Genomic DNA, 57671 nt, shown 5'->3' on the forward strand with positions numbered 1-57671 from the left:
GAGCAAAAGGAACGCGGTTGTTCCGAAGGAACAGAGCAAAAGGAACGCGGTTGTTCCGAAGGGACAGAGCAAAAGAAATACCGGTCAGGCCGCGTTGTTGGCTCCGGTCCTGCGGAACGACCGCTGGACGTTGTTTCTCATTCGCTCCGGTCCTGCGGAACGACCGCTGCACTCATCTGGCTCCGGTCCTCGGACCGACCGCTGGACGTTGTTTCTCATTCGCTCCGTTCCTCCGGAACGACCGCTGGACGTTGTTTCTCATTCGCTCCGTTCCTACGGAACGACCGCTGGATTTTGACATGACACGCTATTCTTACGCGTCATTCGCTCTGTCCTTTCAGGACAACAACGCATGACCAGGCCCCGCGAAAATCCGCCGATCCCCTTTCGCAGGCCCGCCGGCAAAAGCTCGGCCGGGCTTGTGGCGCGGCCAGTCGATCCAAAAAAGACCGGCTATGCCGAACTGCAGGCCACCAGCAATTTTTCCTTTTTGCGCGGCGCATCGCACCCCGGCGAGCTGGTCATCGCGGCCAAGGCACTCGGACACAGGGCGATCGCCCTGACCGATCGCAACACGCTGGCAGGCGTGGTGCGCGCGCATGAAGAGGCGAAGAAGGAGGGCATCCGGTTCGTTGTGGGGGCGAGGCTTGATCCGCAAGACGGGCCATCGGTGTTGGTTTATCCCAGCAACCGGAGGGGCTACGCCAATCTCTGCCGGCTGCTATCGCGCGGCAAGATGAACGCGCCGAAGGGCGCGTGCCATTTCTCCTTCGAAGACATGCTGGCGCATCTTGAAGATCAGGCGGTGATCGTGGTCCCGCCGGCGCACTTTTTTGGCTCTGTTCCAGCCCAGAACGGGCTGGAACAACCGCGGGATGACACCTTCACCGATCAGCTCGTGCGAATCCGCGATGCCGCGCCGGGGCGGACCTGGCTGGCCGCGCATTACCATTTCACCGGCGACGATCGCGCCCGGCTGAACAAGCTGGCTCAGCTTTCCAGGACCACCGGGGTACCGCTGGTGGCAACCGGCGACGTGCATTACCACGCGCCCGAACGCCGCCCTTTGCAGGACGTTGTGACCTGTATCCGCGAAAAGCTGCCGCTGGCCAAGGCAGGCTTCAAGCTCCTTGCCAATGCCGAGCGCCACCTTAAACCCGGCTTTGAAATGGCACGGCTTTTTGCCGATCATCCGGCCGCTTTAGCCGCGATCGGTGATGTGCTCGCTCTGGCCAATTTTTCGCTTGATGAGCTTGCTTACAACTACCCAAACGAGCCGGTACCCAAGGGCAAGACACCGCAGGGTCACCTCGAGGCGCTGACCCTGGAGGGTGCCAAATGGCGTTATCCTGGTGGGGTACCTGAACGTGTGCGTGCAGCGATAGACAAAGAGTTGTCCTTGATCGACGATCTTGGATACGCGCAGTATTTTCTGACCGTCCACGACATCGTCGCCCACGCCCGCAAAAAGGGTATTCTGTGCCAGGGGCGCGGTTCGGCGGCCAACTCGACGGTGTGTTACTGCCTCGGCGTCACGGCGGTCGATCCTTCCCAGACCAGCCTTCTGTTTGAACGCTTCCTGTCGCGGGCGCGCAAGGAGCCGCCCGATATCGATATCGATTTCGAGCATGAGCGGCGCGAAGAGGTCATCCAGTACATCTACGAGCGCTACGGTCGCCATCGCGCAGCGCTCGCCGCCACCGTCATCACCTATCGCCCACGCTCAGCGGTGCGCGAAGTGGGCAAGGTGATGGGTCTGTCGGAAGACGTCACCAACGCTCTGGCCTCGACGGTCTGGGGTTCGTGGGGCCGAGAATTGCCCGCCGATCAGATACGGCAGGCCGGGCTCGACCTTGATGACCCGACCCTCAAACGGACCATTGAGCTGGCGCACGAACTGTTGGGCTTCCCGCGTCATCTATCACAGCATGTCGGCGGGTTTGTGCTGACCGAAGACCCGCTTGAAGAGCTGGTGCCGATCGGCAATGCGGCCATGGACGACCGCACCTTCATCGAATGGGACAAGGACGATATCGACACCTTGAAGATCCTCAAGGTCGATGTGCTGGCGCTCGGAATGCTGACCTGCATCGCCAAGGCGTTCGGGCTGATCAAGCGCCATTACGGTCTTGATTACGATCTGGCGACGCTGCCGCAGGAAGACCCCGATGTTTACGCGATGCTCCAGCGGGCCGATGCTATCGGCGTGTTTCAGGTCGAAAGCCGGGCCCAGCTCAACATGCTGCCGCGCATGAAGCCCAAGCGCTTTTACGATCTGGTTATCGAGGTTGCTATCGTGCGGCCGGGGCCGATCCAGGGCGATATGGTGCACCCCTATTTGCGGCGACGGGACGGCATTGAGACGGTCAACTACCCCTCGCCCGCGCCCGAACATGGGCCCAAGGATGAATTGGAGCGAGTGCTTGGGCGCACCTTGGGTGTACCGCTGTTTCAGGAGCAGGCGATGCAGATCGCCATCGATGCGGCGAAGTTCACCCCCGATGAAGCCAATCAGCTGCGCAAGGCGATGGCGACCTTCCGGCGCGTCGGCACGATCCACACGCTGCAGGAAAAGATGGTCGGGCGCATGGTCGCGCGCGGCTATGATCCCGAATTTGCGGCGCGCTGCTTCAACCAAATCAAGGGCTTCGGCGAATATGGCTTTCCCGAAAGCCACGCTGCGAGCTTTGCGCTTCTAGTCTACGCCTCAAGCTGGATCAAATGCCATTTCCCCGATGTGTTTTGCGCAGCCATTCTCAACAGCCAACCCATGGGGTTCTACGCGCCCGCACAGCTGGTGCGCGATGCGCGTGCGCACGACGTGGAGGTGCGCGAAGTGGATGTGAACCAGTCGCATTGGCACAACACGCTCGAAGAGCATGAAAGCGGCGGCTTTGCCGTGCGGCTGGGGTTCCGCCAGCTCGATGGGCTGCGCGAGGATGTGATGGAGGCCTTCATGCAACGCCGAGGCAACAGGCGCCTGACCTCTATGGATGATTGCCGCCGGTGCGGCCTGTCGGTCGCGGTGCTCGAACGCCTCGCTGCCGGTGATGCGTTCCGCTCGCTCGGCCTTGACCGGCGGCAGGCCTTGTGGGCCGTGCGCGGGCTGATGTCGGACAGCCCTGCCGACCTTTTCGATGCGGCAGAAGCCGATCCCACCGGTGCGGATGTGCCCGTCACCTTACCATCGATGCCGCTGGGCGAGCACGTGGTCGCCGATTACCAGACCCAGAAATTGTCTCTCAAAGCGCACCCGATGTCGTTCCTGCGCGAGCGCTACACGGCCCAGGGCATGATCACCGCTGAGGGGCTGTTCCTGTCCCGGCACGGCCAGCGGGTTCGCTATGCGGGCGTTGTGCTAGTCCGCCAGAAACCGGGTACCGCCAAGGGTGTGGTCTTTATGACATTGGAGGATGAGACCGGAACGGCGAACATCGTTGTGTGGGGCAAGATGGTCGAGAAATTCCGCCGGGTGGTGATGCAGGCGCGACTGGTCGAGGTGGTCGGCGAGGTGCAGCGCAAAGAGGATGTCATTCACATCGTCGCGCACAAGCTGATCGACCGGACCGATGATCTGTCGGTGCTGTCCGATGAGCCGCTGCCAGAAACGGTGGCCCACGCAGACCATGTCCGCAGCCCCCTGACGGGGCCCGTCAAAGCCAATGGCGACTATCGCAAGCAGCTTCGCGGCCGGGCGCGGCGCAAGAAGGATTTGCGCGAAGAAGGCGTTCTGGAGCTTCCGCTGGCCCACGCCGACGAGGTCAAAAGACCGGTCGAACAAGACACGCGCATCTCAGGTGGCGGAAAGGCTGGCTATTTGCGGGTGCGCCGCCGACCGCTTTCGCAGGCCGGTGAACAAGCCGCGTCCGCAAAACAATCGTCAAAAGGGACGACGCCAGGGCGCGGTACCCATCCAAGGAATGTTCGGGTCATTCCCAAAAGCCGTGATTTCCATTGAGCACCGAGCATCCGATGGGATCGACCCGCCTTTATACACCTCAGCTCTTGGACCTGAGCACCTCGCTCCCCCCAGATGGAGAGCGCTCCGGTTCGCGCGCGTCGCGCGCAACGCAACAATCTGGGCGCAGCAACCGCATCAAGCCTGACCGGTTCCACCAATCCCGCTTAAGGACTTTCCCCTGTTCGCAGTCGTTGGAGCCGGCCTGCCGGTTTCGGCAAACGATCGGTCAGCCTCACAGAAAGGCTGCATCACCACCTGCTTGGTCGCACAACGAGCTTCTTCGCCATCGTTTCCTGCGACCATCAAGCAAAGTTCAACCAAAAGCGGCAACTGCGCAGCCGCCTATGCCGCCGGCTTTCTCGACTGTTCTCCGTGCCAAATCCGCAAGGCGTCAAGCGCGGTGGTGCCGATACCCAAGCCGTCCAGATTGGCCATGCGAGCGCCAGCGGCATCGCAATGCTGGTCCGTTGTCAGCGCCCCGGGCGTATGAATAACGGGGATGCCCGCTCGAACGGCGGCCATGGCACTGGCCGGTGTGTCCTCAATGGCGACGCAGCCGGTGGGGTCTGCGTCGAGCCGGGATACTGCCAGCCGGTAGAGTTCAGGGTCCGGTTTGGCATTACGCGCATCCGCACCGCTGACGATGAGCGCAAACATATCGGCTTTGAGGCCGACTGCGCCTTCAATGGCGGCATCGATGACCCGTCGGTCGGTGCCTGAGACCAATCCAACAGGGATGCCGACCCGGTTCGCCTGCTCAATGAGGTTCAGAACCCCCGGGCGAAGCTCGACACCGGCAAGCAATCGATTGATGAAGTTGGACGTCTTGGCTTCATAGATCGCTTCGACCCGCTGCTCGGAGGCGTCGTCGCCGCTCGCTTCGAGCTCTGCTGCGATCCGGTTGCGACCACCTGGCGCCTGCAGCCGTTGCCGATAGGCGTCCTCGTTCCAGAAGACGTCAACTTTGAAAGAGCGAAAGGCCATGTTGAAAGCCTCCCGCTGAAAGTGCGACGACTCAATGAGCGTGCCGATTGAGCCGAACATGAGAGCCTGAAGGGACGAGGACGGAAACGCGGTGCTGGCGGTCATGGTGTTACTCCTGGTGCTGGATCACATACGCGCCTGCGCCAAACTGGTTTGGCAAAACCGCACAATGACGACTGATCGCCGCACCAACGGCTGGTGAAGGAAGCAGATGTCTTTCGATCAGCAGCCGGCCGAAACCCAGCTCTGGAGGGCTGCGATCGGCCATATTGACCGATCTGACGAAGCGGCGTTCAGTATGGCCGCTGCGTTTGCTCGTTTGAACATCGCGCCGCTGCCGTCCGATTTTTCACGAGACAAGCCAGACGCTTAATCCATGTCCCCGTTTCTTGCACCGCCTCAACCTGTTTTACGTGAGCGGGCCTGTCAGCCCTGGCGTCCTGGTAAAGCGGTTTGGCGCTTTGTGACGCCATGGTAGGGTGGCATGCCCGGCTGTTGCTAGCAGTCTTGTTGCTGGCGGCCCCGGTAATCGCCGCGACCTGTATGCCCAGCTTTGCGCAGGACGGTTCGACGGATACGACAACCCCGATCGCCGTCGAAAACAGCAGCACATCAGACACTGATCTGCGCGACCGCCTGAGGGCGATTTTCTCGGAGATCGACGAACTTGGAAGCGTCCGGCCTTCGGTCAGCGAAGGTGTGGTCGTGCTTCGAGGCGATGCACCCAACGATAATGCCGCGCAGCGGGCCATATCGCTGGCCGAGCGGTTGGAGGGCGTTGTCGCTGTCGAAGATGACATTGATCGCACCCTCAGCATCGAAGACAATCTCAACCCTCTTCTTGAACGATACCAAGGAGTTCTTGATGCCTTTGTGCGCGGCTGGCCACTGTATGCGGTTGCGCTTGCTGCCTTTTTGATCGTTGCAACACTAGGCTACGCCTTGTCCTCCTGGACAAGGCTTTGGGACGCCATCGCGCCAAACCTGTTCATCGCACGACTGCTCTCGCAGACAGTTCTGATTTTGGGTTTTCTGCTGGGCCTGTTGCTCGCGCTCAGTATTCTGGACGCAATGGCGCTGTTTGGCGCGGCGGCTGGTGGCGCGGGCTTGATTGGCCTTGCGGTCGGGTTCGCCGTTCGCGACACCATCGAAAACTATATCGCCAGCGTCATGTTGAGCCTGCGGCAACCCTTTCGCGCCAACGATTTTGTCGCAATCAACGATCTCGAGGGGATCGTGGTCCGGCTGACCTCGCGCGCGACCATTCTCAGGACCCTCGACGGCAACCATTTGCGCATTCCCAACGCCCAGGTCTTCAAGGGCATCATCCTCAACTACACACGCAATCCGCAGCGTCGCTTTGACTTTGAGCTGGGGATCGATACGAACAATGATCCGCTGGAAGCCATCGGAAAGGCCGAGGCGACACTCCTGGAGCTGTCGTTCGTTCTCGCCCATCCCGCGCCGCTGGCTGGCATCCAGAAGGTTGGCGATTCAAGCATTGTCATCTGGTTTGCCGCCTGGATTGACCAGCGTGAAACGGATTTTCTCAAGGCGCGCAGCGGCGCAATCAACGCTGTCAAACGGACACTCGAAACTGCGGGCTTCAGCTTCCCTGAACCGATCTACCGCCTTCGCATCGATGGCGCTGGTGATGGCGCCATCATCATGCAGCAGGCTGCAGCCCCTGACCCGGAACCGATTGGACGGTCGACGCTGAAAGAGGAGCGCCCGGCAGCCATTATGAACCTCGAGGATCTGGACGTCTCGCCGGAAACCGATGTTCAAAAACAGGTCGAACAAGAGCGCGCCGAAGGCAATCAGGAAGATCTCCTGAACGATGAGAGGCCGATCGAGTGACCTCCAGCCGCACCCTTTGGAAAGGCGGTTTCTTTGCCCGCCGCTGCACTTTGACAGTTGCTTTACAGCCAAAGCGTTAGCCCTACGGCGCTGGAAGCGAGCGGTGGCCATGCCAGGCAGCTAAGCTGACCTCTGACATCCGCACTTATTGATGGTGGAGCCAGAAAGCGTCCGCGATGGTGTGCGACTTGTCCTCGGTATAGTTCTCCCACTCAAGAGCCATCAGAACCAGCGGGCGGGCAAGGTTCAGAAAGACGCTCTGGGCGACGAGGTTGACCGCCCGAAGGCGGACCATTTCGCTTTCAGGGTCTTCGCCGGTCATACGCGCAACCAGTGTTCGCATAAGGGTGAACTGCAAGCTGAAAACATTCTCGTAGAACAGCTCTGTCGGCTTTCCACCTTGGATGAGCTCACGTTGGATGTAGCGCGACTTGATGTCGGCGTCCGGCCCTCTGGTTGATCGGATGAAAGACGCACGCATGATTTCCCGCACCGTTGCGCGCGCCTCTTCGGCCGTCATGGTTGCGATCTTTTCCGGTGTCAGATGCTGCAAGACCTCGCCGGGACCCTCGTTCCGGAAGGTACAGGCGAGATGGCCGATCGCAGCATAGCGCAAGCCTTCCTTGCCACCGAAATGATAGTTGATGGCGGCAAGATTGACACCAGCCTCGTTGATCAGGTCGCGAACTGTTGTGTTGTCATAACCCTTCTCGCCAAACAGCTTCATGGCTGCCTCCAAAAGGGCCAGCTTGGTCGCCTCGGTACGGCTGTCCTGATTTCGCTCGGTGCCGGTCGTCATAGGCCCGTCCATAGGGCTTTGCGGCGCAAATGAGAAGGGTGAGCCGCAGGAATCCCGATCGGATCTTCAATCGATTTGTCAGTCTTGCCAAAATTTAATACATACGTTTGAAACAATTGTGCTATAGCATTTATCCATCGGCCTAGGACTTCCTTCCAGTGCAGGACAGCCGGCTCGTTCGACAAGGCTGAACAGTCTGTTCACCCCCGTTTCGGGCTGCGCAGTGCTGAGATTGTAGGCACTGCCACAATCTGGCTAATCCAGTGGCGGACTGCGGCGTAAGTGAACAGTTGTTTGAATAAGGGAGACCGGCTTTGGCTTTCATGTGGCGCGCAATCAAGGAAGTGTTCTGGCTAGCTGTGGCTGTTGCTATTGTTGCTGGGGGCTGGTTCGGCTTTCAGTTTCTGGCAGAAAACCGCACCGTGGTTGAAGCAGCGCCCATCGAGCGCAGCGTCCCAACCGTTGAGGCAGCACCCCTGCAAGCGGCGAACGGTATCCCGATCGCAGCCGACGGCTTCATCAGCGCCAGCCGCCTGCTCGACATCGCCGGGGAAACTGGCGGGCGCATCGTCGAGTTGCACCCCGCTATCGATGCGCGGGGCGCTTTCGAGAAGGGCGACATCCTTTTCCGCCTTGATGACCGCAACGCACGCGCCAACCTGGCGCAAGTCGTGGCAACGATCGAAAGCTCGACCGCCCAACTGAACCTGGTGATTACCCAGCTCGAGCGTGCCTATGAACTGCGTGACGGCGGTATCATCGCGCAAGATCAACTTGATCAGCTGCTTAGCCGCGAACAGGAATTGGAAGCGTCGCTTCGTAGCCTCTATGCCAATCGGGAAGCTGCCGAAATCGCGTTGGCAAACACCGTTGTCGAAGCCCCTTTCGATGGCCGTGTACTGTCAAAGCAGGCCGAGTTGGGTGCGGTGATTGCGCAAGGTGCGCCGGTCGCACAGATTTATTCAGCGGACGCACTTGAAGTCACGGTCGACATCCGTGAGCGCGAAGCTGCACTGATCGCAAACCTGTTCTCGAACCCAACAGCAAGGGCGTCAGTCGAAACCGAGTTTGCCGGGCAGGACTACCAGTGGAGCGCGCAGATCGCGCGGGTTGATCGGCAGATCGATGCCCAGACCCGGACGCTTTCGGTCACGCTTGCGCTCGATGACCCCGCCGCAGGCAAGCCTGCAAGTGGCGGTGCAGGGCCCGCCTTACCGGCTTTGATCAACGCATTTGTCAGCGTTGAAATTCAGGCCGACGTCCCCGATGACACCTTTGTCGTCGATGTAACGGCAGTCCGCAACGATGAGGCAGTTTGGATACTAGATGGCGGATCGCTTCGGGTTGAGCCGATCACGGTGCTGCATCGTGCTGGCGACAAGGCCTTCATCACCGGCCCCAACCTGGCTGCTACCGCTATGCTCGTCACCAGCCCGCTGTCGAGCGTCAGTGATGGCATGACGGTCAGTGCAGCTTCGCCGCCGCCTGCCACCGTACAGGTTGGGGGCTGACATGAACGGCGCACTCAAATGGATGGCCGAGCATCCCGTTGCGGGCAACATGATCATGATCATCGTCCTGCTGGCTGGGATCGCCTCAGCGCTTTCGATCCGCCAGACCACCTTCCCGGAATTCGATCTCGATACTGTTTCGATCAGCATGCCCTATCAGGGTGCTGCGCCTGAAGAGGTAACCCAATCCATCATCCGACCCATCGAAGAACAGCTGGCCAGCATCGACGGTATTGATGAGATCAACGCGACCGCCAGCGAGGGCCGCGGCTCGCTTTCGGTCAGCTTTCTTGCCGGCGAAGACGTCATGGAGAAGCTCGACGAGATCAAGACCGAGATCGACCGCATTACCGTCTTCCCAGAAGACGCCGACGAGCCCACGATTGTGCGCTCAACCAATACAACGCGCGTCATGGAGATCGCTGTCCACGGTCAGGCAACTTTGCGGACACTCGTTGAGCAGGCCGAGCGGCTCAAGGATGAGCTAACCTTGCTCGATGCGATTTCCTTCGTGGAGACGCAAAATATTCCCGATCGCGAAATCGCGATAACCATCGAACGGAACACGCTGGCCGCCTACGGTCTGACGTTGCAAGATGTTGCGCAGACGATCGGGGCGAACTCGCTTGAACTACCCGGTGGCGACGTCGACTCAGCGAGCTTGTCGGTGCCCATCCGGACGCTGGGACGAAACTTCACCGCGCAGGAATTTGCCGACATCGTTCTCCGAACCAGCGAGACCGGTGCGCAAGTTCGCGTTGGCGATATTGCCACCGTTACCGATGGCTTTGAAGACGATGATCTGGTCCAGCGCTACGCGGGTGATACAGCGGTAACCGTCAACGTTTTCAGGGTCGGCGACGAGCAGGTGCTTGATGTCGCCGAAGCGGTGCGGACCTATGTTGACGGCACCTTTCGCGCGTCGCTGCCTGCTGGCGTGAGCATTACGCTCTGGCAGGACGAGAGCGTCGTTTTGCAATCGCGGCTCGATCTTCTGATCAAGAATGCCTTCACCGGTCTGGTTCTGGTCATCATCTGCCTCGCGCTGTTCCTCGACATTCGCCTGGCGTTCTGGTGCGCGGTCAACATCAGCATCGCCTTTGCCGGCACCTTTGTGGTGATGAGCGCCTTGGATGTGTCGGTGAACATGATCTCGCTGTTTGGCTTTATCCTTGCCATCGGGATCGTCGTCGACAACGCGATCGTCATCTCCGAGAACATCTTCAAGAACGGCGAGAAGGGCGAAACACCTCAGGCAGCAGCTGTGGTCGGGGTCCAGCGGGTTGCGGTCCCGGTTGTTTTTTCTGCGCTGACCACAATCGTGGCCTTCACGCCCTTGTTGCAGATGCCCGCACCGCTTGGCAGCTTTCTCGTCGACATCCCGATCATCGTCATGATCGTGCTGACCCTTTCCCTTCTTCAATCGCTGTTCGTGTTGCCCAACAATCTGTCGAAGATGCGGGTCGATTCGGACTATCGCGCTCCTCTGGCGTTCAGGCCGATCGGCTGGGTTAGAGGCGTCATTGATGGGGCGCTGCAATGGTTTATCCGCTATCCGCTGACGGCGATGCTGCGCTTCGTTACCAAGCGTTTCCTGGTCCCTATTGCCGGTGTGATCGCAGCGATGATCATGACTGTCGGCCTGGTGGCTCATGGCTATGTGAAGTTTGAGTTCTTTCCCGCGATCGACGGTGAGTACGTCATCGCAAACGTCGACCTCGTCGATGGGACAAGCCTCGAGCGCACAGGTTCGGTCGCCGAGACAATCCGTCTCGCTGCTGAGCGCGCCGCCGCGCGCATGGAAGATGAACGCGGCATGGAGCAGCAGATCATTGTTGATGTGAACACGGTTCTGGGGCGCAGTGCTGGGGGTGGCGGGCCCTTCGCATCAGCGGCATCGGTGAACTCGTCGCTGGCGAACATCACGGTCCAGATTCTGCCACCCGAAGAGCGTGCGTGGCCAACGGCAGCGTTCGAAGCGCAGTGGCTGCAAGAGATCGGCACCATCGCTGGGCTGACCTCCCTCACCGTTACATCGTCACTGGTGGATGCGGGCAGCGCCATCGCGCTGGAACTGTCGGTGCCCGACGGCGGCGATATCACACCTGTGGTGGCGGACGTCCGTGCACAACTCGAAGCGATACCCGGCGTCTTCGGCATTCAGGATGACGCAACGGCGGGCCGGCTCGAATACACGTTGGCACTTCGCGACGAAGCCCGACTTTACGGGATCACGCGCAATGACTTGGCAACGCAGATTCGCGGCGGCTTCTTCGGCATCGAAGCAACGCGGGTGCAGCGCGGTAGCGACGATGTGCAGGTATCCGTACGCTATGCGGCTCAAGACCGCCAAAGCGTCGTTGATCTGCTCGACACGGACATTCGGACCCCAGCGGGCGACCTTATTCCCCTTTCGGTGGTTGCAGAACTTCGCGAGGGCGTCGCCGCAACCCAGATAAGCCGCCGAAACGGACGTACCATCACGACCATCACCGCGGACGTCGATACCACGGTCATCACGGCGCAAGAGGCGAACGAGATCATCCGCACCGATCTGCTGCCCGTGCTAACCGAGACCTATGGCGGGCTGATCGTCGACTTCGGGGGCGAACAGCGGACGCAAGGCGAAGCGCAAGCCGCTCTCAGCCAGGCATCGATCTTGGCCTTATTGATCATCTTTGCGCTGCTGGCCTTGATCTTCCGATCCTACATCCAGCCGCTTGTGGTGATGATCGCAATCCCGCTTGGGCTGATTGGAGCAATCGTCGGGCACTATGTCGTTGGTGTGTCGCTCGGCCTGCTGTCAATCTTCGGTATCATCGGTCTTGCGGGGGTCGTGATCAATAATTCGCTGGTTATGATCGATTTGTACAATGAGTACCTTGATAAAGGGATGGATACGCGAACCGCCGTCATTGAAGGCACGAAGGATCGCTTCAGGCCCATTTTGCTGACCTCCATCACCACCTTCCTGGGCATCTATCCACTGATTATGGAAACGAGCCTGCAGGCACAGTTCCTTATTCCGCTGGCCGTTTCGGTAGGATTTGGCGTCCTGTTCGGCACGGTGATCATCGTGCTGGCGGTTCCCGCTGTCTTCATCGCTCAATCGCGGTTGTTCTTCACCTACAAGAGCAAGGCGCAGGTTGCCGGGGACGACACAACAAGCAAACCGACGACAGACCTGCCCAAACTGCCATTGGCATCGCGGCATTCCGACAATGACGATCGGATCGCAGCGGAGCTGCCGACAGCAGCTGAGTGATTGCACGCCCTTGTGCGCAGGACGATCAGCCGCTCCCCAAAAGGCACAGTTGGGCAGCGCCGACCGCGGCCTCGCTGTGGCGCGGTTCAACCATCTGCGCATCGACATGCCGAGCGCGGATTGCAGACCAAATCGCATTTTTGGCGCCGCCACCGGCGGTGAACAACCGTTTGGGGGATGGCGCACCTAAGCGGTGGAGCGCGTCATAGCCCTGCTTTTCGATGCGGGCCATCGCCTCAAGCATTCCTTTGAGAAACTCGGCATCATCTAGCGGTCTGGGTTCGAGCTTCGGCTCCAGTTGCGGCTCGTTGACGGGGAAGCGTTCACCCGCCTTGAGCAAGGGATAATAGTGCAGTTGTGACGCCACATCCGGATCGATGCGGGCGCTAAGGTCAGCAAGCTGCTGCCCGGAAAAATGGTGCGCGAGGACGCCTCCGCCCGTGTTGGATGCGCCGCCAGCGAGCCACTTGCCGTTGACCAGATGACTGTAGACGCCGCTTGCGGGGTCATCGACGCGTGCGTCGCTGAGCAACTTGATGGCGAGGGTCGTGCCGAGCGAGGTCACGGCGTCACCGATTTCGGTCGCGCCGCTTGCGAGAAACGCCGCAATGCTATCGGTTGTGCCAGCATGCAGCTTCGTGCCTGCCGCCAGGCCCAAGGCATCTGCGACCGCGTGGCTGAGCTCGCCAATTTCTGCGCCGGGGCGGTGAACGTTTGGGAGCGTTTCGACCGGTACGCCCGCCGTCTCGAACCATGATGGCCAGTCACCAACTGCCGGGTCCCAGCCAAGCTTCAGGGCGTTGTTGTCGTCGGAGCCGAGCGACATGCCAGCCAGCTTCGCGAGCACATAGTCAGCCTGATGCAGCAAATGAACCGCAGATCCGCTTTCATCCATCGCCTGCAGGCGCAGCATGCGCGCAAGGGCCGATGACGGCCCAAGCGTTATCGATCCGGGTTCGGCGTGGCTCGCAATACGCTCAGCTTCGCGATCAAAGCCGCCCGAGTTGTACATCATGGCGGCAGTGACAGGGTTCAAAGTGGCATCAACCAGCACCATCGATCCCGACGTCCCATCGATAGCGATGCGCTCGATCTCGTGCGGGTTGTGTTGGGTCTCGTGAAGCGCGCTTACTTGTGCCTGCACGGCTCGTGCGGCAGCGTCCCACCAGGCATTGGCATCCTCGTTGGAGGTTGGAAGGTGCGCGGCGCGTGCTGTGCTGACAAGCGTTCCGTCTTGATCGAGGACCGCAGTTCGTACGCCAGAGGTTCCGATATCGATGCCCAGAACAAGCATCTCAGCTTGCTTCATTATCGCGCGCCGCAAGCGCCTGGCGGTATTTCTCTGCATCCCAGTTCAGAAGCTCGGCTTCCGCCTCGGCGCCAATCGCTGCGGGGGACCATTCCTCTGGCAACCGCGTCAAAACATCAGAGACGCATTGCGCCATGGCCGCTTGAGCGTCGGTGGCATCGGTGCGGACGGCCAAGCCCTGGTTCTCGATGAGACAGACAGGTGCGCCCTCGGTCGGCGCTTTTGGCAAGCCCGGACCTAGAAAGACCACATGATCAGGATAATACGACCCGCCCGTTGCCAGGGCGAACAGTCGTGCATTTTTTGCCAAAGCGGCATCATCAAGCCAACGAAATCCTGCCGGTGGTTCCGTCGACGCGGGGGCATGCCTGCCTATGACTGGCATTTCAAGTCGCCGCTCGACCTCGTCCATCAGCTCTGCGACGTCCTCAACGGAATCTCCGGCGACGATAAGCCCGTGGTTGCCGAGAAGAACAATCTGGGTGCGTGCATCAATCGCTTCGGCGATCACGTTGGTCAGCGGTCGTCCCGGTTTGCGATAGGGCACCGCGACAAACGGTAACCCTCGGAGCTTCTCATGCGCCGCCTTTTCGCCCTCCGGCCCGATCGTGTGAACGATCGTCGCGACGGAATGGGTGTGAACCACAACGCGCCAAGGGATCAACGCGTGGAAGGTCGTCTCGATGGAAGGTCGCAGACCAGCTGTGGGATCGACAATCGCAGCACGGCACGTGCCGTCGCCCGAGCCCTTCGCCTCGGCGTGAGCGATGGCGTGGTCGACTTCTACGAAAATCGGCTTGTCCAAGGCATCCGCCAACTCGGTGCCCGAAGCCTTGATCCAGAGCGACCGATCCACCTTGATGCTTGTGTTCCCGCCAGGCCCCTGCACACGCAGCGGGTCTTTTCCGCATGCGGCAGAGAGCGCCAGAAACGCATCGGGCAAAGCGGAGATTGGCGACATGGTTCAGGCTCCAGGACTGGCCAGATGGCTGATCATATAGTCGGGCAAGGGAGACGCATGCGCAGCGGCGAGCCGCTCAAGCGCTGCCTGCGCATCGGCGTCAACAAAGGCATCTGCGTGCAGGCCGCCCATCACGAACGCAGTCTGCCAACCAGCACTCGCTCCACCTGCGATGTCGTGTTCGAGCGAGTCTCCCACCATCAATATCTTGGCCGGATCGGTCCCAAGGGCGTCCGTCAGAGCGTCAAAGACCGGGAGGTGAGGCTTTCCATAGAAGGTCACCTCGCCGCCTGCATCCTGGTACGCATGGGCCAAAGCCCCGGGCGACAGCTGGATTGCGCCACCAGCCCTTGGCGACCCCCGGTCCGGGTTGGTGCAATACAGCGGCAGACCGCAAGAGCGCGCCGTTTTAAGGACGCTCGCTTCGGTTGAGCCGTCGCTCCCCTCGGGCAGGCCCATGAGAAGTACGCTGTTGGCTTCCAGAACGTCACCAGCTTCACGGATCGGCAATGGGCCGCGCCATGTTTCGAAGTCACCGGGCTTGGCCGTGATCGGAAAAACCCGGCCCATCACCACCCTTCCCGACTGGCAATCCTGCCAGAACGCTTCGCCAGAGGTCATCACCAAATCGAAAAGCTCAGCCGGCAATCCCATGGCCGCGATACGATCCCGGTTTGCATCAGCGCGCTTGCCCGAGTTCGACAAGACGGCCAGCTTTTTGCCTTGCCGGTGCAGCGTGTGGAGGGCGTCGGCAGCACCCGCATAGGCCGTGCTGCCATTGTGTAGAACACCCCACTGGTCGAAGACCACCGCATCAAGGCGGCCGACAATATCAGCGATCCGATCGGTCAGCTCCGGCATGCCGCGCCCCACAGCTCGTGCTGTTGGATCAATCAGTACTCCGCCATGTCCTTGGGGTCTTTGAGGCTCGCGATATAGCCATCCACCTCCTGCGCGGACATGGCCGGTGCTGCCTTGCCGACGCTGCCCGCAGGCATGTCACCGAAATAGAATTTGTACCCTGGGATGACCTGACGCCGCTTGCGCAGCGGCATGCCCGGATACGGGTATACATCGGAGCGCGCATTCGCCGCCTCATCGTGGCAGGGCAGGACGTAATCCGCCCGCTTGTCGATCTCTTCGACCGACTTCCAACCCTCATAGGAGTTCACGAACCGGGCAGGTACCCAGTAGCGCCATTTTTCCGCTGGGTTTGGTTCGAGATTGCGCTCCACAAAGATGGCATCGCCGACCACGCAGATATCGCCAACGCTTGTCGCGACAGACACCGCCATATGTCCGACCGAGTGCCCCGGCGTGTGGAACATGGTGATGCCCGGCAGCACTTCGCACTCATCTTCGACAGCTTCGAACACGCAGCCTGCATACGCCTGCTCCACGCCGATGTTGGCCTCATAGGTCCGGTAGTACAGTGGAAGCGGATTGTAAGCCATTTCGATCTCGGCCTTGGGCGCAATGTAGCGCGCGTTCTTGAACCGCTTCATGTTCTGCACATGGTCCCAGTGCAGGTGCGTGAAGACGATGGCGTCGATCTCGTCGGGGTGAACCCCAAGCTTCTGTTCCAGATGCTCATGCACCTGCAGGCAGCCGCGCTTCTCGCACTTGTGGTGGTACTTGGTGGCCCGTTCCTCATCGGGCAAACCGGTATCGATCAGGATCTTGTACTCACCGGTATCGACGTAATGGCAGTAGACCGGGTTCCAGTATTTCTTTCCCGCTGGCCCCTTCCAGAAGATGTAGGTGCCGAGATCAGCTTCGAGCCAGCCGGTGTTGATGGGATAGATTTTGGTTTCTACGACGCCCATTGTGTTCCCCTAGGTCTTTTTGTTGGGCATTTTTGTATACACAAATGCTGCTCTGTCCACAGCTGTGTGCCATCTTTCTGCAAAAAAGCTGCGATGCCCAACGTAGGAGACTAGTTGGCAGCGAGCACCTGCATGAAGCTCTCCTCCATATGCTTGCGCATGTAGTCGAAAGCATCGTTGGAGTTCGCTGAGAAGATCTTTTGGAGCAAGACCTCGTGGCTGACAGCTGAAGCGATGAGGTCTTCCTTGGTTGCGAACTTCTTCGCCCGGAAGGGGCCCGAGCGACTGCGAAATTCGCTGGCTATCTGGCGTATATACGGGTTGCCAGTTGCCTCATAGATCTCGAAATGCAGCTCTTCGTTCGCCCGCAGATACCCTACTCTGTCACCTGCTTCGGCAGCGTCGCGGCAACGCGCTTGAGCGGCCTCCAGACGAGATTTTGCCAATAAAGTCAGACGTTGAGCGACAAGCCTCGCACACAAGGCTTCGATCTCGTGCATCGCCTCGAACATTTGCGCAAGCTCTTCGCGGCTGTACTGTGCAACGCGCAGACCGCGCCCTTCGCCCTCCTCAACCACGCCTTGTGCACGCAACCGGCCGAGCGCCTCCCGAACCGGCGTGCGCGATGCGCCAAAACGGGACGCCAACCTTGTCTCGTCAAGCCTTTCGCCGGGTTCGATCTGCCCGGCCGTGATCTCACTTAACAGTGCCTTCTCAATGCGGTCCGCTGTGTTCCGGCGGCCTTTAATTGCCACTCCATTGAGTTTGGAGGCCGGGCTGACCATGCAAATTCTCCTGCGGTTCTGGCTGAGGACCGTACCTCAGACGGTGCAAAGAGGCAATCAGCTCACCAATAGGTACTTTTTTTCTTGCCAATGTATACAAACTATGTGTGAATTGACGAGTTGCAAAAATAAGAAGAGCGGCATGCCTGAAATCCGCCTTGAAAATCTCCGCAAGGACTATGGGTCCGTGACGGTGATCGAAGAACTCAACCTATCCATGGAGGATGGCGAGTTCACGGTCCTGGTCGGCCCGTCCGGCTGCGGGAAGTCAACTACTCTGCGCATGATTGCGGGACTAGAGGCCGTTTCGGATGGCGCGATCCGCATGGGCGAGACAAACGTCACACGGCTTGATCCGAAAGACCGCGACCTTGCGATGGTCTTTCAGGATTACGCGCTTTACCCGCACATGAATGTTCACAAGAACATGTCGTTTGCACTGCGGTTGGCGCGCTATCCGAAGGCGGACATCGATAAACGCGTGAAGGAGGTGGCCGCGACCTTGGGGCTGACCGACTACCTCGACCGCAAGCCCGGTGCGCTGTCGGGTGGCCAGCGGCAGCGGGTTGCTATGGGACGGGCCTTGGTGCGCGATGCATCGACCTTCCTGTTCGATGAGCCCCTGTCCAATCTCGACGCGAAATTGCGCGGGCAGATGCGCGCGGAACTTGGGCTGATGTCCAAGCGTGTTCAGAAGAACATGATCTACGTGACGCATGATCAGATCGAGGCGATGACGCTCGGCGACAAGATCGTTGTGATGCGCGCAGGCGAGATCATGCAGGCCGGTACACCGGAGGAACTGTACCGCCGTCCGGCAAACCGTTTTGTGGCGGGCTTCATCGGCTCGCCCACCATGAATTTCATAGACGTCGAGCTGGTGGATGAGGGTGGCAGTCTGTTCGCCATCGCCCAAGACCTCAAACTGCCGATCGATGAAGCGCGCAGAGGCGCACTCAACGCTCAACCGAGCCGCAAGGTGCACCTGGGCGTCAGGCCCTCGTCATTTGTCCAGAGCGACGAAGACGATGCGATTACGCTGCCCATTATTCTGTCGGAATATGTCGGTGCGCAGTCGGTGCTTATCACCGAGATCGCCGGCCAGACCATCCAACTCGAGATTACGACGCCTGCGCCCGTTCCAGCGGGCGAGACGCGATCGTTCCGGATCAAGGCGGATGAAATTCATCTGTTTGATCCGCAAACCGAAGCGGCGCTCTAAGCCGCCGCGCACGTCGGGCCTTGCCGCCCACAAATCATCCTGGGAGGGATTTATGAAGGCACTGAAAGTAACGATGACGGCGGCATTTATGTCGACCGCACTTGCTGGCGCGGTAGCGCTCGCCAACCCGTATGAGCCGTATGAGGGCGATACGCTGGTGGTCAACTTCCCCGCGCACCCGCACTATGACGCTGTGCTCAACGTCTTGCCACTGTTCACCGAAGAGACCGGCATCGAAGTTGAGGTCGATCAGCTGCAATATCTGCGCATGCGCGAGCGGCAAACGCTGGAGCTGACGCAGGACGAGGGCGATTACGATCTCATCGCTTATGTCGTGTTCTCCAAAGCCGATTATGTGTTCGCCGATCAGCTGCACAATCTGGCGCGTTTCTTCATGGACCCGGCTCTCGCCGACCCAAGCTACAATGCCGACGATTTGATCGATGGCTACGTCCAGAACATCGGCGTTGCTGGCGGAACAAAGGGCTATTTGCCGGGGCCGACTGGTTCACTGTTCGGTATTCCTTTCGGCTCGGAAACCTCCGTCCTCGGCTACCGGACTGATATCTTTGAAAAGCACGGTCTCGAGGTTCCCGAGACCTACGATGAGCTTCTTGAGCTGGCTTGCCTGATTCCAGAGCTTGAGCCCGGTATGGGCGGACTTGCCTCTCGCGCAGCATCTGGGCACCAGGCCAGCCACGCATACCTGCTTCACCTCAACCCGCTCGGCGGCGGCGTTTTCGACGATAACTGGCAGCCGATCGTGAACAACGAGCAAGGCATCGAAGCTGCTGAAGCTCTCAAGACAATCGTCGACTGCGGCATCGAAGGATCGACCACATTTGGTCCGTCCGAGGCGGCTGCGGCGTTCGCCCAGGGGCAGTACGCCATGTTCCTCGACTCGATCGCCTTCGCGTCAACGTTCGAGGATCCGTCCCGTTCGACGGTTGCCGGCAATGTCGGTTGGGCGATGCACCCGATGGGCGTCGAGCGCGCTTCGCAGACCGGCGGGTTCGGCCTCGCCATTCCGCGCAACGCCAACAACCCCGAAGCAGCATTCCTGCTGATGCAGTGGCTCACCAGCCCGCGCATCGACCGCTTGATCGCTTTGGAAGGCGGAAACCCGTCAAGGTTCTCGACCTACCAGGACCCTGAGCTTAACGAGCGGTTCCCCTACTCGGCAACGTTCGGTGAGGCACTGCAGTTCGCTGATCCCGACTGGCGCCCGATCATCCCGACATGGGGTGAGATCAACGCCGACCTCGGCACGACATTGTCGCAGATCCTGACCGAGGACCTCGACATTCAGGAAGGCCTTGATGGTGTTGCCGAACGTGCGCGCGCCATCATGGAAGAGGCCGGGTACTACACCTGGAACTGACGTGACATGAGCGGCGGGCCTGTGATCCTCGGGCCCGCCACCTCTTCGCTTCACACACGAGCATCCGCGACAGCATCATGAACATCCAGGCGGCAAATCGGCTGACCCCCTACATGTTCCTCGCCCCGGCAGCGGCGGTGATGGTCATCGCGCTTTTGTACCCGATCGGGTACATGGTCTACGCCAGCTTCCTCGATTGGAATCCGTCGCAACGGATTGGCGAAGCCGACTTCATCGGCCTTCGAAATTACATCAATCTGTGGAACTCAGACAGTTTCTGGGAAAGCTTCTGGGTCACGATCCGCTTCGCAGCGCTGGTCGTTTCCATAGAAATGGTCATCGGGGTCGGGCTCGCTCTGTTGCTGGACCGGAAGCTGCGCGGAATGTCCGTCCTGCGCACAATCTTCATTCTGCCCATGATGATCGCGCCGATCGTTGTCGGCCTGATGTGGCGGTACATGTACCACCCGCAGGTGGGTGTGTTTAATCGCTGGTTGTCCGATCTTGGGCTGCCGACCATCCCCTTCCTGTCGGATTCCACCTGGGCATTCACCTCCGTTGTCATCGCGGACATCTGGCAGTGGACGCCCTTCATCTTCATCCTCGCGCTGGCGGCACTGCAATCGCTGCCATCATCGGCGTTGGAGGCGGCCCGGGTTGATGGTGCCACCGGCTGGCAGCAGATCATTCATATCAAACTGCCGCTGATGATGCCGGTGCTGATCGTCACCTGTCTGCTGCGCCTGATTGATGCATTTAAGGTGCTGGAGGTGATCCTGGTGATGACCAATGGCGGACCGGGGCTATCGACGGAAATTCTGGCCCTTCGAATATCGCGAACGGCGTCCGAGTTCAGGCAGCTCGGTGAAGCGGCGGCGATGTCGAACTACCTGCTGATGCTCCTGATGATCATCACGGCCATCATGTTCATCTACACCAAGCTCAATGACGCCCGCGTCGCGCGGATCAAGGCTGCCGGAGCCAAGGCGGCACAAGCCGAAGAGGAGGCGGTCTGATGGCGGTGCGCGACGACGACAAGGCCCATCCCGGCTTCTATGTTCTTCTGATTTGCCTGGTCTTCATGTCGGCGGGCCCGATCGCGTTGATGCTGATGAACTCGTTCAAACTGAACGTCGACATCACGTCACCGACAGCCAGCCTGTTCTTCATGCCAACGCTGCAGAACTATGAGACGGCACTGTGCGAGTTTCTGCCTTACGAACCCGAGCATTTGCGGCGGTGCGACCCGACATTTGGGCGTGCGCTCGTCAACTCGCTGATCATTTCGCTGGTTTCAACCGGCTTGACGCTCATCCTCGGCTGCATGGCCGCCTATGCGATCGTCCGCTTCCGCTTCATGGGGCGGGACAGCGCGAGCCTGACCACCTTGATCATGCGCATGGTACCGCCTGCGGTTCTGCTTGTCCCTGTGTTCGGCATCTGGAACGAGCAGTTCGGCCTTGGCGGAACCCGATCGGGGATCATTCTCGTTTATGTGGCGATGAATTTGCCGTTCGTCATCTGGATCTTGCAAAGCTTCATCGTGCAGGTGCCGATCCAGCTCGAAGAAGCCGCCCGCATCGATGGCGCAGGGCCGTTCCGGGTGTTTTTCCTTGTTGTTCTGCCGTTGATCCAGCCCGGTCTGGCAGCAGCTGCGATTTTCACCTTCCGGGTCGCGTGGAACGAATTCCTGCTCGCCAACGCGCTGTCCGACCGCAACTCCCGGACGGTTCCGGTGACGATTGTGAACTCGATAACGGAGTTCAACATCGACTGGGGGGTCATCATGGCGACGGGTATGCTGCTTGCCATCCCGCCGATCCTCTTCACATTTTTCGCGTCTCGTCAGATCATAACCGGGATGACGGCTGGGGCTGTGAAGGGATAAGCGAACCGATGGGCTGCTCAGTCCTTCTGCTTGCAACGATGGAGACCAAGCACGAGGCGATTGCCTATTTCACCGAGGCAATCGCCCGGCATGACGTGCACTGTCATGTGCTCGATTTGTCGTTGAACGCGCATGGCGAAATCTGGTCGGGGGACCGGAAGCTCGAAGGCATGGCCCAGGTCGCTCGTGACGCGTCGCTCCTGGCTCGAGAAGCCATCGATTCCGGCGCTGCCGCTGCGGTTTCAATCGGCGGGGGAACGGGCGGTGAGATCGCGCTTGAGGTGATGCGCTCCATGCCCTTCGCCTTCCCGAAGATGCTGGTGACGACCTTGCCGTTCGACCCGCGTTATGCGTTAGCGGACAATGCGATTACCGTCGTCCCAACGCTTGCCGACGTATGCGGGCTGAACCAGGCACTTCGGCAGGTGTTGCAGAACGCGGCGGCCATGCTTGCGGGCCTGTGCAACAGCGCCACACGCCTTCCGCATGTATCCGACGAGCCATCGGTGGGGATTACAGCCTTGGGGGCAACGGGCGGCTGCGCCGACGCGTTGGTCGCCGCACTCAACAAGCAGGGCGAAGAAACCACCGTCTTTCATGCCAATGGCTTCGGCGGCGCTGCTTATGCGCGCTTCGCGCGATGCGGCACGTTCCACACGGTTGTGGATATGACCGTTCACGAGCTCACACGCCTGCACATCGCAGGCGCCAATGTTGAGATGCCCGACAGATTTACCGCGGCCCGCGACAGCCAGGTGCCGCAGATCGTGCTGCCCGGTGGGTTGAACTTCATCGGACTGGGCGAGTTGGCGCTCATTCCCGAACACTATCGGGCGCGTCCCCATTACGCACATTCCGGCCTTTTTACGCATGTTGAGGTCACAGAGGACGAGATGGTGCGGGTCACCGCGAAGCTCGCAGAGGCCCTGAACCCTTCAACTGCGCCGGTTACGGTTCTTGTGCCCATGGGCGGTTTTTCGCATCAGGACCGACCGGGCGGCGCTATCGAAGCGCCACACCTGCGCGAATTGTGCTTGCGTGTCCTTCAAGACAGTTTGCGCCGGGGTATCACGCTTAAGACGGTTGATCATCACATCAACGACAAGGGCACGACCGCGGCGATCATGGATGCGCTGCATCCCCATATCACCGCCCGAAACGGAGAACTTCATGTCTCGGCAAGCGCCTGATCCTGCAGAACTGGAAGCCAAGAAGGACGCGCTGATTGCAACCGCGCGGCGCTGCTTCGAACGCGGCCTGCAGACCAACGCTGGAGGCAATCTCTCGGTTCGGCTTGCGTCGACTGATGCGATTGTCATCAAGCCCTCGGGCGTCGGATTTGCCGAATGTTCGCGGGACAATCTGCAAGTTGCGTACCTCGATGGGCACATCGAGCCATCGCCGTTCAAACCCTCCAAAGATCTCGACTTTCATGCCGATCTTTACCGCATTCGGCCCGATATCAACGCGATTGTGCATTGCCATTCGCCTTGGGCGACCGGCTACGCATCAGCGGGCATCGAAATCCCCTGCCTAACGGTTCAAACAATCGAGAAGATCGGGCGGATGCCGTTGATCCCATTGTCGGAAAACGGCGGACCGCAAACCGATGTGGAGATTTCGCCGGTGTTTCGTGATCCGTCCGTGCGAGCGGCTGTGCTTGCCAACCACGGCACGATTGGCGTGGGCAAGACGCTGATGGCCGCGCAATATCTGGCGGAGATCATCGAGGAGACCGCGCACATCGCCTTCGTTCGGGACACATTGTTGGCCGCACATGGCAAAAGCACCGCCGATCTGCCCGTTTACGGCACCGCGGCCGATGCGCGCTCGGCTGCGGAGTAGCTCGGTAAAGCCCCAAATACCGGTGCCGTTACACAGACGGACAATGCAAACGAACACCAGCATCTCGGTAAACCGCATGCACACATTGCCGAACAACGTCCACAAGCAAACGGTCCCTCGCCCCTCGCACATTTGTTCGGTTTCGCTCTAGTTTCACGCTTGCGATTTACTGAGGATCCCAAAAGTGCTTCGGGCTATCTTTCTTGCGCTGATTGTGGGTTTTGCAACCTTGCCAGCTCGGGCCGATGTCGGGGAAACGGTTCGCGATCTGGCGCCAAATGGGCTGGTCCATGTTGTCAGCGAAAGCGGCGCGGTTCTGGTCTCTCATAACAGCAATCAACCCTTCGTACCGGCATCGGTCGCCAAGATCGTAACGGCTTGGCTGGCGATGGAGGTTTTAGGAGGCGACTACCGCTTTGAGACCCGCTTCTATGTTGATGCCAACCGCGTTTTGTACGTCCGCGGCGGTGGTGATCCGTTTCTTGTATCCGAAGAGCTCGCAGTGCTGGGGCGAGGGCTGGTGAATGCGGCGGGCGCGGAGCCTTTCAGCGCCATGGTGCTCGATACGAGCCTGTATCCCGAAAGTCTCTCGATCCCCGGTGTGACGAGCGACAGCGAAGCCTATAACGCTCTGAACTCCGCGCTTGCGGTCAACTTCAACACAATCCACGCGGTCCGAAACGGCGACGAGGTGCGCTCCGCAGAACGTCAGACGCCGATCACGCCAATCGCCATACGCCAGTTCCGTCAGCGGGCAGCTCAGGGGCAGTCGCGCATCAGCCTGGCGCAGCAAGACCCGTCCTTGAGCGCTCTATACGCAGGTGAACTCATTGCAGCATTCATCAGACAAGCAGGCGGCGATGTGCAGGGTGCCATTACGATCGGTCCGGTAAGCGGCGGTTTGGTACCGGTTTACACGCACCGCCAGTCCCGCTCGCTGTCGGACATTGTCCGCAGCATGCTGCTGTATTCAAACAATTACATCGCCAACCAGATCTTTCTGCAGGTGGGAGCGCACACAACTGGCGGGCCCGTGAGCCTTCAGAGCTCGCAGGCTGCGCTGAGCGCACTGCTGAACGCGCGTGGGCTGAGCGGCACGGCCACAATGGTCGAGGGTTCTGGACTAAGCCGACAGAACCGGATCACAGCACAAGGACTTGCGGGTCTGCTCGTTTCGTTTGCGCCCTATGCGGGGCTCATGGAGACCTCCGGCGGGGGCTCGCGCTACAAGACTGGCACGCTCGACGATGTCAGCACGCTGGCGGGGTATGCCCAGACCCGCACACACGGGATGGTGCGGTTCGTCATCGCGCTTCCCGGTGGCACTGGACGGTTGAGGTTTCGCATCCTCGAAGCGATCGAAGGACAGTTATGATACGGTACGTCAGAGCCTGCGCTCGGGCGCCTTTTGGCGATGGGTTTGCGGGCGCGGCTACATGGCATCCGGCTGGTGTTTTGCCCCGCTGAGAAGCGCGGCAATTGCCGCCGACGCAATGCGGGTTTGGCTATCATCAGAGCGGCTCGTCAGAATGATCGGCACCTGCGCGCCCAAAACGATGCCTGCCGCTTCCGCGCCTGCCAAGTGCATCAGCTCCTTGGCCAGCATATTCCCAGCCTCGACGTTCGGGACGACCAAAATGTCAGCTTGCCCGGCGACGGGTGACGCTATGCCTTTACTGGCCACCGCCTTCATGGACACAGCATTATCCAAAGCCAGTGGCCCATCGAGAACACCGCCTGTAATTTGACCACGATCGGCCATCTTGCACAGCGCTGCGGCCTCAACCGTCGACGGCATGCGGGTTGTGACCGTCTCCACAGCTGACAGTAGCGCAACTTTCGGCGCTTCGATCCCGAGCGCGATGCCCAGATCGATAGCGTTCTGGACGATATCGACCTTTGTTTTGAGATCGGGGGAAATGTTGATCGCCGCGTCGGTAATGATCAGCGGTTTGGCGTAAGCCGGCACGTCCATCACATAGACATGGCTCATGCGGCGGCCCGAACGCAGGCCGGTTGCAGGATCGACCACCGCCTCCATGATTTCGTCGGTGTGGAGCGCACCCTTCATGAGGGCGTGCGCTTTCCCCTCACGCACGATGCTGACGCCGATCTTTGCCGAGGCATGGCTGTGCGGCGTATCGATCAACGCCAAGCCGTCAAGCGAGACGTCGAGTTCTTCGGCGACGCTTGCAATACGAGCGCGCGGGCCAATGAGAATGGGGTCGATCAAATTCAAGTCGCGCGCTTCCAAAGCACCTTCGAGCGCTGTGGCGTCACAGGGGTGAACGATCGCCGTGGGTAGAGGCGGAATACTCTTTGCCTTGGATAGCAGGTCTTCAAGCACCGCCCCATGGCGGCGCAGCAGGAGCTCCGGCATGACAACACGCGGGCGACGGATCTTCTTGGCAGGCGCAAGCACGGTGGCCTGGCCGGTAATCACAGTTTTGCCCGCGTCGTTCACGCACGTGCAATCGAGCACAACACGCTGCTTTTCGCTGTTCTTTTCGGCAACCGTGACCCGGACCGTCACGGTATCGCCAATACCGACAGGCTTGAGGAACTTGAGCGTCTGATCCAGATAGATCGTTCCAGGCCCGGGCAGTTGCATGCCAAGGACATTTGAGATCAGCGCTCCGCCCCACATGCCATGTGCGATCACCTTGTGAAAGATGCTCTCCTCGGCGAATTCGGGGTCAACATGGGCGGGATTGATATCGCCCGACACAGTTGCAAAGGCGTCGATGTCTTTGGCGGTCAGCGTGCGAACCAGCTCCGCACTGTCACCGATCTCTATTTCATCGATCGTGCGGTTCTCGATGTAACCGATTGAGGTGTCATGCTCAGACAATGTGATGGCCCCCGTCGATGTAAGCGGTGTTCCCGCTCACGGAGCGGGCAAAGTCGGCGACAAGGCAGCTGGCCATGGCACCGACCTCTTCAACGGTTGTGATCCTGTGAAGCGGTGCCCGGGCCTTGGCGTCTTCGATGAGTTCGTCAAAATGATCGATCCCCGAAGCGGCACGGGTCGCGAGCGGCCCGGGGGAGATCGAGTTGACGCGGATGTTCCGGTCGCCAAGCTCAACGGACAGATAGCGGACGGTCGATTCCAACGCCGCCTTCACCGGCCCCATGATATTGTAATGGTCGACGACCTTTTCCGCGCCATGATAGCTCATGGTCAGAATTGTGCCGCCGTCGGTCATGAGCGGTTCCGCCGCTTTGGCCAGCCGAATGAGAGAATGCACCGAGATATCCATGGCCAGCGCAAAGCCCTCTTTCGAGCAATCCGTCACGCGCCCGTGCAAATCGTCTTTGGGACAGAAAGCAATCGAATGCAGCAGGAAGTCGAGCCGGCCCCACTGCTCTCCAATCGCCCTGAATACATTATCCATCTGCTCGGGTTGGGTTACATCCAGCGGTAGAAACAAAGGCGCCTCAATGTCGGCGGCAACCGGCTCGACAAAACGCCTCGCTTTTTCGTTTTGATAGGTCAGCGCGACTTCTGCACCGCCAGCATGGAAAGCCCGGGCACAGCCCGCGGCGATGGAGTGTTCATTGGCCACCCCGACCACGAGGCCCCTCTTTCCTTCTAGAAAATTCGATACCAGTCCCGCTGAAAGCTGTCCCATCAGTCACTCCATCAAAACATAGGTTCCAGGCGCGTCGCACAGACCCTTTGGCAGATCGGGCGGCGCTGTTTTACCGGTTGAGTTTTTGGCAAGCCATGTTGTCCAAGCCGGCCACCAACTCCCTTCGGACGCCGCGGCTCTGATGAGCCAATCCTCGCTGGACAGTCCGCGATCCTTCTCGCGGACGGTGTGCATTCGGTAGTGTCGGCGGCGGTGGCCCGGTTCGGAAATAACCCCGGCATTGTGCCCGCCATTGGTCAACACGAAGGTGATATCTGAGTGGGCCAGGTTGTGAATTTTAAAGACCGAAGTCCACGGGGCGATGTGATCGGTTTCCGTCCCCACCCCGAAAATCGGTACCCGAATATCGCGCAGCGAAACGGCGTGGCCATCCACCTTGTACCGACCGGCAGCCAGATCGTTGTTGAGAAACAGCTGACGCAAATACTGGGCGTGCATTTTTGCCGGCATCCGCGTGCCGTCGGCGTTCCACTGCATCAAATCGTTCATGGGGCGCGGGTCCTCGCCCAAAAGATACGCGCGGATCAGCTTCGACCAGATCAGATCGTTGGAACGAAGAAACTGAAACGCTCCCATCATCTGTTGGGAATCGAGGTAGCCTTGTGCCGCCATTTTGTCTTCGAGGAAGGAAACCTGGCTTTCGTTGATAAAGAGCATCAACTCGCCGGCCTCGCTGAAGTCCGTCTGGGCCGCGAGCAGCGTCATGCTGGCCAGCCGGTCATCTCCATCGCGCGCCATCTTTGCGGCGGCGATTGCCAGCAACGTCCCGCCCAGGCAGTAGCCGACGGTATGGACTTTTGAGACACCCAATGCCTGCTCGATATAGTCGAGGGCCGCTATCGGGCCGGAGGACAGGTATTCGGCCATCCCAAGATCAGCGTCTGCGGCGCCTGGGTTGCGCCATGAGATCATAAAGACCGTGAAGCCTTGCTTCGTCAGAAACTGCACCAGCGAGTTCTCGGCGCTGAGATCAAGAATGTAATATTTCATGATCCAGGCTGGCGTGATCAGGACCGGCTGCGCGTGGACGCTTTTGGAGGCAGCCTCATACTGGATCAGCTCGATGAGGTGATTGCGGTAGACGACTTTACCGGGTGTCGCCGCGATGTCTTGGCCCAGTTTCTTGGGTGGCGCGGCCCCCCGCTCCTGCGCCGGCTCTCGGACATCCTTGGCGAAGGCCTCGACGCCCCGCAAAAGGTTCATCCCGTATTCGTCGACCGTTCGCTCAATGACTTCGGGGCTGCTGGCAAGAAAGTTGGACGGCGAAAACGCATCCATGATTTGTCGCGCAAGAAATGTCATCGCCCGATCATGGTCAGCGCTCAATCCTGGAACATCGGACGTCGCATGATCGGCGAAATCTTCGGCAAGGAGAAAAGCTTGAGACAGCGCCGCATAGGCCGGTTGTTGCCAGCCGGGGTGATTGAAGCGCCGATCACCCCGTTGCGGTTGAATGGCTTGTTGGTCGGTTGCCGCTGGGCAGCCCTTCGCGACAAAGGACCACCAAGACGACCAGTTGCGCATACCTTTCTCGAACAGTGACACCTGCTTGTCCGGAGAGCACGCAAGATGCATCGCCCAGTCTGCTATCATGGATACCGTCGATATCGGCGACGTTCCTGCGGTTGACGATGCCCACATCTGGCGCAGAGGGCGGTCATTACGTTGCGCTTGGGGGGAGAGCATTTGTTTGGAGACGCTGCTGTGATCGACACGAACATTCATCGGGAAGCCTTTCGAATTGGCATGCGATGATCAGACGAGGTGATTGGAGCCGGCGAACGCGGCCCGAAGATGTGAATTCGGCGCAGACAAATCGTTTACGTCAGGAACACTGACGCGATCTTGGGAAGTCGTTTCGCAATGCAAAATCCGCATTTTCACGTGAATTGAGGGGTTTAGCTGTCCATATTTGCGCCGTCATCTGCACAGTTTTGCATCGCAGCAAGACAAAGTGATGACGATTCGAGCACTCATCGTTGGACGTCCAATAATTGAACACCGGCCATGTCATGGAACACCTATCCGTAATTTAGCTTACGCAAGAACCCGGTCTCATACCGGTTTCGCTTGAAGCGTTTGACGAAATGTACGTATATTAGTGTCCACTAATCATGACGGTTCGAACGCGTTCGTCGGCCTTGCCATGTAACGGGCCGGGGGGTGTTCACACAGGCTTTGCGGGAGCTAGGGAGGCATGGCTGAGCGATATCGCTCGCCTTACACAATCATGTCCGATCCAATTGAGGGTTTAGCAAGAGCTGCGCTTGAACGTGTCGCCGCCGTCCGGGCGGTCGGAGGGCCGTGGCTTGTGCAGTCGGACGCGGAGACGCAGCTTTCGATCTTCTGCGAGCGCCTTGTGGACGGTGATCTCATTGCAGCCGAAGCGACCGTGCGGGAGCTGAGTTCACGCTATGAGAGTTTCGAGGCACTCGCCGAGGAGCTGATTGCCGAGGCGTCGCGCCGCTTAGGCCGAATGTGGGATCATGACGAAATCTCGTTTACCGAGGTATCAATCGGTGTCTCTACCCTCTTTCATCTTGCCACCCGCATGAGCGTTCACAGCGCTTTGGCGTCATTTGGTGCGCAAGGGAACGCACTGTTTGTCACCCTGGATGGACAGGCACATACGCTTGGTATCGTTCTGGCTGCTGAGGCGTTCAGGCAGCACGGTTGGTCGGTTGAGCTTCGCCTTGGTGAAGACATCGACCGCGCACTTCATGTAGTCGCGACCAAGAAGGTGCTGATCGTTGGCTTGACATGCAGTCAAGCAGACCAGCGGAACGATGTTGCCCGTTTCGTGGCCGAGGCCCGGTCTATCCAGCCCGGTGCAAACATCCTACTGGGCGGGACACTTGTTTCCGCGGAGCCCGAGCGCGCCGAGGCTCTGGGCGCAGATCGGCTGGTGTCCTCGCTTGCAGGTGCCCTGAACGAAGCGGAACGCGTTCGAACCGCCCAACCGATCTTGCCACATGGACCCAATTGAGCGTCACCGTGCAGCGAAGCTAAACGGCAACCGCATGTCTTGTTTGGTTGTGCGTCAGATAGCTGTCGAAAGCTGATGCGATCACTCTGATGTACTGCTCGCCGCGCTGCGTGACGCGCATGCGCCCGGCATCCATCGTGATCAAACCGTCATCGTCAAACTCGGCCAAGCTCGGCAAAGCATCGAAATACCAGTGCTTGGGGGCACCATGCCGCTGCGCGGCTAGGTCGAGATCGACATGGTGCTGGCACATGAGCTGCTCGATAACCTCAGCCCGCAAACGGTCGTCATTCTTGAACGCATATCCCCGACCGACCGGCAAGCGGCCCGCTTCCACGCTGCGCGACCACGCGCCAGTCTCAGCGATGTTCTGGCAAAAGCCGCCAGCGGTCTTACCGATAGATGTCGCGCCAAGGCCCAATAGGCTATCGGCACGATCGGTTGTGTAACCCTGGAAATTGCGTCGCAAGCTGCCCTTGGCCGCAGCACGTACCATCTCGTCACCCGGCCGAGCGAAGTGATCGAGACCGATGGCGACATAGCCAGCATCGACCAGGGCCCGAGCCGCCTCCTGAGCTTGCTCAAGGCGTTCCGATGCTCCCGGCAGCGCCGTTTCATCAATCAGCCTTTGTTTTTTGGCCGCCCATGGCACGTGTGCGTAGCCGAAAAGCGCGATCCGGTCGGGTCGCATCTCAACGGAAAGACGGACGGTTTCGAGCAGTTTTTCGGTCGTCTGAAACGGTAGCCCATAAATCAGATCGAAGTTTATGGCGTCGACGCCGACGGCTCTCAGCCCATCGACCGAGCGTGCAACCATGTCGGGCGGTTGAACGCGGTTGATCGCGAGCTGCACCTGCGGGTCAAACTCCTGTACCCCGAAACTGGCCCGGGTGAAGCCAAGCCGCCCGATCATGTCGGCCATTTCCCTGGTCAGGGTACGCGGGTCGCTTTCGATAGCCAGTTCCGCATCCGTAACAAGGTCGAAGTGATCGCGCACTGTTTGCATGGTTCGCATTAGGTCGCCTGGCGCCATCGCCGTCGGCGTGCCGCCGCCCCAGTGGATGTGCGAAACCCGCATCCGTCCGGGCAAGTGTTGTGCGAGAAGAACGATCTCGCGCCGGAGCATGGCTGCGTACTGCGCGATGGGTTCATCGCGCTTGGCAAGCTTCATGTTGCACCCGCAGTACCAGCAGAGCTCGCGACAGAAGGGCACGTGAAGATACAGCGAGACCGGCTCATCCCGATCAAGCGAGGCGAGCCAGTGCGTGTAGTCGGCAGCATCGACAGTGTCGTTGAAGTGGGGGGCTGTGGGGTAGCTGGTATAGCGAGGGACCGCGCGACCGGCATATTTTTCGGCAAGTCTACTCATGCGCTAGCGCTTCCCGAGCTCAACCCATGCCGGAGTTCGAAAACGCAGGATTTGGCACCTGCACAGCAGCAGGAGGTGTGCGCAAATCCTATGTCAGAGTTTACCAAGCACTGGAACAGTCGGTCAAAGACAGCCACATGCCAGACGCAACCCGGCATCGCCAAAGGATTGTTTTCAATGGAAATCCGGGAAGTTGGCGGACCTTGGATGGTGCAGGTACCAGAGCCCGCAAACGTCCACGCATTGCGTTGAATGGCTTTGAGGAGCAGCCACGTCGCCAAACGCTCCGGGCTGCCCGCCAATATGGCCTTAGCGAAACGCGGGATCCGGTTTTCAAGCAGGTAGTCTGCTGTCCGTCGCCCGGCGTCATAGGCAATGAGATGCGCTTGCTCGGCAGGAAGCTCGGACCGGACCGTGCGCATCAAGGCCAGCGCCGAGCCTTGGTCGATCATTCCTTCGGGAGGCGCAAGAAGCGGGTTGGTGACATGTGCATGCTTGAGCATCCGCCGCAGGCACCGAGGCCCTAAGCTTTCGTTGACCGCGTGCGCGACCTGAATGATGGCATTCGGTCCAACGAAACCGCCTTGGATGGCAGACGATAGCTGCACGGCGCCGCTACTCGGCTGGTTCGACATAGTCTTCCGGCAACTGTTGGTCGCTGCCGCCACAGGCTCTCACGCTGGTATCGATCAAGGTCTTGCGGCCCGATCCACTGCTTGAAGCTGTCGCACCTGTCTTGACGCGGCGAGCAGCGGACCGCTCCTGCATCTGTTTCTTGACTGCCTCGCGGCGCTCGGCTGCCTGGGCGGCGCGGTCGGCGGCCGCTTCCCAATCGTCAAGTTGCGCTTCGGCGATCTGGCGTGTCTCATCAAAGTGGAAGTCGACCGTTTTCTTGGTCTGTGGCCCCCAGTAGCCGGCCTTGCCGAGGTCATAAAACGTGCGCTGGAAGCCAGCACGCAGGAACGCCCAAAGGCAGCCCAACAGGTAGCGCCGACGGAAGCCGGTGCCACGCCAGGGATAATGAAACAGCGCCTTCTGCATGTAAAAGCGCCGGTAATTGTTCATCACCCGATCGAGCAGTTCGCCGCGATCCATCGCCTTCGGCTTCATGATCGGGGTGACGAAATTGTACTTGGAGAAATCGAAGACCTGCACCTGGTCTTTCAGTTCCTGGTAGAGCGGTGTGAACGGCCAGGGCGTGTACATCGACCAGTTCGCCAGATCAGGCTGCCAGTCCCACGCCATCCGATAGGTTTCTTCCAGCGTTTCAGCTGTCTCGTTGTCGAGGCCGACAATAAACTGCGCTTCGACGAAGATATCCGCTTCGCGCAGCAAGCGAATGGCCGTCTTGTTTTCCTCGACCTTGGTTTCCTTGTTGAACTGATCGAGCTTCATCTGCGCCGCAGCCTCTGTCCCGAGGCTGACGTGCACCAACCCGGCCTCGCGATAGAATTTCAGCAGATCACGATCCCGGTAGACATCGGTAACCCGGGTGTTGATGCCCCATTTCACGCGCCGAGGAAGATCGCGGTCGATCAGCTCCTGACAAAACTGGACGAATTTCTTCTTGTTGATGCTCGGTTCTTCGTCCGCGAGGATGAAGAACCCCACACCATGGTTTTCGACGAGATCCTCAATCTCATCGACAACGTCCTTGGGATCGCGCACGCGATAGTCGCGCCAGAATTTCCACTGCGAACAGAACGAGCAGGTAAAAGGGCATCCGCGCGCAAGGTTCGGGATCGCAACGCGGGTGTTGAGCGGGATGTAGATGTACTTCTCCCACTCGATGATCGACCAGTCGGGCTTGATCTTTGACAGATCCTTGACCGTGCTCGCGGCGGGCGTCGACACGATCTCGTCACCATCAACGAAGGCAATCCCGTGGATCTTATGTCTGTCCTGGGGCCACCTGCGATCTCGAATGGCCGTCATCAGTGCGGTGCATATCTCTTCGCCCTCACCGCGAACGACAACGTCGACCCATGGCGCTTCACTGAAGACCTGCTTGAACATGAAGGTCGCATGCACGCCGCCAAGCACCCGCACGGCGTTCGGCGCAACGTCCTGCGCTATTTTCAGTGTGTTCTCCGCCGCATATATGGACGGTGTGATGGCTGTGACACCAACCGCATCGGGCTGCAGCTGGCCAATCTGAACAGCCAACTCTTCGTCCGACACATTGTCGGTCATGGCGTCGATAAAGTGGATGTCGTCGAAGCCGGCCTGGCGCAAATGTCCGGTCAAGTAAGCGACCCATGCGGGCGACCAGGACCCGGCGATCTCGGCGCCGCCCGAGTGATAGTTTGGGTGAACGAAAAGAATCCGCATTGTTACGCCTCAGCAGGTTGTGCAATGCAGTATCCCGACTACTGTCAAATTAAATTGACATAGCGCAATGTAAATTATTTTTGACAATTGTCACCGTTTTCCGGCTGCGAGACGATTGCCCAAATCAACCCCTTCGGCCCACTTGCGAAAACCTTTGTAGCCCGCAGCTTTATCGTTCAAGGACCGGTTTTGCGGGCTGGTTTCAGTCTTCAGCGACTTGGATTGCGCGCCGAATGGCATCCAGACCGTCGGTGAGAGCGGCGGGACCAGGCTGGAGGATGAGTGGAGACTTGATCTCGACGATCCGGCCATCGCGCACGGCCGGTAGAGCGTCCCAACGAGGCCTTGAGGCGATCTTCTCGGTCCGCACCTTCTTGCCGCACCAAGACGCGAGGATGATATCGGGGGCGGCCTCGATTACCTGATCGGACGTCACAATCCTGTCGGGCGCAGCTGGTTCGCCCGCAAGGGCCGGAAATGCGTCCGTTCCTCCCGCAACCTCGATGAGTTCGGACACCCATTTAATACCCGAGATCATGGGATCGTCCCATTCCTCGAAGTAGACGGTCGGGCGAGCCTTGCCCGCAGTCTCTTCCGCAATTCTCGCCAGCCGCGTCTCATGCCCGGCGGCGAGCTCTTCAGCAGCTTCCGCCTTGCCCACGGTCGCGCCCAGATGACGGATCATCGCAAGAATGCCCGCGACATCGCGCTGGTTGTAGCCCATGACCGTGATGCCAGCCTTGAGAAGTTCCGCCGCGATGCCTGCCTGCAAATCGGAAAATGTGAGCACGAGATCGGGCTCAAGCTGAACGATCTTGGGAATATCGGCCGAGGTGAAGGCCGATACACGGGGTTTTTCGCGGCGAACGCGAGCAGGCCGCACCGCGTATCCCGACACACCGACGATCAGATCTTCAGCCCCTAACAGATACAAAGTCTCGACCGTTTCCTCGGTCAAGCACACAATACGCTGCGGCGGAAACGTCCTCATCTTGGTACCATCGGGTAGTTAAGCTTACTGGAAACGATGGTAAGCACTCTGCCGAGCCGAGCAAATGCTGACTTCACGGCGTATCGCGACAAAATCGACACATAGCCGGTCTTTACGCACTGCACCCTGATGGGCATGAATACTCCCCACAAGCGGGTTGGCTTGAGCATGCACCACGTCCGGCACGTTGCTTGCAAGGCAGCCGCCGTCCGGCACACCCGAAAGCTTCGCTCCCCACGAAGAGAGGATCAGCTTAAGATCGACATGTCCTGAAGTTCCCACGCGAGCAACGTCCAACAGGCGTTCAGCGTTCTACCCCGCACTCCCCCCAAACTGCGGCACTTGAGACGGATTGGCCTATGCACGGCGCTTATGAAAAGACCAAAGGCTTCACTGACGAGCAAATTTCTTGCTTGATGTCGGCGCTTGCGAAACTTGAGCTCAATACTTCCGCGAGCGCACAGACCTCGGGCGACGCATCACAGGAAACTGTCTACGGCACCCCTATCGAGGATCTATGCAAGGAAGAGCTGAGAAAATACCAGCAACACCCGCTCGATATCTGGGACCGACTGATGCGCTGGACCGAGCGCAACGAGATTGCGACCGGTCTTGATCAGTTCCTTCTGAGGCATTTGGGCTTTTTCAACGTTGAGCCGACAAGCCCCGGTTACATGGTGCGGCTGCGTATCCCGGCCTGCCAGTTGCGGGGCGACCAAATGCAGTCGCTGGCAGAGATCGCCGAGACCTATGGCGGCGGTTATGCGCATGTGACGACACGCGGCAATATTCAAATCAGGGAAATTGAACCGAGAAACGTTCTCAACGTGATGGATGCCCTGACCCGCGCAGGCTTGTCGTGTCAGGGGTCGGGCGCAGACTCGGCGCGCAACATGACGAGCTCTCCGACGGCAGGTTTTGACGCGACCGAGCTTGTCGACCTTTCACCGCACACGATCCGTCTGTCGAATTTGGTTTTGAACACGCGTGAGCTGAGGGCCTTGCCGCGTAAGTTCAACATCTCCTTCGATAATGGCGGCAGGATTTCGGCTGCCAGCGATACCAACGATATTGCCTTTCAGTCGGTCAGACTTGAGGACGGCGCGCCGGTCGACCCAGGTATCTATTGCCGCATCGGACTTGGAGGGATTTCCGGGCACAAAGATCTGACGCGCGAGACCGGCATGATCTGCACCCCTGAGCAGACGGTGATGGCTGGTTTCGCCATGCTTTGGGTTTTCGTTGAACATGCGGACCGAACCAACCGCAAACGGGCTCGGCTCAAATACCTTCTGGATAAGCAGGGTGTTGACTGGTTCATCGACCGAACCCAGGAAAAACTTCAAGACCTCGAAGCGGGATTTCAACTGATCGCCTGCCCAACCGATCATGACGCACCAAGACCGCCCGTGGACCGGCACGGTCATATCGGCTTCCATCCCCAGTCTGAACACGGCACCAGCTACGTTGGGGTTTCGCTCGAAATGGGCCGGCTCATCCCGGACCAGATGCGCACACTGGGCCGGATAGCGATGATGCACGGCCGTAACGATCTTCGCCTGACGGTTTGGCAGAATGTTTTGATACCGCACCTTCCCGACGCCGTTCGGCAGGACGTCACGAAAGACCTGACCGATCACGGAATGGGGGTTTCAGCGACCGCCTTTTCCGCCGGGGCTGTTGCCTGCACGGGCAAGGCGGGTTGCAAGCTTGCGCTTGCCTTTACCAAGGAAAATGGTCTCGATTTGGTGCGCCATCTAGAAGGCCGGTTCACGCTCGATCGGCCGATCAATATCCACCTGACAGGCTGCCCCAACTCCTGCGCGCAGCATTATATCGGCGACATTGGCCTCGTCGGTACCACGATGCCGGATGGTGGCGAGGGCTATTATGTTGTTGTCGGCGGCGGAAGCGACCATGAAAAAGGCGTCGGCAGGGCCCTGTGCGGTCCTGTCCCCCACGCCAAGGTGAATGCGCTCGTTGAAGAGGTCGTCGGGAACTACCTTGATCGCCGCGATGGTAGCGAAAGCTTCCTTGAATTTGTCCGCCCGCTTCCGGACGAAGCGCTCGCCTCCCTCTTCGATCCCGCAACCCTATCCTCCTGACTTCGGACACCCGCCTTATGACCGAACACACGCCACAATTCACGATCGACCCGGCAAAGATGGCCGAGGCGGCAAACGCGCCGGGCATGCCGGAGTTCATACCAGCCGACAGTCCCTTCACCGAGGAACAGCGCACCTACCTCAATGGCCTGTTCGCTGGCATCTACACAATGGCTGCGGCGGCCAAGGCGGGAGCCGCAGACGGCGCGGTGCTGACACCGCTTCTGGTCTATTTTGGATCGCAAACTGGTACGGCAGAATCCTTGTCCAAAGACCTCAAGAAGTTCGCTGCGACGAAAGGGTTCGATGCAAAGATTGGCGAGTTGAATTCAACCAGCCCGGCAGAGCTGGCCGATGCGCGCCACCTGCTGATCGTTGGGGCTACCTACGGAGAGGGAGAACCAGCCGATAACGCGACGGGATTTTACGAAGCTCTCATGGCTGAAGACTGCCCACCATTGCCCGAAACGCTCAACTTCGCAGTCTGTGGGTTGGGGGACAGCAGCTATCCCAAGTTCAACCAGTTCGCGCGCGACCTTGATGCGCGGTTCGAAGCGTTGGGCGCCACTCGCGCGGCGGAGCTCGTGACCTGTGATGTCGATTATGATGATGACTATGCAGGCTGGCGAGACCAGGTGTTTGCATCAGCACCGTTTGTTGAAGCCGCAAGTGTCGGCGCGGCATCGGCAGCCGTAGAACCGGAGGAGAAACGGCCGGACTTCGACAAGCACCACCCGTTTGTTGCCACACTCATCAAAGCTGATTGCCTGAGTAAGGAGGGTTCATCCAAGCGGGTCAATCACGTCGAGATATCGCTGTGCGGCGGCGGGCCTGATCTGGATTACCAGGTTGGCGATGCGCTTGGGGTCTGGCCGATGAACTGCATGGGCGAGGTCGATGCGATCCTTGACGCTGGTGGCTATAGTGGGTCGGAAATTGTCGAACTGAAATCTGGTTCGTCATCCCTGCGGCAGGCGCTCTACTCGTCGCTGGACCTGGCGACCATCACACCAAAGACCGCAGAGGCCTGGCAGATCGAACTATCGGACGATATGCAGATCCTCGATGCTCTTCGCGCGCCTGATCTGAAGCTGAACGCACAAGACTTTGTGGACGGGCTCAGGCCCATTCAACCAAGGCTGTACTCCATCTCGTCGAGCCCCAAAAAACATCCCGGGGAAGTCCATCTCACAGTTGGGGAAGTGCGTTACGATCTCAACGCGGTAGCAAGGAAGGGCGTCGCATCGACCTTTCTTCCCGAAAGGCTTAGTCCCGGCGGCGCGTTTGGCGTCTACGTCCACAAGGCAGCTCATTTTTACCTGCCGGACGACAATGACCTGCCGATCATCATGATCGGCCCGGGCACCGGCATTGCTCCCTTTCGCGCGTTTCTGGAGGAGCGGGAAATGCGCGGGGCGACGGGCGAGAACTGGCTGTTCTTCGGCGATCAGCACGCGGCCACCGACTATCTGTATTCGGAGACTATTGAAGGCTGGAAGGCCGATGGCCTTCTGACCAAACTCAGTCTTGCCTGGTCGCGGGACGGGGCGGAAAAAGTCTATGTCCAGCACCTGATCGAGAAAGAGGGGCAGACTTTCTTTGAATGGCTCGAACGTGGAGCAGCCATCTACATTTGCGGAGACGCATCACGCATGGCGGCGGATGTTGATCGTGCGATCCACCGCGTTGTGGAAACCCATGGTGGTTTCGATGAGGCTGCTGCGAAGGCCTATGTCGACAAGCTGAAGGCAGACCACCGCTACCAGCGCGACGTGTATTAGACCCCATAAGCGGGTCGTTCAGGTCAGGAGACGCTTGGGCCTCGATGATGGATTACCACAAGCGTTCTCAGACAATGGCGCAGAGGGCCGTGCCAGTCTCGACCCGCCTGACCTTGCCAAACCTGACCTCTGGACCGGCGAAAGAGACCCGCACCAAGAAGCGAGTGACCGTCAACGACCGGCGCTGTGTGCCTTTTTCACGGTCAACACCGCTGGTAGAACACCGGCATGGGTTCCGTAACTTCCCTGTTCGTTCGCAAGATGGTGGCCGGCGCAGAGCCGGGCGTCGATGGGCGATCCTATCTGCGGTCCGTCGGTATCGATCCTGACGGTGATTGGGATCCCAAACAGATGATCACGGACGACGCCTATTATGGCTTGCTAGAGGCGATTGCCGACGAAATCGATGTAACTGGGCTGCCGGTGAAGGTTGGTCATTCCATGTGCTGCGACGAGTATGGGGCGCTCGGCCTGGCGTGGAAGGCGGCGCCTACGCTTCGGGGTTCGTACATGCGGGTTGAGCGCTTCGCTCGGATCTGGACGAGTATCGTCGCCTACGAGATTCAACCGTTGGACGATGGAATTGTCTGGATCGAACACCGTGCCGGGGAACGTCGCCTGGGCATGCGGCTATCGGTCGAAGCGGACATGGCAAGCGCAGTTTCCATTAGCCGCCAGGTATCGCCAGTCCCGTTCCGGCCAGACGCCGTCTATTTCAAACATGCTGCGCCCAGAACGCTTAAGCATCATGAAGCCTACTTCGAGTGCCCGGTGCATTTTGAAGCGCAGTATGACGGCCTGGCAATCTCCAATCAGGCGCTCGATCAGCCGAACAAGCTTGGCGATGAAGGCATAACCCGGTTTCTGTTGCCACACCTTGAGGGGGAGCTCTCCGACGTAAAGGACGAACCAACGCTCGGAGAGATCACCAAGGACGCAATCGCCCGCGCACTGAGCGAGGGTCCGCCCAAGATGGAAGAGATTGCGCGTGGTTTGGGGTTCAGCGCACGGTCTTTCCACCGTCGCCTCGCCGATCATGGGCTGACCTTCCAAATGCTCGCTGAGGAGACCCGTCGCGAACTGGCTGAAGGGCTGCTGCGCGATGAACAATACACTCTGGCGGACGTGGCATTCCTGACAGGGTTCTCCGAGCAGAGCTCCTTCACCCGGGCATTCAAAAAGTGGGTTGGGCACACACCCGCAAGCTACCGCAAGGCGCAGGCCGGCCTCTGACATCGCCGTTTGGCGATATATGTCAAAACGCTGGCAACACCGGTCAAGCCAACGGGCGGGCGCCGATGCCACCTTTCCCTCGTACTTGAAATCCAAGCCAACGAGGAGAACCTCAATGTCTGCCTACCTAGTTGCGAACATCACTGTAAAGGACGCCAAAAAGATGGAGGCTTACGCTGCCGCTGCCGGCCCAACCTTGGAAGCCCACGGCGCAGAATTCATCATGAGCGGCAATCTCGCCGATAACCTGTCGGGCAAGTGGCCTGTCGAAGGTGTCGCCCTTGTCCGGTTTGAAAGCATCGATGCCGCGCGCACCTGGTACAACTCGCCAGAATACACAGCGCTGCGGGACCTGCGTGCATCCGCGGCTGATATGGATATTGCGCTGTTCAACGCGGCCTAACACACTGTAATCCTGACAAGTCCCCGAGACGTCTTCAAGGGCGGCGCTGATTTCCAGCGCCGCCTTTTCCTTGTCTGGAATGCTCCGCCGATATTGGCGACGGATGTCAAAACGCTGGCGAAGCCGGTCAAGATCGTAAAGCGTACCTCCGGCTAACCCTTGGTTGTCTTTGAAACAACGCAGCAACCAAGGAACACAACCATGATCACTGTCACCGACACCCAACCCATCCTCGTCATCGGCGCCAAGGGCAAAACTGGCTCGCGCGTCGCCGATCAACTCGAAGCGCGAGGCCTGCCGGTCCGCCGTGGCTCGCGCAGCGCCGACATCTCGTTCGACTGGGACAATGAAGAGACCTGGGCGCCCGCCCTCGAAGGCATTCAGTCCGCTTATGTGACCTACTTCCCCGACCTTGCCTTCCCCGGCGCTGTCGAAAAGCTCGAAGCGTTCACCGCAACCGCTAAGCAGATGGGCCTCAAGAAGATCGTTCTGCTCTCGGGGCGCGGCGAGTACCACGCTGGACGCGGCGAAGACGTCATCAAAGCTTCGGGTATCCCCTTCACAGTGGTCCGCGCCGCTTGGTTCGCGCAGAACTTCTCGGAAGGTTATCTCCGTGACCCAATCCTCGCAGGCATGCTGCCGATGCCGGGCGGCAATATGGTCGAGCCGATCATCGACGTTGATGACATCGCCGATGTGGTGGTCGCAGCCCTCACCGATGACCGTCATCTGGGCGAGGTCTATGAGCTCACGGGCCCCGAGCTTCTGACGTTCAACGACATGGCCACGATCCTGACCGAGACGCTCCGTCGGCCCGTTCAGCATCTGCCGATCAGCTTTGAGGACTTCCACGCCAACGTGGCTGAATCAGGCGGCGAGTTCGTCGCTGAGGTGTTCACCACCATCGCACGCGAGACCCTGGATGGTCGCAATGCCCACCTCGCAGACGGCGTGCAGCGGGCACTGGGCCGTGAGCCTCGTAGCTTCGCGCAGTATGCCGCCAAAGCTGCCGCAACGGGCACGTGGACCATCGCTGCCTAGTCGCCTCAATCGTCACGGGGAGGCACCAGTCTCCCCGACCCTCTCCCTCAGATCACAAGGACCCATAGCCATGTCTGGACTCTTCCTCTTCATCGCTCAGTTTTCTGTAATCGCCTACGCCATCGTTGGAGGCATCTTCATCGCCTTCTCAGACTTCATCATGCGCTCGCTCGCCCGGACCTCCGGCACCGGTGGTGTCGAGGCCATGCAGGTCATCAACCGCGAAGTCTTCCGCTGGGTGTTTATGGTGCTGTTTTTAGGACTTGCGCCAGTCTCGCTCGGCATTGCGCTGTACGGGGTTGTCGCCGTTGGTGGCACCACTGGCACCCTACTTGCGGGCGCCGGCCTCACCTACTTCATCGGGTGCTTTGGCGTGACCGTCGCCTTCAACGTGCCGCTTAATGAACGGCTCGCAAAGATGAGCCTCGCCGATGCCTCAACCAGCATCTTCTGGCAGCAGACCTACGTTCCCCGTTGGACCTGGTGGAACACGGTTCGCGGCATCGCTTGCGTTGTCTCAGCAGCGCTGATGCTCATGGCGTTGCCCGAGCTTTTCTAACGTGCGCCAAGGCGTCTCGTGGGAGCAAATGGAGCTGCCTCAGGTCCACATCCATATCATGTCCTGAGGTCACCGGATGCCTGGGCTCAACTGGAACCGGGCCGATTGGAGTTCGCACCAAGTGTGTTGAGCATCACCTCGTCCACCGCTGTTTCAACTCTACAGTCTCCCACACACAAGGTGACCGATCGCCCAATGCTGATGGCGTCGTTACCCCATTGTGAGCGCATCAGACGTGTTTGAAGGCCTTGAGGGGATGGAAAATGAACAGCGCCGCGGAGCTTGTTGCGTATACAGACGCTGAGCCTATCTCACCGGCTGAAGCGGCGAAGATGATCCAGCCGGGGCAAACCGTCTTCCTTGGTTCCGCTTCGGGGACACCGCGGACCGTGCTGACAGCGCTGGAAGCGCGGATGCCGCCGCCGCCAGACGTCACGCTCCTGCACTTCTTGACAAGCGGGGCTTATCAAGCTGCCGCTGATCATGCGCAGGAACAGGGTGCGAAGACAGCTTTTCGACATCGCGTTTTCTTTGTCGGATCTGACATCGCCCCGTTCACGTCGACAGGCAAGGTCGACTACGTCCCCATGCGTTTGTCGGAGGTCCCGCGCCTTCTCGAAAACGGGCGGATTTCGGTTGATGTCGCGATCATTCAGGTCTCGCCGCCTAATGAAAATGGCTATGTCAGCCTCGGCGTTTCGGTCGACATCACCCGGTCGGTCGTTCGCAACGCGCGAACGGTCATTGCCGAGGTAAACCCGCAAATGCCGTTCACTTACGGGGATACGTTCCTTCACATCTCCAATATCGACGCGATGGTTGAGGTCGACCATCCGCTGCCGACGTTCGACCACACCATGGCAGACGACGTAGGCAAACGGATCGCCGCCTATGTCGCCGGTGTGATCGAGGATGGTTCGACGATCCAGTTCGGGCTTGGCCGTGTTCCTAATGAGGTGATGCGGCACCTTTCCGATCGTCGCGATCTTGGCATCCATACCGACGCCGTCACCGAAGGCATTCTGGACCTGATCGCATCGGGGGCCATTTCCAGCAACGCAAACGCAACGCACGGCGGTAAGATCGTTGCGAGCTACTGCGTGGGAAGCGAAGCGCTCTACCGCTATGTCGATCGAAATCCACTGTTCCAGTTTTATCCGATCGAAGAGGTTTGCGATCCTGTCGCTATCGCGGCTCACCCGCGTATGGTTTCAATCACGCAGGCTTTTGCCATCGACCTCACAGGTCAAGCCTGTATCGATCAGCTTGATGGCGAACTGTATGGAGGGGTCTCAACCCAGCCCGACTTCATGCGCGGAGCGAGCCGCTCACCGGGTGGCAAACCCATCATATGCTTGAGCGCGCTTGCAGAAGATGGCGTGTCGTCTCGGATCAGACCGCATCTGCAGGCGAACGATGCGGTCGGCATTCCAAGATCCGACGCGCACTATGTGATCACCGAGTACGGTATCGCCTACCTGTTCGGTAAGTCGCTTGGCGAACGGGCGCTTGCGTTGATTGAAATCGCCCATCCAGACCACCGGGCCACTCTCCTGGACTATGCAAAGGAGGCTGGCCTAGTGAGCAAACGGCAGCCCAGCATCCACGCGCGATCATACCCGATTGAAGCGGAGGCCGGGATTACCTTGCGGGATGGCCGTTCGGTGATGGTTCGTCCGGCCCGTGCGTCAGATGCTGTGGGTTTGCAGACGTTGTTTCATAAATTGCCGGCGGAAGACGTTTACGCTCGCTTCTTTCAGAGACTGAAAAGCCTCCCCTTGGAGGCCGCCCAGAACCTCTGCAATGTCGACCACACGCGCGATGTTGCTTTTGTCGCGGTAACCGGTCCGCGTGAAGACGAGAGAATCGTCGGAAGCGCATGCTACTTTCTGAATGAGACCAGCAACCTCGCTGAAACGGCATTCATTGTCGATCCAAACTGGCAAAGCACCGGCTTGGGGAGGCATATGCAAAACAAGCTGCGCTCCCACGCGGAAGCACGCGGCATCAGAGGCTTCATTGCAGAGGTGCTGACCACCAATGAGCGCATGCTTCGCTTGGCGCGAGCCGCGACACAGGACGTATCGGTGTCGCGGGAAGAGGACTGCTACCACATCACAATGCTGTTTTAGCGGAGCGTCCCGTGTCCGATCGTCATATGTACACACAGGGCGAAACCATCTTCAGAAAAGGTGACCCCGGAGAAGAGCTTTTCGTGGTTCTGTCGGGGCGAGTCGGCGTGACCGATGTGGATGGAGCTGGACCGGGTGTCGTCGCCGAGTTCCCTTCGGGTGGCGTTTTTGGCGAAATGGCCGTCATTGACCGACAGCCGCGCTCAGCCACTGCCGTGGCACTAGAGGACAACACAAGCCTCATGGTTCTGGATGCTGCACGCTTTGTGTACCTGGTGTCACAACAACCGGGTTTCGCCCTGTTCATCATGGAGACGCTCAGTTCCAGGCAACGCGGCCAGAAACGCGAGGCGGCCGAGCCTGTTTCGCAGAGCAACGCACCACCAGAAAAGGCCTACGATATCATCCAAGTCGGCAACGCGATTTATCAGTTTCGCGCACGAGGCCGATCCTGCAACGCATACCTGCTTGATGGTCCCAAGCGATGCGTCCTTGTCGATACGGGCCTGCCACTTTGGGCACCAGCGCTGCACGAAGCTCTTTCCTCGATAGGCAAGACTGCCTCGGACATCGATCAAATCGTGTGCACCCACGAACATTTCGATCATATCGCGGCGGTCCCATCTTTCGGCGGAAGGCCCATCGTGTCGGCAAGCAACCTGGCGGCAAACAAAATTCGGCTCAAGGATGAATTTGCAACGATGCAGCGCGCGTTCGCCCAATCTGTCGAGCCGTTTGCGATCGACGTTGAGTTGACCCCCGGAAGCCGGATTGAAACCGGCCAGCACCGTTTGGCGGTCTATGCCACGCCGGGCCATACATCCGGAGGGATTAGCCTGTTTGAAGAGGACAGCGGTATCGCGATTGTCGGCGACACCGTGCTGAAGGGTGGCGCTGTAGGCGGGGTTTTTGGCTCAGGTAACACTAGCGATCTTGTCTTCTCGCTCGATATGCTCGCCGGCCTTCGGCCGCGCTTGCTGCTACCGGGGCATGGGCCCATATCAGACGAGCCCATGAGCGATATCGCTTTGACGCGAGCGCGGTGTACCGAGCTGCTGGGCGGAAGCCAGAACGTGTTTGAGAAATTGCAAGCGGATGCGACGATCAACCGGGTGATTGGATCGTTCCGCGACATGAACCGGCAATGGCTGGGGTTATCGGGCTAGACCATTTGTTGACCGAACACCTGGGCTGCCCTCGCTCACCGGGCTAACTCTAATTTCCCCCAGACCGGGCATTTGCTGCAATGCCCGCCGAGAACGTGCCGACCACCGCGCCAACCAGCACGGCGATGTAGATCAGCCCGATCGTCGCTTCGAAGACCGTCAACATCTTGGTGGCGTCGGATGCCGGCACGATGTCCGCCGCGCCAAGTGTCGTAAGGGTGGCGAAGCTGTAATAAAGGAGATCATAGCGCCCGGAGACACGATCGTGGGGCGCGAACGCCTGCGGATCAGCCTCGAGAACAAGCCCGAACACCGCTGCAAAAAACATCCCGATGAGGATATAGGTGCACGCTGCAGCGAACACGGTATCGAACGTGACGTCCGATAGGCTCCGAACCATGATGTGGAAGTAAAGCGCTGTAGCCGCGGCGAAGCACGCGGCGAACGTTGCGTTTTCGATGAACGCGGCACCAGGCAGCAACTCCTCCACCGCGATAGCGGCGAGAATGCACACTCCCGCAGCGACAGCCCAAAGCCGAAAGCGCTTTTCGATCAGACCTTGCAACGTTACCGCGGCGAGCAACGTCAGCGCCAGCAAACCGTCCGTGACCAGATCGCCCACCGTTTCATAAGGCAGGATCGGGACGAGCCAGAAATTAAGGCTGAGGATCACGAAGAACCAGACGTTGCTTGATCGGAGCATGTGGCTTTTATCGCTGCTGACACGAGAGCAATGCATCACGCCGCTATCGTGTGATGTCCACAGGGCAATGGTAACTGGGAAGATCACCAAAGGTGCGTCGTGCGGACACAGAAAACGGCCAAGTTCAAGTGACCGTAAACTGGCCCATCATGCCGCAGTCCTCATGCTCGAGGATATGACAGTGGTACATGTAGGGCGTATCGACGGTAGCCTCGTGATTGAATGTCACAAGAACCTCAGACCACCCCTCCTCAACGTGGACCATATCTTTCCAACCTTGGGCGTAAGAGGGCGGCTCGGCACCGTGTTGGCTTAAGATCCGGAACGAGCACCCATGGATGTGGAAGGGGTGGAGCTGATCATCGACCGAGATGCGCCAAACCTCAGTCTCGCCTTTGCGGACTTCCTCATCGATCCGATCCATGTTCATCGGACGCCCGTTAATAGCCATCGCGCCATTGCCGCAGATGTTACCCCAAGCCAGCGCGAGGGCCGCAAGGTCGGCGCCGGTATCCATCTGCAGCTCAAATGAGCGCGTGACTGTCGCTTCAGTTGGATCAGGCGGACTGAGGTTTGCCAACCGGTTTGGTATTGATCCCTGAAAGCCGGTTTCGCCATTCTGGGTGAGCGTTATCGCGGTCGTCTGGTTCCGGCCACCCAGTAGGCTTGCGAGAAAACCACCATTACCACCGTCCAGATCAACGACCAGCGCGTTACTTTGGGCCGCCCCCATGTCGACAAGAATTTCATACCGCTCCCCCGGTGACATCACAATGCTCGCCGTTTCAACAGTGGAAGCTAGGAAGCCGCCATCTGACGCGATGACGAACAGTGGGCCGCTTTCCATGGACAGCTGGAGAAAACGCGCGTTACAGGCGTTAAGTATGCGCAGGCGAACGAGACCGTCCGGTACGGCCTGCATAACGGGCGCGATGGCTCCATTGACCACAAGCGTTTCGCCCTGGAATCCATCTTCAAAAATTTCGCCGGTCAATTGGTAGGCCATTTCCCCAGCACCATTGAAGGCCTTGTCCTGCAGGATGATGGTGAAGTCGTCAGTGCCATAGGTTTTCGGCAGGTCGGCAGAAAGGCTCGCCTCGTCTTCGACCAACAAGACCCCGGCAAGCCCATTGTAGGTTTGCCGCGCGGTTTTCCCGTGGGTATGCGAGTGAAACCAATTCATGGAGGCGCGCTGATCAATAAACACATCAGGTGACCATGTCCCGCCATCTTCAATTTCCTGATGCGGACCACCATCAACGCTGCCGGGCACGTGCAATCCGTGCCAATGCAAAGCCACGACATCACCAATGGTGTTCGTAACGTCAAGCGGCAGGGTTTGACCCTGCTGGGCGCGGATCACCGGCCCAAGATAGCTGCTGTTGATCCCGAAGGTCTGGCTGATAGCGCCGTTTCCAAAGTCATGGGTGGAAGGCGCCAACAGAAGGGGGACACGGTTTCCAATCCCGTCGACGAGATCGGTCAGTGGCGGCAGCGGAAGCGCACGAGTTGCACCTTGCGCTTGGATTGGACTGGCCACACTCACGCCCAAAGCGGTGCTTCCGATCAAGAACTCACGTCGGTTCATGCCATCATCCAGGTTTGCGTTTCATCAAACGTCGATGGTGGTTTGCTTGGCCGCCGACGCGGTCGCGATAAAAGCTGCAAGGCCGCCTAGCAGAGCGACAAAGGCCAACACTCCAACGACAGCCAGACCAACGCTCGCAAAGAATGCGAAAGCGGCCGCAGCGAGGACCAAACTAGCGACGGTTAAGGCAGCATGCTTCAAACGGTTCATGAGATTTCATTCCAGAAAGTTTTGTTTCTAAGGGCGCGGCTCAACCGTCTGTGTCAGAGCCAGCGACAGGGTCATCGGACGGATCGTCGTCTGTCCACTGGTTCAAAATTTCACCGGTCTCGGCATCGACCTTGAATTCGATCTCTTCACCGGCTGCATTGACCACCTCAATGTCGTAGGCCGCTCGACCCTCAAACTGGTCAAGCTCAGCCTCACCAATTGTCCCCGTTTGCGCTTCCAGGGCGATGGCAATGGCCTCTTCAACGGAAATGGTGGGCGCTTGCGGTGATGTTTGGGCCAACGCCAGAGGCGCCGACAAAGGCGCTGCAAGCATGCCGAGGGCAAGAGCAAAGGCGAATGGCTTTGACGTGGTGATCATATCAGGCTCCAGGCTAAGGGGCAGAACACATGCTCCGCCGATAGCGTGAAGCTAATCACCCAACTTTGCCGGTGCCTCGCACCAGCTTTACAGTTTTGTAAGTTCGGGAAATCGCAGCGAAACCGTCAGCCCTTGCCCGTTAGGACCATCGGCAAGCGACAGAGTTGCCCCGTGAAGATCGGCGACAGCGCGAACAAGCGACAGGCCGAGGCCGAAGCCCTCGCCCTGACGGGTTGTCTCTCGTTGGTAAAGCGGCTGCAGGACTTTTTCGCGCTCAGCAAAGGGGATGCCCGGCCCATCATCGCTTACCGAAATATGCGTGCCAAAAACACGTATCCGCACCGTCTTACCACCAACGCCGTGGCGAAGGGCGTTCTGCAGAAGGTTGGCAAAAAGCTGGACCAACATGTCATCATCCCCGCTGATCGCTGCAGCGTCTGCCGCTTCGACCTGAAGAACCCTACCGTTTGCCTCAACGACCGGTCGGAAGGTCTCCTCAAGACGGCGTATCAAGTCCATGAGATTAACTTCGGCGAACGCCTCGCGCCCCGCCCCACTCTCAATGCGCGCCAAGCGCAGCAGGGCTTCAAACGTCGCCGTGATCTGATCGATTTGCTCAAGCGCCTGTCCCAGTTCATCCTCGCTTACCGCCCTTCTTTCTTCGGCGAGGCGGACGAGGCTCGTCTCCAGCTTTGCGCGCAAGCGTGCCAGCGGCGTACGGAGATCGTGGGCGATGTTCGATGATTGCACACGCATCTGGGTCATCGCGTCTTCGAGCCGTTCGGCGGTCATGTCGATCCGTTTGGCGAGCAGAGACAGGTCATCCTTCGGCCCGGAAAGATTGATGCGTGTGTTGAGCTGGCCTTGTGCAATTCGTGCCAAACCCAGGTTGATCGCACCAAGCCGCGCCTGACTGCGACGCGCGAGCCACAGCCCAGCAAAGGCACTGGCAATCAGCGTGGCGAAAAACGTCAACTGCATCCCACCGGCTAGGATGTCGCGAAGCTCTTCCTGCCTTTCGGTGTTCTCACCCAATCGGATTTGGCCCTGTGGGCTCATGCGAACCAAGTAGCGGAATTCGATGCTACGCGGCGCGGCGCTGTCGATCGTCTTAAAGCCCTCAGCAAACGATCCGTTGGTCATTTCGGCGGTCTGCCCAACCCCTGGGTCCGGCAGAGCTTCCCCTCGCGCCAGGGCCTGCTGCGCAACCTGCATGCGCATGATCAGCCGCTCATCAACCGCACGCAGCATCTCGCGCTGAACAAGCCAGTAAGTCCCACCCCAGGCGACGAGGGTTATCAATGAAAACAGGCACAGCAGCCAGAGCGTGTGCCGAACCGCGGAAAGGCTTAGCGTCGCTCTAGCGCGGTCGAAAAACATACCCCGCCCCGCGAATGGTTCGGATCAATGTATCGCCAAATGGCTTCTCAATTTTGCCACGCAGCCTGCTGATGTGCGTTTCCACCACGCTCGTGGTGGGGTCGAAATGCATGTCCCAAACCTTTTCAAGCAGCATGGTCCGTGTCTGAACGCGGCCGTTCGACCGCATGAATACTTCCAGCAATTGAAACTCTTTTGGATTGAGGTCGATGGCCTGGCCCTGCCGGATACAAGTCCGCTTGTGCAGATCAATCGACATGTCACCTTTGGTAAGCTCTGAGGACCGCTCTTGGTTTCCAGTCTGCCTGCGCGTGATGACCTCTATACGTGCAAGCAATTCGCTGAAGGCGAAGGGCTTCGTCAGATAGTCATCGCCGCCCGCAAGGAGACCTTCAACGCGATCATCAACGTCCCCTTGGGCGGTGACGAAGATTGCCGGCGCAGCGATTTTCGCTTGGCGTAGTGACTTCAGAACAGACAACCCATCAAGGCCAGGAACCATCCGGTCGAGAACGAACACGTCGTAGTCGTGCCGCATGGCCGCCGCCAGCGCCTGCTTCCCATCAGCGAACAGATCGACGACGTGCCCCGCTTCGGTCAGCCCCTTTTCCATCCACGGCCCAAGGGTCCCGTCATCTTCAAGAACCAGCAACCGCATGGGTGAGACCTTTTCTCCCGGCAATCCATTGTTGAGCCACATTCAACACTGGCTGCCCGATATAGATCAGATCGTTGATGCCGTATGCACCACGGAAGTCAAAGCGTTCGGTGTGGACGCGCCCGTTCATACCAGCAGCTATCCAGACTGTTTTCACCAGCGTTTTCAGGCCTTCGGGTCCACACAAGTAGACCTGCGTGTCTCTCGCCATCGCCCGGACGATGCTCGCCAAGCGGCCTTCGGTCAAACGCTCGCCGCCACTATCAAACAGCACGACAAGATCCACTTGCGGCAAACGAGCTGCGTGCCGCTCCACATCATTGATTGCTCCGGCACTCTCGCGCGAGCGAATGCAGTAGATCAGCGTGACGCGTGGGCCGCTATCGGGCTGCATATGCTCGAGGGACGCTAGGAACGGCGTAATACCAACGCCACCAGCTACCCAAAGCTGCTCGCTCCGCTTTACACCGATCTGGGGCAGGAACCGTCCGGCACCTCCGCCGAGCCGCAACTCGTCGCCGATTGAAACGTTGCGAACGAAATCGCTGGTCCAATCGCCTGCAGCGCGAATGATAAAGCGGCGAGACGACCCATCTCCTCCCGCGATCGTGAACGGGTGCGGTTCGGCTCGAGCATGATTATTCGCCAGCGTTGCGAACTGGCCTGGTCGAAAAGCCAGCAATGGCGCAGGCGCAACTGCTCGAAGCGTCACATCCATACCGCCGTCGAAGGGTTCGGCGCGTTCAACAGTCACCAGCCGCGTGGGCGTCCGCTTGCGCAACAACGTCTGGGCCCAGGCCGCCAATCCGATGGCCGAAACGATCGCCATAAGCGTCCACGGAGCAGCACCCACAGCAAGCGGGCTTGCAACAAAAAAGGTATGGTAGGCCGCGAGCAGGAAGATGGGACCCATCAACATGTGGCTCGCCTTCCACACGTGATAGGGGATCGCGCGCACCAAGGCGGCCGCTGTCATGATGATCAGCCCAAAGGCCGCGACGGTACCGACGCCCTCCCCACTTTCGGCCAGCATCGGTAAAACCCCAGCGCCAACCGATGACGCCAGTGCCCAGTGGCCCAACGCGCCGCCAAGGGCCAAGAAACCAAGCCAGCGGTGGGCCACGTAAGACTTGTCAGGTCCACCCATCAGCCAGTCGACGATCCGCCATCGCGCCGCGAGGATCAGTGTCAGCGCCATGGATGACATGGACAGGGCGCCGAGGCCTGCTGGGAGAATGTTTACGAGGGGAACAAATGGCGCGACAAAAGCGATATGGGCCAAGACGAACGTGACCGCGATCACGATGGGTCTTTTCGACATTGGGGGCTCCAGCTTTAAACTGAAGCAAAACTAGGCGCTCAATCTCAAGCCAGCCTTTTCGCAACTATACAATTCTGTAAACTCAATGGTGGAGAAATTGGAAGCCGCCACCTTGGTTACCCTCGTCACCGCCAGCAAGTGGCAGGAGGTTAGCGGCGACTTTGATTTTCGCACGCAAAACGTGCGCAAGGGGACCGTTAAGGGGCCTTCTACGGGTGCCTTCCAAAAAACTGGTTCTTGGAAGATTCGCTGTTGCGCAGGTGCCTGACACAGCCACGCGCCGTTCAAGTCGAACGCCGAACAGCGTATGACCTGCAGGATTCTAGGACGATTTGGGCGGCAACCTAAAGCTTCGCGAATTGAGGCAGTTTCTGGCAGCATGGCACAACCGGTTTTCAGAATAACCAGCCTTGGTCAGCCCGAGCAACCGTGTCGCGTCCGCATTCCCCAGGCAGCTCGCAAACGTCTCTGCTGAGTATCTAAAGACCGCAACCGGGCATCGGAATTTTGGCGCGAGCGTCCGCTCTTGACCGCACCTTCTTTCTAGCCTCAAGTATAGTTGAGGTTAGGGAGGATTTTATATGCCGGTCAGAGCGTTATCCGTTGGCCAAGTAGCCGCGAGAAGTGGGTTGCCCGTTTCCACCCTGCATTTCTACGAAGAGAAAGGGCTGATCAGTTCTGAACGCAATGCAGCAAACCACCGGATCTACCAACGTGAGGTTTTGCGCAGGATTGCGATCATCAAGGTGGCGCAAACGGCAGGCATCTCGCTTGCGGACATCAAGCAGAGCCTTTCAGTGCTTCCGGCAGAGAAGTCGCCCAGTATCGAAGAGTGGGGCGAGCTTTCAGCGGCCTGGCGCGATGACCTGACACGGCGGATCGATCAACTGACATCGCTCCGCGATAAAATGACCGACTGCATCGGATGCGGTTGCCTCAGCATCTCAAAATGCGCGCTCTTCAATGACGACGACCATCTGGCCGGTCGCGGGGCCGGTGCTCACTTGCTTTAGCGCCTCACCTTTGGAGCGATGGAGCTTGACGCAACTAAATGCGCATCTCGCCCACGCATACCTCAACGCAGAACCCGCGAATGCGTACCGGGCCACAAGGCGCCAAGACCCTTACGCCTATCTCGCTGCGGCGTCCCATCTCAAGGCCCTGAACAATTTCAAGCTCGGCACGAGCGATGCCCATCGCATCGGCCAACAACGCGCCCAGCGCCGCTGATGCACTACCCGTCGCTGGATCCTCGGGCAGATGGCCCAGAGGGGGAGAGAACACGAGACTGAACGGCGATCTCCGCTCCCTTGCTTTCGACGACTACGAAAGCGCAAATGGCAAAGTCATCGACTGTTTGGGGACCCTTTGCTGCCGCTTCCTTGAAAGCCTGAACATCGCAGGTAACGGATGCGAGCGCATCAGCACTGTCGAGTTCCACGAAGGCGAAGGGCAACCCAACGGACGCCACGATAGGTGGGAGGCGGGTGTTCCCAATCTGCCCCTTGGATAGGCCAAGGCACCTCGCCACCATTTGAGGGTCAACGGGACCCAGTCTTTCCAACGCTTGCGGTGCCTCGATCTCGGCCCCAACGACCGTTCCATCCTCCCAAGTCGGCCAAACCGATACGTCGCCGCCCATTTCATCGAACACAGCCTCTCTTGGAAGAGGTTGCACCGCGGCTGTCACCTCACGGCCCATCACAAAGGCGGTGCCAATGTTTGGATGGCCTGCAAAAGGGATCTCCGTAGATGGGGTGAAAATCCGGACCTGTGCGGCGTGTGCGTCCGACGCAGGCGGCAAGATAAAGGTTGTCTCGGAGAAACCGAACTCGCACGCTACGTTCTGCATCTCTTCGGGGCTCAGAACACGTGCGTCATGAATGACGGCAACAGGGTTCCCCGCGAAACGCTTTCGCGTGAACACATCGACGATGCTGTACGTCACCTTCTTTTCGTTCATCATTGATAATGAGGTTTTCAGGCGGGGTTGGTGGCAAGCCACATGGACCGCTTCATTGGCTCGCCCTTTCTTTTCTGCCAAGCCTGGGTGCAAGCAAATCATCTAACTTGAGCCCTGCCATCAGCACGATGGTATAGGCGAACAACAGTTGGTCGATCGAGAAAGGCGAACCAGTTGTCAAAATGCGTCATGCTCGATGTTGACGGCGTTCTTGTTGATGGCCGGCCCAGCGATGGACGCCGATGGGACCATTCGCTGTTTGAGGATCTGGGCGTTTCATCTCAAGCTCTTGTGAGTGAGTTCTTTGCCGCAGACTGGTCCTCGATTGTCGTGGGCGAAAAGGAGCTCTTGCCCGCACTTGAAAGAACCATGGCCAAGATCGCGCCCAGCGTTAAAGCGACGGACTTGGTAGACTACTGGTTCAGGATGGATTCTCGCATTGTCGAGGCCGTTCTTGCAGACTGCCGACGACTAAGGCGAATGGGCGTCCCGATCTATCTTGCAACAAACCAGGAGCGCATGAGGGCGCGATACCTGATGGAAGACATGCAGCTTTCGCAGGAAGTGAATGGGATTGTGTTTTCCGGCCAGCTGGGTTTTCGCAAACCGCAGGCTGAATTCTTCCGCCGGGCCGCAAAGGCCATTGGCCATGACCCTGATCAGCTTTTGCTGATCGATGATACCATCGCAAATGTTGACCGTGCGCGCGCAGCGGGCTGGCAAGCCGTCCATTGGGATGGCTCATCAACCTTGTTGGAGATAGTTGAGGGTTTCATCAGACTGTAAACACTCAGGTGCGGGGAAAGTCGGCCGCGTTACGCTGCCCGACGAACGCAAGGGACTGGCATCGACGTTACTGGGCACAACGCTCTTCTCCGGCAGCTAGCCATCTCCGAAACCTTTGCGCAGATCCTTCCATATCACCGCGGTGAGAACCAAGACCGCCACGCCGCCCGCCAAGAAGGGAGCCAGCAGAGCGGTCTCGCGCGCCGCGAACCCTTCGACCATCCGGACAAGCAGGCCTGAACCGAGGAGACCAAGAGACATCATTCCCCAGGAAAGCAGCCGATAGATGCCGTTCACTCGACCGAGCAGGTGGTCGGGGATGGTCCGCTGCTTGTATGAGATCGAAACTACATTCCAAAAGACGCTGCTGAACTCGAAGAACATGAGGACGAAAGCAAGAGTGAGCCCATCGGGCGCAAAGCAGATGCCCGCAAACGCGATGGCGGAAGCCAGCGACGACCATTGCGCCGTCCGGCCTGGGCCGAGATTTCTGATCACCCGCTCGGCAATGAAGCCAGCAGCGACGCCAGCGCCAGCGCCCGCCGCAAGAACGAGGCCGTAGAACCGAGCGTCGAGCCCAAGGTTCTCCTGCACATGCAGAATGAGGGCGATGATAACCATCTGATGGAAGAAGTTCCAAACGGCCGTCGCCCAAGCCAGAACCCGCAAGAAGTGGCTCTGGCGAAGAACGTCGAAACCTTCGCCAAGCTCCTCTTTCCAATTCCGCTCAGCCCGCTGAGCGGGCGTAAATTGACCCTTTAGGGTGTGAAGCACCCCTAGGGCGGCCAGGACCAAAAGCGCGTTCGCCGCGAACGGAACCCATACGATCCATGCAATCAAGAACGCGCCAACGGCTGGACCGAGCATGGCGTTGCCAACCAACTCTGCGGAATAGAGCCGCGCGTTGGCACGCTCCAGATCGGCTTCGGGCACGATCGCGGGGAGTATCGATTGCGTCGCGGTGTCGCGAAACACCTCCGCAGCTCCAATGGGGACGGCGCAGGCAACCAGAATTGCAAATAGGGTGGGTTCGCTTGTTCCGCTGTTTGTTGGTGGTTGAAACGGCTGCGCCATCCAAACCGAAACTGCAGCCAGACCGAAGCCGACGGTGCGTAGCGCATCCATGGCGAGGATCAGCCGCCTGCGGTCTGTGCGATCGACGATGAGGCCGGCAGGGATCGAAAGCAGTAGCCACGGAATACGAAGCGCCACCGGTAAGATCGCCACTAGGATGGGGTCTCGCGTCAGCAGAGAGGCGAGCCAAGCCCAAACGACCAGCGCAATCCCGTCCGCAACATTGCTTAAGCCAGTTGCACTGATCAGTTTGGCAAGGGCGGTTCGTGAAGAGGTCGGCTGGTTTGGAGGCATCGCGCTGCTCGAAAATAGGGACGAGCTGGCCTCCGTAAGGGCTCAAGTGCACTTGAGGGCAAGAGCAAAAATTGGAGGGATCACCTGCAGCGGCGATCTTGGGTGTCGCTGCCGGGTACCAGTGGCGTTCCGGCTACATTCATCGAGGCGGACCGAAACATCGGTATGCTAATCACCGGGCGATAGGCGGGCGGGCCACGCGTTCAAGGCGATGGCCTGAAATCGGGGGACGCCGACGGTGGACGCAATGCACTTCCGCTGCACGGGACGACGCCTGGTCGATTACCCGAATCTATGGCGTTTCACGCGGTCACTGTACCAGATGCCAAAGTTCAAAGAGACAGTCGAGTTCGATGAGGGTCGCTTCGGCCACTGCATCAACGACGGCGATGACAATCCCCACAGCGTTATCGGACAGCAACCCGATATCGAATGGCAAAGCGTAGAAGGGCTAGACGATTTCCACCCTTAGTCGTCGAGGGCTCACGCCAATCACCGCCGGATACCTTTTCGGTGCTTTCTTTCAAACAGCCTGGTCGACCACCGCCTCGAGATGCCAGATCTTGGACACAATCTTCCAGCCGTCCAGGCCTTTCAAAAACCCCAAGTGATCGACGAATACGTTTTGATGCGCGCGGATGCGGATTTTGACCGTCGCGCTGATCGGGGACAAATAGTCGATCATGAGGATTTCGGCTTCTCGGCTTTGCCCGACGCTTGCCGGCGAGGTACGGGACCCAATGTCCCGACTGAAACTCTCGATCGGTTCGACAAAAATCTCACCCTTATCTGCATCAAACAGGTTGGAGCTTTCGTGAAAGACCGCATCAAGCTTAGCAGTATCGCAGTCGTGGATCGCATCGAAATAGGTGTCGATAGCTGTAAGAAGATCCATCTCAGTGGCCATGTGTTCATCTCCAATTTTGTTGATGCCCATGGCTTGCCACACGGATCGGGGAACAAGTACTGGCAGAAATGACATTGTCAGGTCGTTTTCTGCCATGATCCCTGTTGCACCCAACACACCGTCCTCCGAACCGCTTGTTTGCGTTCTTCTGTATGATGGATTGTGCACCTTCGAATTTGGCATCGCCGTTGAGCTTTTCGCTCTCCCGCGACCGGAATTTGATGCTTGGTACCGGTTCACGACTGTCAGCGCCGAACCTGGATCTGCGCGCGCTATGGGAGGGATCACCTTTGAAGCAGAGAGCGGTTTAGAGCGCCTTGCCGAAGCGGACTTGATCCTCGTCCCCGGGTGGCGTGGCGCTGACGAAGATGTGCCCGAACAGCTGTGCACAGCACTGCAGGACGCCCACCGAAGGGGTGCTCGGATAGCATCGATCTGCTCCGGAGCCTTTGTCCTGGCCGCGTCGGGCTTGTTGGACGGCAAACGCGCGACAACCCATTGGCGCTACGCCGAAAAACTCGCCGCCAAACATCCGCAGATCACGGTCGACAGTGATGTCTTGTATGTCGAGGATGACCGCATCTACACATCTGCCGGCTCAGCCGCTGGCCTCGATTTGGGCTTGCACATTATCAGGCAAGACTATGGCGCGCGCGTCGCCGCCAGTGTTGCAAGACGCTTGGTTTTACCCGCGCAAAGAGACGGCGGACAGCGCCAGTTCATACCGCGTCCCGTGCCCGCACTGCGGGTCGGCTCGAACTTGGGGATGCTCCAGGACCGGGTGAGAAGCACTCTCGACGAGAGCTGGTCCGTCCAGCGGATGGCAAAAAGCGCCGCGATGAGCGAGCGAACGTTGGCGCGCCGCTTCGACCAGGAGGTCGGCCAGACCCCTCTCAACTGGCTCCGCTCGGAACGCGTTATCCGCGCGACCGAGCTGCTAGAAGAGGGTACGATACCCTTATCCGACATCTGGGAAGCTTGCGGCTTTGGGTCCGCGGAAAGCTTCCGACGCACCTTTCGAGAGAGGATGGGTGTTTCACCAAAGCGCTACCAAGAGCGTT

General features: G+C 59.1%; 50 protein-coding genes (1 of these 50 only partly in view). 26 read left to right on the plus strand and 24 right to left on the minus strand.

Annotation, left to right across the window (positions count from 1 at the left end; genetic code table 11):
• Positions 1 to 352: 352 nt before the first annotated feature.
• Positions 353 to 3958 (plus strand): error-prone DNA polymerase, encoded by a 3606-nt coding sequence (locus AAF739_15785; protein MEM6384133.1) that lies wholly within the window; start codon positions 353 to 355, stop codon positions 3956 to 3958.
• A 345-nt stretch (positions 3959 to 4303) separates the two neighbouring features.
• Here the strand turns inward: AAF739_15785 and AAF739_15790 are convergent, their stop codons facing one another.
• Positions 4304 to 5050 carry an HAD-IA family hydrolase gene (locus AAF739_15790; protein ID MEM6384134.1) on the minus strand — a complete coding sequence of 249 codons (747 nt, stop codon included), beginning with the start codon at positions 5048 to 5050 and terminating at the stop codon, positions 4304 to 4306.
• Between the two features lie 106 nt (positions 5051 to 5156).
• On the opposite strand from AAF739_15790, the gene AAF739_15795 reads away from it, so the two are divergent.
• Positions 5157 to 5318 carry a hypothetical protein gene (locus tag AAF739_15795; GenBank protein ID MEM6384135.1) on the plus strand — a complete coding sequence of 54 codons (162 nt, stop codon included), beginning with the start codon at positions 5157 to 5159 and terminating at the stop codon, positions 5316 to 5318.
• Positions 5319 to 5488: 170 nt separating this feature from the next.
• A complete protein-coding gene (locus AAF739_15800; GenBank protein MEM6384136.1) occupies positions 5489 to 6805 on the plus strand; it encodes a mechanosensitive ion channel domain-containing protein in 1317 nt (438 codons plus the stop codon).
• Positions 6806 to 6950: 145 nt separating this feature from the next.
• On the opposite strand, the gene AAF739_15805 is transcribed toward AAF739_15800, so the two are convergent.
• A complete protein-coding gene (locus AAF739_15805; GenBank protein ID MEM6384137.1) occupies positions 6951 to 7604 on the minus strand; it encodes a CerR family C-terminal domain-containing protein in 654 nt (217 codons plus the stop codon).
• Between the two features lie 323 nt (positions 7605 to 7927).
• Between AAF739_15805 and AAF739_15810 the strand changes: the two genes are divergently transcribed.
• Together AAF739_15810 and AAF739_15815 are read left to right on the plus strand one after the other, a co-directional pair.
• Entirely contained in the window at positions 7928 to 9115 is a 1188-nt protein-coding gene (locus tag AAF739_15810) for an efflux RND transporter periplasmic adaptor subunit (GenBank protein MEM6384138.1), read from the plus strand.
• Position 9116: 1 nt separating this feature from the next.
• Positions 9117 to 12380 carry an efflux RND transporter permease subunit gene (locus AAF739_15815; protein MEM6384139.1) on the plus strand — a complete coding sequence of 1088 codons (3264 nt, stop codon included), beginning with the start codon at positions 9117 to 9119 and terminating at the stop codon, positions 12378 to 12380.
• A 25-nt stretch (positions 12381 to 12405) separates the two neighbouring features.
• Here AAF739_15815 and AAF739_15820 read toward each other — a convergent pair whose 3' ends face one another.
• The 5 genes from AAF739_15820 to AAF739_15840 all read right to left on the minus strand — a co-directional run bounded on the left by AAF739_15820 (position 12406) and on the right by AAF739_15840 (position 17261).
• The gene (locus tag AAF739_15820; protein MEM6384140.1) at positions 12406 to 13689 is read right to left on the minus strand and encodes an FGGY-family carbohydrate kinase; all 1284 of its coding nucleotides are present in this window, start codon (positions 13687 to 13689) and stop codon (positions 12406 to 12408) included.
• On the minus strand, positions 13676 to 14650 hold the full coding sequence (locus AAF739_15825) for a class II aldolase/adducin family protein (GenBank protein MEM6384141.1): 975 nt from the start codon (positions 14648 to 14650) through the stop codon (positions 13676 to 13678). Before AAF739_15825 ends, AAF739_15820 begins: the two co-directional genes overlap by 14 nt.
• 3 nt (positions 14651 to 14653) lie before the next feature.
• Positions 14654 to 15511: a TIGR01459 family HAD-type hydrolase gene (locus AAF739_15830; protein ID MEM6384142.1), complete on the minus strand. Its 858-nt coding sequence runs from the start codon at positions 15509 to 15511 to the stop codon at positions 14654 to 14656.
• A 32-nt stretch (positions 15512 to 15543) separates the two neighbouring features.
• Entirely contained in the window at positions 15544 to 16476 is a 933-nt protein-coding gene (locus AAF739_15835; GenBank protein MEM6384143.1) for an N-acyl homoserine lactonase family protein, read from the minus strand.
• Positions 16477 to 16586: 110 nt separating this feature from the next.
• On the minus strand, positions 16587 to 17261 hold the full coding sequence (locus AAF739_15840) for a GntR family transcriptional regulator (GenBank protein ID MEM6384144.1): 675 nt from the start codon (positions 17259 to 17261) through the stop codon (positions 16587 to 16589).
• Positions 17262 to 17403: 142 nt separating this feature from the next.
• Between AAF739_15840 and ugpC the strand changes: the two genes are divergently transcribed.
• From ugpC to AAF739_15875, 7 genes are all read left to right on the plus strand, one after another.
• Positions 17404 to 18483 carry a sn-glycerol-3-phosphate ABC transporter ATP-binding protein UgpC gene (gene ugpC / locus AAF739_15845; GenBank protein ID MEM6384145.1) on the plus strand — a complete coding sequence of 360 codons (1080 nt, stop codon included), beginning with the start codon at positions 17404 to 17406 and terminating at the stop codon, positions 18481 to 18483.
• Positions 18484 to 18556: 73 nt separating this feature from the next.
• A complete protein-coding gene (locus AAF739_15850) occupies positions 18557 to 19864 on the plus strand; it encodes an extracellular solute-binding protein (GenBank protein ID MEM6384146.1) in 1308 nt (435 codons plus the stop codon).
• 77 nt (positions 19865 to 19941) lie between these two features.
• A complete protein-coding gene (locus AAF739_15855) occupies positions 19942 to 20880 on the plus strand; it encodes a sugar ABC transporter permease (GenBank protein MEM6384147.1) in 939 nt (312 codons plus the stop codon).
• Positions 20880 to 21752: a carbohydrate ABC transporter permease gene (locus AAF739_15860; GenBank protein ID MEM6384148.1), complete on the plus strand. Its 873-nt coding sequence runs from the start codon at positions 20880 to 20882 to the stop codon at positions 21750 to 21752. Before AAF739_15855 ends, AAF739_15860 begins: the two co-directional genes overlap by 1 nt.
• Positions 21753 to 21760: 8 nt before the next feature.
• A complete protein-coding gene (locus tag AAF739_15865; protein MEM6384149.1) occupies positions 21761 to 22942 on the plus strand; it encodes a Tm-1-like ATP-binding domain-containing protein in 1182 nt (393 codons plus the stop codon).
• On the plus strand, positions 22923 to 23597 hold the full coding sequence (locus AAF739_15870; GenBank protein ID MEM6384150.1) for a class II aldolase/adducin family protein: 675 nt from the start codon (positions 22923 to 22925) through the stop codon (positions 23595 to 23597). Before AAF739_15865 ends, AAF739_15870 begins: the two co-directional genes overlap by 20 nt.
• Before the next feature lie 184 nt (positions 23598 to 23781).
• Positions 23782 to 24972, plus strand: coding sequence for a D-alanyl-D-alanine carboxypeptidase (locus AAF739_15875; protein ID MEM6384151.1), 1191 nt, complete (start codon positions 23782 to 23784; stop codon positions 24970 to 24972).
• Between the two features lie 57 nt (positions 24973 to 25029).
• Here AAF739_15875 and AAF739_15880 read toward each other — a convergent pair whose 3' ends face one another.
• From AAF739_15880 to AAF739_15890, 3 genes are read right to left on the minus strand one after another with little or no spacing between them, the layout of a single operon-like run.
• Complete coding sequence (locus AAF739_15880; protein ID MEM6384152.1) at positions 25030 to 26448, minus strand: bifunctional enoyl-CoA hydratase/phosphate acetyltransferase; 1419 nt, start codon at positions 26446 to 26448, stop codon at positions 25030 to 25032.
• Positions 26441 to 27229 (minus strand): enoyl-ACP reductase FabI, encoded by a 789-nt coding sequence (gene fabI / locus AAF739_15885; protein MEM6384153.1) that lies wholly within the window; start codon positions 27227 to 27229, stop codon positions 26441 to 26443. The genes AAF739_15880 and fabI overlap by 8 nt, the downstream gene beginning before the upstream one ends.
• 3 nt (positions 27230 to 27232) lie before the next feature.
• Positions 27233 to 28975, minus strand: a complete 1743-nt coding sequence (locus tag AAF739_15890) for an alpha/beta fold hydrolase (protein ID MEM6384154.1) — start codon at positions 28973 to 28975, stop codon at positions 27233 to 27235.
• A gap of 472 nt (positions 28976 to 29447) precedes the next feature.
• Here AAF739_15890 and AAF739_15895 point away from each other — a divergent pair, with 472 nt between their 5' ends.
• Complete coding sequence (locus tag AAF739_15895; protein MEM6384155.1) at positions 29448 to 30236, plus strand: cobalamin B12-binding domain-containing protein; 789 nt, start codon at positions 29448 to 29450, stop codon at positions 30234 to 30236.
• 19 nt (positions 30237 to 30255) lie between these two features.
• Here the strand turns inward: AAF739_15895 and hemN are convergent, their stop codons facing one another.
• The 4 genes from hemN to AAF739_15915 form a co-directional block, all read right to left on the minus strand.
• Positions 30256 to 31605, minus strand: a complete 1350-nt coding sequence (gene hemN, locus AAF739_15900; GenBank protein MEM6384156.1) for an oxygen-independent coproporphyrinogen III oxidase — start codon at positions 31603 to 31605, stop codon at positions 30256 to 30258.
• On the minus strand, positions 31602 to 32240 hold the full coding sequence (gene bchJ, locus AAF739_15905; GenBank protein ID MEM6384157.1) for a bacteriochlorophyll 4-vinyl reductase: 639 nt from the start codon (positions 32238 to 32240) through the stop codon (positions 31602 to 31604). The genes hemN and bchJ overlap by 4 nt, the downstream gene beginning before the upstream one ends.
• Entirely contained in the window at positions 32221 to 33936 is a 1716-nt protein-coding gene (bchE, locus tag AAF739_15910; protein ID MEM6384158.1) for a magnesium-protoporphyrin IX monomethyl ester anaerobic oxidative cyclase, read from the minus strand. Before bchE ends, bchJ begins: the two co-directional genes overlap by 20 nt.
• 202 nt (positions 33937 to 34138) lie before the next feature.
• Complete coding sequence (locus AAF739_15915; GenBank protein MEM6384159.1) at positions 34139 to 34927, minus strand: cobalamin-binding protein; 789 nt, start codon at positions 34925 to 34927, stop codon at positions 34139 to 34141.
• A gap of 359 nt (positions 34928 to 35286) precedes the next feature.
• Here AAF739_15915 and AAF739_15920 point away from each other — a divergent pair, with 359 nt between their 5' ends.
• From AAF739_15920 to AAF739_15955, 8 genes are all read left to right on the plus strand, one after another.
• Positions 35287 to 37032 (plus strand): NirA family protein, encoded by a 1746-nt coding sequence (locus tag AAF739_15920; protein MEM6384160.1) that lies wholly within the window; start codon positions 35287 to 35289, stop codon positions 37030 to 37032.
• Between the two features lie 17 nt (positions 37033 to 37049).
• Positions 37050 to 38813 (plus strand): flavodoxin domain-containing protein, encoded by a 1764-nt coding sequence (locus tag AAF739_15925; protein MEM6384161.1) that lies wholly within the window; start codon positions 37050 to 37052, stop codon positions 38811 to 38813.
• A gap of 228 nt (positions 38814 to 39041) precedes the next feature.
• Positions 39042 to 40046 carry an AraC family transcriptional regulator ligand-binding domain-containing protein gene (locus tag AAF739_15930; GenBank protein MEM6384162.1) on the plus strand — a complete coding sequence of 335 codons (1005 nt, stop codon included), beginning with the start codon at positions 39042 to 39044 and terminating at the stop codon, positions 40044 to 40046.
• Positions 40047 to 40161: 115 nt separating this feature from the next.
• A complete protein-coding gene (locus AAF739_15935) occupies positions 40162 to 40449 on the plus strand; it encodes a DUF1330 domain-containing protein (protein MEM6384163.1) in 288 nt (95 codons plus the stop codon).
• Positions 40450 to 40650: 201 nt separating this feature from the next.
• Positions 40651 to 41490: an NmrA family NAD(P)-binding protein gene (locus AAF739_15940; protein ID MEM6384164.1), complete on the plus strand. Its 840-nt coding sequence runs from the start codon at positions 40651 to 40653 to the stop codon at positions 41488 to 41490.
• A 70-nt stretch (positions 41491 to 41560) separates the two neighbouring features.
• Positions 41561 to 42049, plus strand: a complete 489-nt coding sequence (locus tag AAF739_15945) for an anthrone oxygenase family protein (GenBank protein ID MEM6384165.1) — start codon at positions 41561 to 41563, stop codon at positions 42047 to 42049.
• A 263-nt stretch (positions 42050 to 42312) separates the two neighbouring features.
• Positions 42313 to 44181 carry a GNAT family N-acetyltransferase gene (locus AAF739_15950; protein ID MEM6384166.1) on the plus strand — a complete coding sequence of 623 codons (1869 nt, stop codon included), beginning with the start codon at positions 42313 to 42315 and terminating at the stop codon, positions 44179 to 44181.
• Between the two features lie 11 nt (positions 44182 to 44192).
• Complete coding sequence (locus tag AAF739_15955) at positions 44193 to 45347, plus strand: MBL fold metallo-hydrolase (protein ID MEM6384167.1); 1155 nt, start codon at positions 44193 to 44195, stop codon at positions 45345 to 45347.
• Positions 45348 to 45396: 49 nt separating this feature from the next.
• Here AAF739_15955 and AAF739_15960 read toward each other — a convergent pair whose 3' ends face one another.
• The 7 genes from AAF739_15960 to AAF739_15990 all read right to left on the minus strand — a co-directional run bounded on the left by AAF739_15960 (position 45397) and on the right by AAF739_15990 (position 51586).
• Positions 45397 to 46050, minus strand: a complete 654-nt coding sequence (locus AAF739_15960) for a potassium channel family protein (GenBank protein MEM6384168.1) — start codon at positions 46048 to 46050, stop codon at positions 45397 to 45399.
• A gap of 124 nt (positions 46051 to 46174) precedes the next feature.
• Entirely contained in the window at positions 46175 to 47638 is a 1464-nt protein-coding gene (locus AAF739_15965; protein ID MEM6384169.1) for a multicopper oxidase domain-containing protein, read from the minus strand.
• Between the two features lie 24 nt (positions 47639 to 47662).
• Positions 47663 to 47848, minus strand: a complete 186-nt coding sequence (locus AAF739_15970) for a hypothetical protein (GenBank protein ID MEM6384170.1) — start codon at positions 47846 to 47848, stop codon at positions 47663 to 47665.
• Positions 47849 to 47888: 40 nt separating this feature from the next.
• Positions 47889 to 48227, minus strand: coding sequence for a PepSY domain-containing protein (locus AAF739_15975; GenBank protein MEM6384171.1), 339 nt, complete (start codon positions 48225 to 48227; stop codon positions 47889 to 47891).
• An 87-nt stretch (positions 48228 to 48314) separates the two neighbouring features.
• On the minus strand, positions 48315 to 49607 hold the full coding sequence (locus tag AAF739_15980) for a HAMP domain-containing sensor histidine kinase (protein ID MEM6384172.1): 1293 nt from the start codon (positions 49605 to 49607) through the stop codon (positions 48315 to 48317).
• Positions 49588 to 50265 (minus strand): response regulator transcription factor, encoded by a 678-nt coding sequence (locus tag AAF739_15985; protein ID MEM6384173.1) that lies wholly within the window; start codon positions 50263 to 50265, stop codon positions 49588 to 49590. Before AAF739_15985 ends, AAF739_15980 begins: the two co-directional genes overlap by 20 nt.
• The gene (locus AAF739_15990) at positions 50246 to 51586 is read right to left on the minus strand and encodes a ferric reductase-like transmembrane domain-containing protein (GenBank protein MEM6384174.1); all 1341 of its coding nucleotides are present in this window, start codon (positions 51584 to 51586) and stop codon (positions 50246 to 50248) included. The genes AAF739_15985 and AAF739_15990 overlap by 20 nt, the downstream gene beginning before the upstream one ends.
• 581 nt (positions 51587 to 52167) lie before the next feature.
• Here AAF739_15990 and soxR point away from each other — a divergent pair.
• Together soxR and AAF739_16000 are read left to right on the plus strand one after the other, a co-directional pair.
• Positions 52168 to 52599 (plus strand): redox-sensitive transcriptional activator SoxR, encoded by a 432-nt coding sequence (gene soxR, locus AAF739_15995; protein MEM6384175.1) that lies wholly within the window; start codon positions 52168 to 52170, stop codon positions 52597 to 52599.
• 25 nt (positions 52600 to 52624) lie between these two features.
• Positions 52625 to 52816 carry a hypothetical protein gene (locus tag AAF739_16000; GenBank protein MEM6384176.1) on the plus strand — a complete coding sequence of 64 codons (192 nt, stop codon included), beginning with the start codon at positions 52625 to 52627 and terminating at the stop codon, positions 52814 to 52816.
• A 4-nt stretch (positions 52817 to 52820) separates the two neighbouring features.
• On the opposite strand, the gene AAF739_16005 is transcribed toward AAF739_16000, so the two are convergent.
• Positions 52821 to 53534, minus strand: coding sequence for a PhzF family phenazine biosynthesis isomerase (locus AAF739_16005; protein ID MEM6384177.1), 714 nt, complete (start codon positions 53532 to 53534; stop codon positions 52821 to 52823).
• A 189-nt stretch (positions 53535 to 53723) separates the two neighbouring features.
• Here AAF739_16005 and AAF739_16010 point away from each other — a divergent pair, with 189 nt between their 5' ends.
• Positions 53724 to 54335, plus strand: a complete 612-nt coding sequence (locus AAF739_16010) for an HAD-IA family hydrolase (GenBank protein ID MEM6384178.1) — start codon at positions 53724 to 53726, stop codon at positions 54333 to 54335.
• Positions 54336 to 54431: 96 nt separating this feature from the next.
• Here the strand turns inward: AAF739_16010 and AAF739_16015 are convergent, their stop codons facing one another.
• On the minus strand, positions 54432 to 55703 hold the full coding sequence (locus AAF739_16015) for an MFS transporter (GenBank protein MEM6384179.1): 1272 nt from the start codon (positions 55701 to 55703) through the stop codon (positions 54432 to 54434).
• Positions 55704 to 56025: 322 nt separating this feature from the next.
• On the opposite strand from AAF739_16015, the gene AAF739_16020 reads away from it, so the two are divergent.
• A complete protein-coding gene (locus AAF739_16020; GenBank protein ID MEM6384180.1) occupies positions 56026 to 56175 on the plus strand; it encodes a hypothetical protein in 150 nt (49 codons plus the stop codon).
• 51 nt (positions 56176 to 56226) lie between these two features.
• On the opposite strand, the gene AAF739_16025 is transcribed toward AAF739_16020, so the two are convergent.
• On the minus strand, positions 56227 to 56610 hold the full coding sequence (locus AAF739_16025) for a nuclear transport factor 2 family protein (protein MEM6384181.1): 384 nt from the start codon (positions 56608 to 56610) through the stop codon (positions 56227 to 56229).
• A gap of 94 nt (positions 56611 to 56704) precedes the next feature.
• Here AAF739_16025 and ftrA point away from each other — a divergent pair, with 94 nt between their 5' ends.
• On the plus strand, positions 56705 to 57671 hold the 5' portion of the coding sequence (ftrA, locus tag AAF739_16030; protein MEM6384182.1) for a transcriptional regulator FtrA. 14 nt of this gene lie beyond the right edge of the window; 967 of the gene's 981 nt are visible here — the first part of the coding sequence; the start codon lies at positions 56705 to 56707; its stop codon lies beyond the right edge, outside the window.

It is taken from the genome of Pseudomonadota bacterium, from assembly GCA_039024915.1.
Taxonomy (GTDB): Bacteria; Pseudomonadota; Alphaproteobacteria; order Rhizobiales; family MH13; genus MH13.

Coding starts and splice junctions, on each gene's coding strand:
- AAF739_15785 (MEM6384133.1), top strand. CDS start 353: ATGACCAGGCCCCGCGAAAATCCGCCGATCCCCTTTCGCAGGCCCGCC.
- AAF739_15790 (MEM6384134.1), bottom strand. CDS start 5,050: ATGACCGCCAGCACCGCGTTTCCGTCCTCGTCCCTTCAGGCTCTCATG.
- AAF739_15795 (MEM6384135.1), top strand. CDS start 5,157: ATGTCTTTCGATCAGCAGCCGGCCGAAACCCAGCTCTGGAGGGCTGCG.
- AAF739_15800 (MEM6384136.1), top strand. CDS start 5,489: ATGCCCAGCTTTGCGCAGGACGGTTCGACGGATACGACAACCCCGATC.
- AAF739_15805 (MEM6384137.1), bottom strand. CDS start 7,604: ATGACGACCGGCACCGAGCGAAATCAGGACAGCCGTACCGAGGCGACC.
- AAF739_15810 (MEM6384138.1), top strand. CDS start 7,928: ATGTGGCGCGCAATCAAGGAAGTGTTCTGGCTAGCTGTGGCTGTTGCT.
- AAF739_15815 (MEM6384139.1), top strand. CDS start 9,117: ATGAACGGCGCACTCAAATGGATGGCCGAGCATCCCGTTGCGGGCAAC.
- AAF739_15820 (MEM6384140.1), bottom strand. CDS start 13,689: ATGAAGCAAGCTGAGATGCTTGTTCTGGGCATCGATATCGGAACCTCT.
- AAF739_15825 (MEM6384141.1), bottom strand. CDS start 14,650: ATGTCGCCAATCTCCGCTTTGCCCGATGCGTTTCTGGCGCTCTCTGCC.
- AAF739_15830 (MEM6384142.1), bottom strand. CDS start 15,511: ATGCCGGAGCTGACCGATCGGATCGCTGATATTGTCGGCCGCCTTGAT.
- AAF739_15835 (MEM6384143.1), bottom strand. CDS start 16,476: ATGGGCGTCGTAGAAACCAAAATCTATCCCATCAACACCGGCTGGCTC.
- AAF739_15840 (MEM6384144.1), bottom strand. CDS start 17,261: ATGGTCAGCCCGGCCTCCAAACTCAATGGAGTGGCAATTAAAGGCCGC.
- ugpC (MEM6384145.1), top strand. CDS start 17,404: ATGCCTGAAATCCGCCTTGAAAATCTCCGCAAGGACTATGGGTCCGTG.
- AAF739_15850 (MEM6384146.1), top strand. CDS start 18,557: ATGACGGCGGCATTTATGTCGACCGCACTTGCTGGCGCGGTAGCGCTC.
- AAF739_15855 (MEM6384147.1), top strand. CDS start 19,942: ATGAACATCCAGGCGGCAAATCGGCTGACCCCCTACATGTTCCTCGCC.
- AAF739_15860 (MEM6384148.1), top strand. CDS start 20,880: ATGGCGGTGCGCGACGACGACAAGGCCCATCCCGGCTTCTATGTTCTT.
- AAF739_15865 (MEM6384149.1), top strand. CDS start 21,761: ATGGGCTGCTCAGTCCTTCTGCTTGCAACGATGGAGACCAAGCACGAG.
- AAF739_15870 (MEM6384150.1), top strand. CDS start 22,923: ATGTCTCGGCAAGCGCCTGATCCTGCAGAACTGGAAGCCAAGAAGGAC.
- fabI (MEM6384153.1), bottom strand. CDS start 27,229: ATGGGACAGCTTTCAGCGGGACTGGTATCGAATTTTCTAGAAGGAAAG.
- AAF739_15890 (MEM6384154.1), bottom strand. CDS start 28,975: ATGAATGTTCGTGTCGATCACAGCAGCGTCTCCAAACAAATGCTCTCC.
- AAF739_15895 (MEM6384155.1), top strand. CDS start 29,448: ATGGCTGAGCGATATCGCTCGCCTTACACAATCATGTCCGATCCAATT.
- hemN (MEM6384156.1), bottom strand. CDS start 31,605: ATGAGTAGACTTGCCGAAAAATATGCCGGTCGCGCGGTCCCTCGCTAT.
- bchJ (MEM6384157.1), bottom strand. CDS start 32,240: ATGTCGAACCAGCCGAGTAGCGGCGCCGTGCAGCTATCGTCTGCCATC.
- bchE (MEM6384158.1), bottom strand. CDS start 33,936: ATGCGGATTCTTTTCGTTCACCCAAACTATCACTCGGGCGGCGCCGAG.
- AAF739_15915 (MEM6384159.1), bottom strand. CDS start 34,927: ATGAGGACGTTTCCGCCGCAGCGTATTGTGTGCTTGACCGAGGAAACG.
- AAF739_15920 (MEM6384160.1), top strand. CDS start 35,287: ATGCACGGCGCTTATGAAAAGACCAAAGGCTTCACTGACGAGCAAATT.
- AAF739_15925 (MEM6384161.1), top strand. CDS start 37,050: ATGACCGAACACACGCCACAATTCACGATCGACCCGGCAAAGATGGCC.
- AAF739_15930 (MEM6384162.1), top strand. CDS start 39,042: ATGGGTTCCGTAACTTCCCTGTTCGTTCGCAAGATGGTGGCCGGCGCA.
- AAF739_15935 (MEM6384163.1), top strand. CDS start 40,162: ATGTCTGCCTACCTAGTTGCGAACATCACTGTAAAGGACGCCAAAAAG.
- AAF739_15940 (MEM6384164.1), top strand. CDS start 40,651: ATGATCACTGTCACCGACACCCAACCCATCCTCGTCATCGGCGCCAAG.
- AAF739_15945 (MEM6384165.1), top strand. CDS start 41,561: ATGTCTGGACTCTTCCTCTTCATCGCTCAGTTTTCTGTAATCGCCTAC.
- AAF739_15950 (MEM6384166.1), top strand. CDS start 42,313: ATGAACAGCGCCGCGGAGCTTGTTGCGTATACAGACGCTGAGCCTATC.
- AAF739_15960 (MEM6384168.1), bottom strand. CDS start 46,050: ATGCTCCGATCAAGCAACGTCTGGTTCTTCGTGATCCTCAGCCTTAAT.
- AAF739_15965 (MEM6384169.1), bottom strand. CDS start 47,638: ATGAACCGACGTGAGTTCTTGATCGGAAGCACCGCTTTGGGCGTGAGT.
- AAF739_15970 (MEM6384170.1), bottom strand. CDS start 47,848: ATGAACCGTTTGAAGCATGCTGCCTTAACCGTCGCTAGTTTGGTCCTC.
- AAF739_15975 (MEM6384171.1), bottom strand. CDS start 48,227: ATGATCACCACGTCAAAGCCATTCGCCTTTGCTCTTGCCCTCGGCATG.
- AAF739_15980 (MEM6384172.1), bottom strand. CDS start 49,607: ATGTTTTTCGACCGCGCTAGAGCGACGCTAAGCCTTTCCGCGGTTCGG.
- AAF739_15985 (MEM6384173.1), bottom strand. CDS start 50,265: ATGCGGTTGCTGGTTCTTGAAGATGACGGGACCCTTGGGCCGTGGATG.
- AAF739_15990 (MEM6384174.1), bottom strand. CDS start 51,586: ATGTCGAAAAGACCCATCGTGATCGCGGTCACGTTCGTCTTGGCCCAT.
- soxR (MEM6384175.1), top strand. CDS start 52,168: ATGCCGGTCAGAGCGTTATCCGTTGGCCAAGTAGCCGCGAGAAGTGGG.
- AAF739_16015 (MEM6384179.1), bottom strand. CDS start 55,703: ATGCCTCCAAACCAGCCGACCTCTTCACGAACCGCCCTTGCCAAACTG.
- AAF739_16020 (MEM6384180.1), top strand. CDS start 56,026: ATGCCAAAGTTCAAAGAGACAGTCGAGTTCGATGAGGGTCGCTTCGGC.
- AAF739_16025 (MEM6384181.1), bottom strand. CDS start 56,610: ATGGCCACTGAGATGGATCTTCTTACAGCTATCGACACCTATTTCGAT.